This is a genomic window from Viridibacillus sp. NPDC093762, assembly GCF_050279675.1.
GTDB lineage: Bacteria > Bacillota > Bacilli > Bacillales_A > Planococcaceae > Viridibacillus.
Window position 1 is genome coordinate 114,664 of sequence record NZ_JBNNUK010000007.1, and the last position, 57,671, is coordinate 172,334.

Here is a 57,671-nt window from a genome sequence, read left to right on the forward strand (position 1 = left end):
TGCAATGTCGCCCGCTGCATTGACAAATCCACCTGGCGTATGAATATCTAAAACAATTGCCTTGGCACCACTTTCTTCAGCTTCTTTAAAAGCTCTTTGTAAGAAAGCATATAAGCCTTTCTCAACTTCTTTTTCCACTGGCACATGATACACTTCTGTTTTAGCGAAAACAGAAGCTAGTGGTAAAAATAGCATGAATGACATGAGCATCAAAAATAACAAGCTAACTTTTTTAGATTGCTGCAACTTCACCCCACCTTTCTACTATGAAGTATGCCTAATTAATTTACGGTTGAACTACTAAAAGGTTTCAATTTTTTTATTTTAATTTCCTCCTTCAAATTAAAGGCGGGAAACAAACTTCTTATAATGCCCGCTTTGAATTTCTAATTGCTTGAACAGACAATCTAACAAGTAATACTGCACTTAAAAATAAACCTAAAAAAGACACCGTATTTAAATAAACTGCATACGCAGTATTTATAAATTGTGAAATCGCTAAAAGAGCAACTGAGATAATCCCAAACGTAATACCGACCATTAATAAAATAAAAAGTGAGAACCATTGTGAGATGAACAAAGTATTCTCCTTACCAGAAAACATATCTAACTTGACCTTCATCTCACCTTTTTCTAACCTTGTTGTAATATGGTCAATTTTTTTAGGCATCTGTTTGAGCATTGGCAACATCATAATCAGCTCTTGTTGTAAATGGTCTTTTAACTCAGTAGGACTTGAAATCGTTACAAAGGATCGTTTATTATTTGCTGTAAAACGCTTTGCTTCTGAAAATAGATCAAAAGTAAGATCTACTCCATTAAGTGTACCTTCTAAAGTGATTAACGCACGTAATGCTACACCTACCATTGGATAAAGCTTTAACTCATAATGCTGAATAATGGTAAATAACGTTTGTACAAGTTCCTCAGTTGATACTTTATCTAAATATTGTAATTGAATGAGTAGCTGGCTTAATGCTTGTAATAATCCCCCTTCATCCATGCCGTTCTTATCAACAAGTAAATTCTTCAAGCCTTCTAACACAATTTCCGGATCATTGCGTTCAATACCAATAAATAGTGTCCTTAATCCCTTTTGTTGTACAGGTCCTAGTCTGCCAACCGCTCCAAAATCTAAAAAAGCTGCCTTACCATTATTCATGACATATATATTTCCCGGATGAGGATCTGCATGAAATACGCCAGCTACTAGCAGCTGTTCTAAAAAGCTATCGTAAATTGAACTAAGTAATTCATGCCTTTTTTCATTTGTTTTTTCAAAATTTTGTTGATAGTTATAAATACTGACGCCATGAATGTACTCCAAGACGAGTAAATACTCATTGCTATATTCTTTATAAACATGTGGAATTTTAACTTTGTTTTTGCTTTTAGAGAGTGCATTCGAAACTTGTTCCATATTACGTACTTCCATTTCGAAATTAATCTCTTCAAGTAGACTATTAGCAAAGCCAGTCGCCAGCTGATGGAAACCTAGATTTTCTGCCCAAGTTGACTCTTCAACTAGCCAAGTTGAAAAGTGCAATAAAATATCTAAGTCTTTTTGCATAACCGAAGTTATATTAGGTCTTAGTAATTTTACGACAACTTCTTTGTCATTCTCTCTCAAGACAGCCTTGTGTACTTGCCCTATGGAACCTGAAGCAATAGGCTGCATATTAAAACTCCGAAATACTTCCGACATCGGCTTTGCTAAATCTTGTTCCAGTCTCTTTTCTACTTGCTCTGCTGTCATCGGTTTAACGTTTTGCTGTAGCGTAGATAACTCTTCTATAAAAACGGTAGGAAAAATATCTTTGCGTGCAGATAACACCTGACCGAATTTAATAAAAATACCACCACACTCTTCTAACATATTACGCAGTGCAATAGCTAAATAGCGATCATTCTCATACGTACGTTTATACTTCAAAGCCTTACCAATACCGTGTTTAAAAGCTATTTGAAATACTTCTACGAGTCTTTTTTGTCTACGAAATCGACTACGAAATCTTGTGACGATATTTTTTTGCCCTGTTAATCTTTCACCCTTCGCTCCTAGTTGGATAGGGTCGAAAAGTTCTAATATTAAATAAAACAACATTGCGATTAATAACATACTGCCGATCCACACAAGTGTACTGACATTTGTTACTGCTTGCACCATGTCTTCGTTTTTATAATCGGTATGACGTAAATACGAATACCAATAGACAAACGTTGTGAAGGTCAAACTAAATACTGCTGATAAAATGCGCTTCATAAAATTCAATTTCGTACCAATCAAACGGCCACTGACAAAATAGATAATTAAACCGACCATTAAGAGTTGTAATGCAGTCCAAATATAATGCATAGCTTCACCTACATATCTTGTATGATGTCTATTATTAAATCATAAATTGCCTCAGGATTGCTTGTAAAGTACATCAAAAAATACATACAATAATTAAAAAGCTAGTACATTCTTTTTTTGAATGAACTAGCTTTTATTTTATTATCTAGTAAATGCAGCCGCTACTCCTCCATCAACAGTGACCATACACCCTGTTGTTTTTGCCGCTTTCTTCGATGCGAAAAAGGCAATTGCTTCAGCAATATCGATTGGATATATATTTTCTTTTAATACTGTGCGATCTTTATAATGATTTTCTAGCTCATCTGGATGAATGTTATACGCCGCTGCACGTTCCTCACGCCACTTCGATCCCCAAATTGCAGATCCTTGTAGAACAGCATCTGGTAATACTGAATTGGCACGAATACCAAAGTCGCCACCCTCTGCTGCTATACAGCGAGCTAAATGCACTTCTAACGCTTTTACTGAACTATAAGCTGAAACGTTTTTACCTGCATAGACTGAGTTTTTAGAGCCAATAAAAATCATACTGCCACCTAGTAACTGCTTTTTCATAATTGTAAACGCTTCTCGGGACACTAAGAAATATCCCGTTCCTAATACATTCATGTTAAGATTCCATTCTTGTAAAGTTGTTTCCTCTAATGGACTAGAAGTTGCTAATCCGGCATTATTCACAAGAATATCTACACCACCATACTTCAAGATAGTTTGTGCGAAGGCGTCTTTGATTTGGTTTTCGTCCGTAACATCCATCACTACCGAAAATGCACGTCCTTCTCCGTATTTCTGATTCAACTCTGATGCTACTTTCTCAGCACCTTCTTTATTTAGATCAGCAATTACGATATGTGCTCCTTGAGAGGCAAGTAATCGGCATGTAGCACTACCAATCCCCCCTGCACCTCCTGTGATTAAGGCCACGTGTCTTGAAAACTCGGCTTCCGCTGGTGCTAAACTCAGTTTATAAAGTTCTAATGGCCAATACTCAACAGCAAATGACTCTTCATCTGATAGTGAAGTAAATCCGCCAATAGCATCTGCCCCTTTCATCACTGAAATAGCACGCTGATACAAAGCCTGGCTTAACTCGGCTGCTTGTATATCTTTCCCTGTTGTAATCATACCAAGCCCACGAATCAAAATAACTCTAGGAGATGGATTAAACATTTTGTCATCAGCAGTTGCAAAGCGGTTAAAATATGCCTCATATTCTGATTGATAAGCCGAGATTTTTTCTTGAATTACCATCTCTAAAGTATCTTCGTTGCCATCCCATTCAATAAATAACGGTACACGCTTCGTATGTACTAAATGGTCTGGACAAGCTGCTCCTACATTCGATAATACTTCAATTTTCCGACTATTAATAAAAGTAAGGACCTCTTCAGATTGATCGATGCTTGTAATCACTTTTTCATATTTTGAAGCTATTCCACGTACACCTGGTAAAACCTTGCTTAGTAATCGCTGTCTAGTTTCCGCCTCTATAGGCTCTATAAGCTGCCCTCCAAATGGCTCCTGCGTCGCAGCAATGGAGTCGATATAAGCCTCTGCTTTGTTAATCACCTCAATTGTTCTTGTATAGCTTTCTTCTGCGGTATTTCCCCATACAACTAGACCATGCTTTTCCATTAATACAAGTTCGGCATTTGGGTTATGTTGCACACCTTCAGCAATTATTTTAGACAACAAAAATCCTGGTCTTAAATAAGGAACCCAAACAAAGCTATCTCCAAATATCTTTTTAGCTATCTCTTCACCATTCGGAGCACAGCATATGCTGATGATTGCATCTGGATGTGTATGGTCAATGTGCTTATATGGTAAAAAGGCATGTAAGAGTGTTTCAATAGAAGGTCTTGGCTGCTTTTTAGACAGCATACAATGCTCTAAGTACGCGACCATTTCTTCATCTGTCATTGCCTCGCGTTCTATTAGTTGTTGCATATCCAAAAGTTTTAAAGCTGTGAAGTTATGGTCACCCATAGTTGCTAGGTCAGACCCACTCCCTTTTACCCACATGACTTCTACTTCCTCACCCTTAAAATCTTTTGCCGTTGTTTTAAAGGAAGTATTTCCTCCACCCCAGTTACATACGCGTCGATCACTTCCTAATAAATTAGAGCGGTATGTTAATTCCTCAACTTTATTGACAGCAGGTCTATTTAATTGATTCCATAAATTTTGCACCATTACTCATTTCCCTCCCAGTCTTTAATTTGTGTAAAGTTAAAAGATCATCATTGCTGCTAAAATAATGGCTAAGGTTTCTATATATGCCATATAGTTTGTTGTAGATTTCTTCATTTTTTTTATTCGGTGAATATTGAATATAATCCTTGAAGCCTATCTTTTGGATTGCACTATTTAGAGCATCTTTTTCATTAGCTTTGTCCTGGGCAGCAGCGGCACCTAAAATAGCCGCTCCTAGAGCTGGTACTTGGTGATGGTCAACAACTAAGATTTCTTTTTGTAAGACATCAGCATATATTTGCATAAGGAATGGATTCTTTTTTGGAATCCCACCAGTTACGACTATTTGATGAATCTCTATATTTTTTTCTTCAAATAAATCGACAATCACTTTTGTACCAAAAGCTGTTGCTTCAAGTAAGGTACGGTATTTCTCATGAGCTTCTGTTTGTAATGTTTCCCCCACAAATACACCCGAATAATTTGAATTAACATAAGGAGTACGATTTCCATTATGCCAATCAAGTGCTACCATCCCTGTTTCACCTGCATCGAGGGCTTCAGCCTTTTCGTTTAACAGTTGAAAAAGAGTTAAATTTCTCTCTTTCGATTCCTGAGTATAAGATGCTGGTACTTGGTGTTTTATAAAACTCGCAAAAATATCACCAACTGCTACTTGCCCTGCCTCATATGCATATAAACCAGGGAGAATACCATTTTCCACAACTCCTGAGATACCTGGTATAGTAATCTCTTGTTCACTTAATAGTAAATGGCAACTTGATGTCCCCATAACGATTTGGAGGATTCCAGGTTTATAGATGCCAGCACCAGGGACTGCCGCATGTGCATCTATAATACTTGCGCTAACAGTTGTATTTTCTGAAAGACCAAGTAAATTAGCAAAATAAGGTGTTAACGTTCCTGCAGAGCTACCTACTGGTATTACCTCGCCTTTAAGTTGAAGTGTGTAGACTTCTGCTAACTTCGGATGAATAGATTGAAGTATCTTTTTATCTAAATATCCGACTTTTGTTTGCCAAAGTCCTTTATAACCTGCAGAACATATACTTCTAGATACATTCCCCGTTAATAGTGAAACAATCCAATCTCCAGCTTCTAAAAAATAATCGGTACTTTCAAATAGAGTAGGTGTATCATTTAAAATTTCCAACAACTTCGGAAGTAACCACTCAGAAGAAATGACACCGCCATATTTATCAAGATAAGGATGATCTGCCAGCTTCTCCGTTATCAACTGTGCCTCTTTCTCAGCACTATGACTCTTCCACAACTTTGCATAAGCATGTGGTTGATTAACATACATCTCCTTACTACATAATGGAGATAACTGCTGATCCACCGGTAAACAAGTACAGCTAGTAAAAGCGACGCCCATTCCTTTTATATTATTAGGATCCACTTTCGTTTCTTCCAATAAACTCCGTACAGTAGTCGTTAATACTTCTACATAGTCATTCGGATTTTGTAACACCATATTCGCTTTAAGGAAGTTGCCATTTAATGATTTTGTCATAACCCCATGTGGGTAAGACATTTCAGCTACTTTAATGATGGCGCCATTTTCATGATCCACTAAGACGGCTCTAGCAGATTCTGAACCAAAATCTATACCAATTACATAATTCATCTTTAGCTCCTCCTTTATCTATAAAGAGGTCCAAAATTTTGACATGCTCTAAAATCAGCTTGTTCACTTTCTTGCGTACCAAACATATTCCAAGCATTCGGTCTAAACAATTTATCATTAGCTACATTGTGCATGTTGACTGGAATGCGAAGCATAGATGCTAATGTGATAAATTCGGCACCTACATGGCCGTATGTTAAAACACAATGGTTTGCGCCCCAATTATTCATCACTGAATACACATCTGTGAACGCACCTTCACCCGTAATATTTGGTACAAACCATGTCGTTGGCCAAGTTGGATCTGTGCGAAGATCTAGCGTATCATGCATATCTTCTTCGAGTTCGACAGTATGACCTTCTGCTAGTTGCAACACTGGTCCAAGGCCTTTGACATAATTTAATCGTGCAATCGTTACAGGCATTTCTCCCTTTGTTGTAAAATCGGTCGAGTAACCACCGCCACGGAAATATTCTGTTGAAGCTGGTCTCCACTTTGTATTTTCTATACAATGTTCGATTTCTTCATCCGTTACTTCCCAGAAAGGTTTAATCGCTGGCTTGCCATCAATTTGTTGATGTCCAGTTCCATCGAGTGCCGCTGAACCAGAGTTAATCAGATGTATAAAACCATTTGCCGCTCTTCCAACAGGCTCTTTGCCTGTCACACGTTTAACTGCTGATGGACTCCAATACGTCCGAACATCTGCAAATACCTGTGCCGTATTCGTCAATAAATGCCCGAAAGCCATCGTTACACCGTTCAAACTATCATTTTCAGTTGCAAGTAGATAGGGTGCCCGCTTACCATTCCAATCAAATGACGAGTTTAATATCGTTTCCATAAAATCACCGTTAGGGAAATGATCGGTCCATTGACGTTGCCCTTGGAAACCTGCTATTAAAGCATTTCTACCTAAAGCTTCTTCTTCCCAACCTTTTGCAGCCATTTTGTCATTACCAACCATTAAATCTTTCGTGATTAATGTCATTTTTATCGACGTTTCTAAATCCTTTGCTAGTTGTTCATCTGTGCGTTTAAACGCCTCTTTATTATTATCTTGACCAAAAATGAATTTTTCCTTAACCCATTTATAAGCTCTATCATATTCTTCTTCGTCAAAAATATTTAAATCTAATCTTCTCACAAACTCGCTCATATCAATGTATTCATTGCGCATACCTAAATACTCTTGGAAGAAATCATCCTTTACAATACTTCCGGCAATCCCCATAGACACAGATCCCATTGCTAAATAAGATTTTCCTTTTAATGTTGCAACTACAATCGCTGCCTTTGTAAATTTCAATAATTTTTGTTGTACATCTTGAGGAATCTCGGAATCTCCTGCATCTTGTACGTCTTCACCGTATATTCCATACGCAGGTAGCCCTTTTTGATTGTATGCAGCTAGTACTGCAGCTAAATACACTGCTCCAGGTCTTTCAGTTCCATTAAAACCCCAAACAGCTTTTGGAAGTTGTGGATCCATATCCATTGTTTCACTACCATAACACCAACATGGCGTGACAGTAATCGATATACCAACACCTTCTTTTTTAAACTTTTCTGCTGCTCTCGCTGCCTCTGCTACGCCTCCAATACAACTATCTGCGATGACACATTCTACTGGTTGCCCATTATAGTAAGATAAATTTTCACTTAGAAACTTTGCTACAGCTTTAGCCATACCCATCGTCGTTTCCTCAAGTGATTCTCTTACTCCTCTTCTTCGCCCATCAATTGCTGGTCGAATACCAATCTTAGGTAAATCGCCAATATATCTGTTATTCATCATTTCAATTACCTCCTAAATGAAAGTTTTATATTGTTCTATTATTTCCTGCCAGCGTGCTTGGTCCTGTGGTATAAATTCATCCGGATGAAATGAGCGAGATACAAGAACTCTTCCTTCTTCTATCGAATTTATTTCACCTAAGGCTCGTAACTGTGATAAACCATTACCAATTGAACTCGCTTCAATGGGCCCAGCAAATACAACCTTCCCTGTTGCATTGGCAATCAATTGACATAGCGATATGTTTTGAGCCCCGCCTCCGCCAATATAGATTTCCGTTGTAGATTGTGATGCTAATTGCTCTATGTTTTTAATCACTTTTGCATAACTAATTGCTACACTTTCAGTAAAGCAACGTACATATTCTCCAATTGTACTTGGTGTCGCTTGGGCCGTTTTCGCACAATACGTTTCGATTGCTAAGGTCATCGATTTAGGATTAAAGAAAAGAGGATCTTCTGGATCGATTATTGTTTTAAAAGCGGAAGCTTCCAAAAACCCTTGCCTCTCAATGTCATAGGATACTTTCATTCCTGATGCGTTCCATTCCTCACGTAACTTTTGTAAAATCCAAAAACCCATTGCATTCTTTTGAAAACGAATTGCCCCTTCACTCGTGCCCTCATTTGTAAAGCCTGCTTCAAACGCATCCCTACTAACTATCGGTTTGTCAACTTCTTTGCCGACTAAGCACCAAGTCCCAATACTCATGAAAACTGCATTTTGTCTATTAATTGGCAAGGCGGATAATGCACAAGCTGTATCGTGACCGGGTACTAAAGCCATTTGAATTGATGGGAAATCTAATACATCTCCTATCATTTGATGTGGCATTTCAATAGATGCTAAAGGTAGCTGTTGGCGAAAAATCAATTGCATAAGTCCTTCATCCCATTGCTTGCTTTCATGATTCACTAACTGTGACGTTGAAGATATAGAGTATTCGTTTAACGCAATATTCGATAAACCATATAACAATAAATTAGGCATCATCAAGATAGACTGACAAAGCTCCCTATAGTTAGGGGATTTTTCGTAAATGGCCATAAGTTGAAATAGGGTATTAATAGTGGAGATTTCATTTCCTGTTCTTTTAAATAACTCATAAGGATCTATTAGTTTTTTCAACTTCTGAAGTTGCGGCTCAGAATGTGTATCTCTATATGAGAAGGGCAACGATAACAGTGCATACTCTTTATTTAGTAATCCTATATCGACACCCCACGTATCAATTCCAAGTGAGGCAGCTGGAAAATCAACCTTTTGCAAACCTGTCTTTAATTCTTTTATAAGTACAGGATAATCCCAATAATAATGACCTTGAACTAATTGTGGCTTATTGTTAAATCTGTGGATCTCCTTGATAGAAATCGTATCGCCATCAAATTTTTCCGCTATTAATCTTCCGCTTGAAGCGCCTAAATCATACGCAAGAACAGTTGTCACAATCAATCACCTCTACTCTCGAAGTAATTTCGAGCGATATTTCTCTGAAGAAAGATTTCTTAATGCTAAACATTCTTCGTCCGTTAATATTCTAGGACCGCCAAAAATCGTACTAATAGTAAATACTTTGGCCGATTCCTCTGTTAGTTGCATGAAAAAATACGCTTCCTTCATTGTTTTCCCGACAGTTAGTACACCATGATTCCTCATAATCATCACATCATGATCCAAAACAAGTTCAGATACTTTCTCAGCCAATTCATGAGTAGTTGGAATGACGTAATCGATATAACCAACCTTTTTCACCATGGCAGGGAAATCCGGAAATAGTGGTGGAATGTTTTGTCCTGCAGAGGATACACCTACCGAGTAAGTTGGATGTGCATGGAGAACTGCTTGAATCTCATGATTATCTCTAAAGCATGTTAAATGCATTAAAACTTCTGATGAAGGACGCAAATCTCCCTCGATTTCACCGGACTCAATATGAACCTTAACCCATTCTTCATCTGCTATTTCTTTTAAGTCATAACCACTTGGAGAAATATACATATACTCTCCATCCCTCATACTTAAATTGCCACCCGCACCAACCACTAAACCACTTTGCACTAATTCTGTTGCGTACTTTTGTAGATCTTGAATTACACTAGTCATCCAATCACGCCCTCCCTTTTAATGTTGTTTGGAATTCTTCTAGAATCGCTACTTGTTCTAACATGGAATCGAAAGGATAGGGCTGAAACTCCCTTTGCTCAATGCTTTTTTGGAAATGTTCAATTTGATTTTTATAGGCATTCCCCTCAATATGTTGCGAGCTTAGTTGCCCATTTTGAATCAATTGAATAACTCCAAAATCCTGATTTAAATCTGTACGAAAGGCAAAGGGTAATCTGAGACTACCTTCTGTCCCAATTAGATCGACTGATTGTGAAAACTCACCTAAAAAACTGCAGTCGATTAGTCCAAGAATTCCATCTTCATATTGCACTTGAATAGTTAAATGGACATCCACATTACTTTTACGCCCTTGCAATACATGATATGTAACTACCTTTTTATCAAGTAAAAATTGTTGGACATTTATACAATAACAGCCGATATCATACAAAGCGCCACCACCAAGATTGGGATTTACACGTATATCATCTGTCCAATTTTCTAATGTAAAATGAAATTGACTTCGAATAGTTAATACTTCGCCTATTGCGCCTTCTTCTAATAGCTTTTTAGTCTCTATAATTTGTGGATGAAAACGATACATAAAAGCTTCCATCACTTTTACTTTTTTCTCGATACTTTTTTGTTGAATTATTTGAAGTTCTTCTAGCGACAAGACTATTGGCTTTTCGCATAATACATGCTTGCCATGCTCAATTGCTTTCATAATCCATTCGAAATGAAAACTATTAGGTAATGCAATATAAACTGCATCAATTTCGTCCATATCAAGGAGCTGATTGTAATCATTCAGTGTATAGGGTATCTGAAATGCTTGTTGGATTTCAGTTAAATCTTGGCTACGGCTTGCGATTGCAAGAATATTTCCCCCTGCTTCTTGGATTGCTGGCATAACATAGTTTTTAGCAATATTCGCTGCACTTAAAATGCCCCATTTAATCGTCAATTGTATGCCCCCTTTAGAAAAGGGCTGTTTTTACAGCCCTTATTAACCTTTAATAAATAGATTTTTCTTCAACTAATTTATTAGAAAAGTAGATTTTATTTAGAAACACCAATAATTATTCGTAAATCGCTGCTTTAATTTCATCCGTGTCAATATTGTCTTTGTCGTACCAATAGAAACCAGTATCGATTGATTTTTCAACACTCTCGCCTTTAATTGAAGCTACTGCAGCTTTAACAGTTTCATAACCAATACCAACTGGATTTTGAGTTACAGCTCCTGCCATTAATCCACTCTTAATCGCATCAATTTGCTGTTTACCTGAGTCAAAACCAACAACGACAATTTTGCCTACTTTATTCATCTCTTGTACTGCATTTACTACTCCAATTGCAGAACCTTCATTAGAGCCGAAAATGCCTTTTAAATCCGGATGTGCTTGCATAATAGCTTTTGCCAAGTCAGTTGATTTCAAATGATCACCCTCACCATATTGAATATCAACTATTTTAATATCTGGATATTTACTTTCGATTTGCTCTTTAAAACCATCTCTACGACCTTTACCAGTTAATGAAGTTTGATCTTGAACGATTAGGGCAATTTTCCCTTTGCCACCTATAAACTCGGCCATCTTATCAGCTGCTAATGCTGCAGCTGCTTTATTGTCCGTAGATGCAGTTGCAACAGGGATTTCACTTTCCACACCTGAGTCAAACGCAACAATTGGAATATTTTTTTCCTTAGCTTCATCTAATAACGGCACTGATGCTTTAGAATCCAATGCCGCAAAGCCTATAGAAGCTGGTTTTTTATCTAAAACTGCACGTAACATTTCAATTTGTTTATCAACTTGCGCTTCAGTTTCGGGACCTTCAAATGTAATTTTTACATCAAACTCATCAGCAGCCTTTTCAGCACCCTGTTTTACAGCTTGCCAAAATTGATGTTGGAACCCTTTTGATACAATCGCTACATAAGGTTTATCAGAGCTTACTGCTTCTTTTTCACCTTCACTTGTCGCTCCCTCTTTATCATTACATGCACCAAGTAACATCGATACTGCTAATAATCCGCCTAGAAAAATCGATTTCTTTTTCATTTCTTTGCCCCCTTTGTTTAATTTATATCAAGTCTAGAACGACCTCATATCACATTTAGCCTTTACCCCTACGTAATATATCCATGTATACCGCTAAGATAATAACAAAACCAATCACTACTGTTTGCCATTCTTGTGGAATTGATAATACTCGTAATCCATTAGTCAAGACACTCATAATTAATGCACCGATAATTGTTCCGATAATTGTTCCTTTTCCCCCACTAAGCGAAGTACCACCAATTACAACAGCAGCAATTGCTTCTAATTCATACCCTTGACCTAATGCAGGTTGAGCAGAATTTAATCGTGATGCCATTAACACACCTGCGATACCTGTAAAAGCACCCGCTAGCGTATAAATCGTCATTTTCCAGTAATCTACATTCACGCCTGAAAGCTTTGTTGCATCCTCATTACTACCAATGGCTAAATTAAAACGCCCCAATATCGTTTTAGATAAGATAATTGCCGCTATAATGCCGAGGACAAAGAATATCAATACAGCATTTGGAATATTAACGCCTGGAATAATTGAACCTAAAGCAATTTTTGTAAACATAGGCTTATCTGTAAAGTAGATTGGAGCAGCCTTTGATATAACTAATGCTAATCCTTTCGCTATCATCATCATCGCCAATGTTGCAACAAATGGCGGTATTTTTAATTTAGTAATAGCAATACCACACAGCAAACCACAAAGTGCACCTGTTAAAATACCACCAATGACACCGACTACAATTGGCAAATCTGAATTAACGACGATTATACCTGTAATCACAGATGACAAGGTCATGACAGTTCCGACAGATAAGTCAATCCCTCCTGTAATAATGACAAAGGTTGCACCTAATGCTAATATCCCTATAACTGCAGTAGATAATAAAATACCCACAATATTACTCCATTGCATGAAACTGGATGAAGAAAACGAGAAAAAAATAACCAATACTACTAAACTACTAAAAGCTAGCACTTGTTGTAATGTATTGGATGGAATTCCCTTATTCTTTTTCTTAGTCACTGTTATTCGATCTAATGTATCCGCTTTCATATTATCCCCCCTTAACCTTCACGGTATGCTGTAGCTAATTCCATGATTTTCTCTTGATTCGCTTCCTCTGAATTTAAAATCCCCGTAACTCGACCTTCCGACATAACGACAATACGATGGCTCATTCTCAATACTTCTGGCAATTCAGATGAAATCATAATAATGGACTTCCCTTTTTCCGCTAGCTCATCTAGTAATTTATAAATCTCACCTTTGGCTCCAACATCGATACCTCTTGTTGGTTCATCAAAAATTAAAATATCACAATCACGCAGTAGCCATTTTGCAATTACAACCTTTTGCTGATTCCCCCCAGATAAAAATTTTATCTGTTGATTAATTGAAGGCGTTTTCACTTTTAAGCGCTCGACATATTCCTCTGATACCTTTGCTATGTTCTGATCATTAACAAACCCAAGTGTTTGATAATCATTTATCGAAGACATGACAATATTTGTCTTTACATCCATATCAACAACAAGACCTAAATGTTTCCGATCTTCAGATAAATAGCCAATACCTTGTTTAACAGCGCGACTAGGTGATGTTATTTGCACCTTTTTCCCATGTAAAATAATCTCCCCAGTCCTTATCTTATCAACTCCGAAAATAGCATTTGCCACTTCTGTTCTACCAGCACCCATTAAGCCTGCAAAGCCAAGAATTTCTCCTTTTTTGAGTTCAAAAGAAATATCCTTTAAATTTGTATTGGTACTAACATTCTTTAATTCTAGAACAGTATCTCTATAACTATCTAAAATAGTTGGTTTTGATTCAATATAAAGTTCTCTTCCTACCATCAATTGAATCACTTTACTCATTTCCGTTTCCTTCGTATTTAACGTTGCGATATACTCGCCATCTCGCATGATTGTAATCCGATCTGAGATTCGTTTTAACTCATCCATCCTATGGGATATATAAATAATCCCAACACCATTGGCTTTTAAATTAGCAATGATTTCAAACAGTACATCTATTTCCGCATCTGTTAATGCAGTAGTGGGCTCATCCATAATTAAAATTTTCGAATCGAATGATAGCGCTTTTGCAATTTCAACCATTTGCTGCTTTGCAACTGTTAAGTCCTTTACTTTTGTTTTCCCATTTAAATCTATGGAGAGTCGTTTAAATAATTCCCTCGTCTTATTATGTAATTCATGATCCTTTATAAAGAAGTTTAACAACCCTCTTGGTTCTCTACCGATAAAAATATTTTCAGCGATAGATAAATCTTTCATTAAATTTAGTTCTTGATGAATGATTGAAATACCTAATTCTTGTGCTTGCTTAGTAGATGTAACATTAATCTTCTGGCCTTCTAGAAAAACTTCACCATCATCTTTTTCATATATCCCCGTTAGAATCTTCATCAGCGTTGACTTTCCAGCACCATTTTCTCCGACTAAAGCCAATACTTCACCATGATGTAAATCAAGTGATACATTCGAAAGAGCTTTAACTCCTGGAAAGCTCTTTGAAATATTTTGCATATCCAACAGCTTACTCATTTATTCACCTCTTTTATTTGTATTTGTATTTGTTTTTCTTTGTTTATGTTGATTATAAGAGACATTTTATTCTAAATCAACAAAAATAATGAATATTCAGAAAACATTTTATCCAATTATTATTCTAGTACGTTCATCTACAATCGATTGCAAATAGTCTACATTTGCTTTTTGATCTACAATTAAGCAATCCAGCACTGATTTATCTTCGATATAAGCAAATGATTTTTGATTAATCTTTGAAAAATCGAGTAATAAAATGACTTGCTCGGACATTTTAATCATCTCTCGTTTGACGTTAGCCTGTTGCTCATTCGAATCACTGATGCCCCAGTCCTTATGGAAACCTTTGCATGAAAAAAACACTTTATCTACATAGAAATGTTCAATTGAACGGATAGCTGTTGGTCCAACTAATGATAAGGATGTTTTCGATAAAGTACCACCTGTCATGATGACTTGAATTTTGGATCTATTTGCTAATTCACTTGCAACTAATAAAGAGTTTGTAAGTACCGTAAGTTCCATATTTGGAAGCAACTTCGCTAAATATAGAGCTGTTGTACTTGCATCCAAAAAAATAATATCCTGTTCATCAATAAGAGACACTGCTACTTTGGCAACATCCATTTTCTCATTTCTATTCAATACTTGACGATCATTAAATGGAATTTCATCATCATCTGAATCATCCATGGCTACAGCACCACCATGAGTCCGCTGAAGTTTATTTTTTGCTTCAAGCTTCTCTAAATCTCGGCGAATTGTTTCCTCTGTTACAGCAAATAGCTTACTCAATTCATTTACTCTTACGTTTTTCTTATCATTAATAATTTGAACAATTTTTTTATGTCTTTCAGGCACTAACATATTCAACACTCCTATCCTTCAACAATGACACCTTTTTTTAATATGATATTGGCATATAATGCTTTTTCACTTGTAGTCACAATTGCATACGCTGTTTTTGCACGTTCATAAAATGATTCCCTTGATAAATATTCTGCTTTAAAGACATTCTCACTTTTTGTTACAAGTTCTTCGTATTCCTTCCAAATTTCTGGACGTTCAACTTCTTCACCATGCATCATCAAACAAATCGGATTTTCAACATATGTGTCCAATGGCATTAAGAACAATATCCCTTCCAATATGGATGCTATGTCATTACCATCTAATCGCACAATTTTTTCATTATGCGAGGCTGCGGGAAAATTTCCATCCGCTATGACAATCTCATCACTATGCCCCATTTCCATCAGAACTTTTAAAAGTTCGGGTGAAATGCAGGACTTTATATGTTTTAACATGTGGTTTCTCCTTTGTTTATGTTTTATTTTTTTGTTTTATTTGATAATACCAAATATTTTAAACAATTCAAACAAAAAATACAAAAATATGAAATTAACAAAAAAGAGTCTTAAATGAAGTTACAACTCATTCAAGACCCTTTAATATATTTACTTAATGTTATTTACTTGTTGTTATTATAATAATTTGAATCTCAATGCTAGTTATCTATTGTGGCATGTATATCTCATTTAGATAGTTTAATAGCGGACCTCACTAAACTAGCAATCAAAGTGTACAGCCATTTTCACGATTATGTCTTCACTTTACTAACTACATAGCAGGATTAAACTCAAAAAAATGCACAAAAAATAAACCGAGAAATCACAATGATTTCTCGGTTTAGGTCATTTGCAATTTAAATCAATCATGATGTTGCGTGTTTTGAACGTAGGGATTGTCTAGGAAATTAAATTACCACTTACGTTTACGTGCAGCTTCTGATTTCTTTTTGCGTTTTACGCTAGGTTTTTCATAGAATTCGCGTTTTCTAACCTCTTGAATTGTACCACTTTTAGAAACAGTACGTTTGAAGCGGCGAAGAGCATCTTCAAGCGATTCGTTTTTTCTAACGACAGTTTTTGACATCTCTCTTTCCCTCCCTCCGAACACACATCAAATACGAACATTAGCATAAGCAAATATGTTAATGCTGTGTACTAAAAAATTATACCTTATTGATACAAATTGGTCAATACTCATGCTCGAATTAATATTCAGAATCTGATTTTAATCCGTTCATAATTTTTACACCAGAACTTGCACCGATTCTAGTAGCCCCAGCTTCAACCATAGCTTCTAGATCTTCCAGACTGCGAACACCACCCGAAGCCTTTACACCCATTTCTGGTCCAACAGTTTTGCGCATTAATGTTATATCAGCTGCAGTTGCTCCACCAGTTGAAAATCCAGTAGAAGTTTTCACAAAATCAGCACCTGCTTCTTTAGATAGTTGGCAAGCAACTATTTTTTCTTCGTCTGTTAGCAAGCAAGCTTCGATAATAACTTTTACTAAAGTACCATTCGCTGCATCAACAACAGCTTGAATATCAGATTTAACAACATCAAGTTGACCTGATTTAAGAGCACCTACATTAATCACCATGTCGATCTCACTAGCACCATTTGCAATAGCATCTTTAGTTTCAAATGCTTTTGTAGCGCTAGTTTGAGCTCCTAATGGAAAGCCGATAACGGTACAAACAACTGATTTAGCGCCTTCTAGATGTTTTGCTGCATCTGCTACCCATGTTGGATTAACACAAACCGAAGCAAAGTCATATTTTTTAGCTTCTTGACAAAGTGTTGCAATTTGATCTTTTGTCGCTTCAGGTTTTAATAATGTATGGTCAATTAATAACGCATAGTCTTTAGTCATGAATGAAAACTCCTTTTATTTAATAGATGTACGTACCTCTTCATTTTACCACGGTTTATTGTTTTCTTTCCACTGTTATGTGATACATAAGCCAACTGCTATAAATCAATTTATTTTGTTACAAAAAAGTCATGCCATCACAATAAATGGCATGACTTTTTTAATTATTATTTATATATTATCTCCACAAATACAGTTTTATACTATATCGTTTAAAATTTAGTATAAGTTAAGAAAGCAACTTACTTATTTTAACATCCCCTATGTTAAAATTATTTTTGTGAAGCTGCCCAAGCGTTTTGATCTTCGATTGTTGGGTTTGCAATATAATGCCCACCTTCAATTTGAAGTGTTTGACCAGTCATAAATTTAGATTCCTCAGAAGCTAAGTATACTACCGCATAACCGATATCGTCTGCTTCGCCGTGATATGGTAGTGCATGATATTTTGTATAGATATCTAATAAATCATCTGGCATATTATTCTTTGCGGCTGGAGTTAAAATAAGACCTGGTGCAATTGCGTTACAACGAATTTTATCTTTACCATACTGCGTTGCAATATATTTAGTCATGTTAACAACGCCCGCTTTAGTAGCGCCATAAGCTGTACGGATTTGGTCACTAGCAAATGCAGCCATTGAAGCTGTGTTAATAATAGAACCTCCACCTGCTTTTTGCATATGAGGAATAGCATAACGGCTACCAAGTAATACTGATTTTAAGTTCACGTTTACTAATCGATCCCATTCATCAAGGTCAATATTAACAACATCTAAATCTTTATGAATATTTGTTAAACCAACATTATTAAATAGTACTGTAATTGTACCGTATTGCTCAACAGTGAAATCTACTGCTTCTTCTACTGATTTTGCATTACCTGCATCAAGGAAAACTGCTGAAGCTTCATATCCTTCTTTTACTAAAGCAGCAGCGTGCTCTTTTGCACCTTCTATATTAAAGTCAGCAATAACTACTTTTGCGCCTTCTTTAGCCATTAATGTTGCTGCTGATAAACCAATTCCTGATGCTCCACCTGTGATAAGAGCTACTTTACCTTCTACACGTTTCATGAAAAATTCCTCCTGTAATAAACGAAAATTTAAGTATGTACTAACAAAAGCCTATCATACTCTTAATTTATCGTTATATTATAACCTAACATTATGTATTTTAACACTATAATATTAATAGTTAAAACAATATCCGTTTATTATTTTTTTCACTAGTAAAACTTTACAACTTTTGAAAGTTTAATAACCGATAGACTCATATTTAGTTACTTTTCTCAAAAATAAAACCCCGAAAACGAAATTACATTCCGTTTTCGAGGTTTATCAATTTGTAGTCATTTATATAATCTAGTTTGCTTGTACTTCTTCTAATACACGCACAAATTGACCTTCAGAGGACGGGTAACCAGCTTTTGTAACTTTCACTTTTACTAGTTTGCCGATCATATCTTCATTGCCCTCAAAGATAACTTTTAAATAGTTGTCTGAATAACCAGCGTAAAGACCTGCATCTTTTCCTTCTTTAATGCGTTCTTCAGGAATGATTTCTAATACTTCATTTTCAAATCGAGAAGCATATTCTTTAGCTAGTTGATCGTTTAGCGTTAATAAGCGGTGTACACGTTCATTTTTCACTTCTTCGTCTACCTGATCTTCCATGCGGGCTGCTGGTGTTCCAGTACGTTTAGAGTATGGGAAAACATGCAGTTCAGCGAATTTGTGATTATTGATGAAGTTATATGTTTCCATAAATTCTTCTTCCGACTCACCAGGAAAACCGACTATTACGTCTGAAGTAACTGCTAGATGTGGTAATACTTCACGCAAACGGTCTAAACGCTCACCGAAGAATTCCATCGTATATTTGCGTCGCATTCGTTTAAGAACAGTGTCAGAGCCCGATTGGATTGGAATATGTAAATGATTTACGACGATATTAGAATCACTTAAAACTTCTATCACTTCATCGGTTAATTGACTTGCTTCAATCGAACTAATACGTAAACGTTTTAAGCCTTTTACATTCTCTTCTAAGTCACGTAATAGTTGCGCTAGATTATAATCTTTTAAATCTTGTCCGTAACCACCTGTGTGGATACCTGTTAAAACAATTTCTAAATAACCAGCATCTACAAGTTGTTGTGCTTGATGCACTACTTCTTGTGGATCACGAGAACGCATTAGACCACGTGCCCATGGGATTATACAGAAAGTACAGAAGTTATTACATCCCTCTTGGATTTTCAATGAAGCACGAGTGCGGTCAGTGAAATAAGGAACGTCTAGCTCTTCATATACTCGGTTTTTCATAATGTTACGTACAGCATTGATAGGCTGTCGTTCATTTTTGTATTGTTCAATATAGCCAATCATTTTCGTACGGTCTTGCGTCCCAACTACAATATCTACACCGGGAATTGCCATAATTTCTGCTGGAGAAGTTTGAGCATAACATCCTGTTACGCAAATAACGGCATCAGGGTTTTGTCTTATTGCACGACGAATAACTTGGCGACTTTTCTTATCTCCTGTATTCGTAACTGTACAAGTATTAATTACATAGACATCAGCCTGATGGTCAAATTCTTTGCGTTCATAACCTTCATCTTTAAACAGTTGCCAAATTGCCTCTGTTTCATAGTGATTCACTTTACATCCTAATGTATGAAAAGCCACTGAAGACAAGGCTCGTCACCTCTTTCATTCAAATTCATAAGAAATTGCGGAAAGAACATACAATGGTGCCGTTTCCGCACGTAAAATTCTTGGTCCTAGTGAAATACATTGACATCCTAATCCTTGTAAAGCGGTAGCCTCTTTTCGAGAAATACCGCCTTCAGGACCAAATATGACAAGGATTGACTTATAATCATACACTTTTTTTAATTGATCAGCAAACCGAGTTCGTTCTAGTTTCTTTGCATCCTCTTCATCTGCTAAAAAGACAGCATCAAATTCCGGTACTTTTTTTAGTAATTGTGAGAAGTTCACTGGCTCTTCAATTGTCGGGATAAGCGTACGATGCGATTGCTCCGCTGCTTCCTTCGCAATTTTCTGTAAGCGCTCTTGCTTCTTTTTACCTTTTTTCCCGTCCCATTTGACGATTGATCGTTCCGCTTCAAAAGGAAGTAATGCATACATACCTAACTCAGTTGACTTTTGAACAATTAAATCAAGCTTATCACCCTTTGGCAAGCCACAAGCGATCGTCACATTAATAGGTAGCTCAGGTGAAGGCATTACATTGTCGGTTTTTTCTACATGAACGCCATCTTCATTAAAGTCCAAAATACGACTGATTGTCGCTTCACCATTATGAACTACAATAATTTCATCGCCTACACGCATGCGCATTACTTTTGTTATATGATGCGCATCTTCACCACTAATTATGGCCAGTTGATTGTCAAAGGATTCATTTATAAAATATCGTTGCATAGTAACACTCCATCAATTTGCTGATTTTCGTGAAATAATTGCTACCCAATCTTCCATCATCATTACTTCTTCAATAATAAAGCCTGCTTTGACAAGAGATGCTTTGACATCGTCCTTCTTAGGTTCAATTATTCCTGAAGTAATAAATAGGCCGCCTGGTTTTACAATTGTATAGGCATCATCTGTGAAAGTCATAATTACTTCAGCTAAGATATTCGCAACTACCACGTCAGCAGGTTCTTTTACAGTATCTAAAAGATTTCCTTGCATAACATCAATAGAGTCTTCAACCTTATTTAGCTGAACATTTTCAATTGCAGAGCGTACCGCTACTTCATCTAAATCAAGTGCATGAACATGCTTTGCTCCAAGTAATGCTGCTCCGATGGCTAAAACACCAGATCCAGTACCAACATCTACTACTGAATCCGTATCTTTTATTGTTTTTTCTAATGCTTGTAAACATAATACAGTTGTAGGATGAGTTCCAGTACCGAAAGCCATACCAGGATCAAGTTCAATGATTAGCTCATCACTATTTACAGGTTCATAATCTTCCCAAGTTGGTACAATTGTGAAACGGTTTGAAATTTTTACCGGATGATAATACTTTTTCCATGCAGTTGCCCAATCTTCCTCATTCACTTCATTGATTGTCACTTCGTTGTGACCAATATTAATGTCATAGTTTACCAGATTATTGATGGCAACTTTAATTTCTTCAACAGTTTCACCTAAAAAGCTTGTTTCAGCTAAATAAGCTTTTATAATGACACCATCCTTAGGAAAATCTTTTGGATTTAAAGCATAAATCTCACCAAATTGATCTGCACGTTCTTTACCATAATCCTCTGAATCCTCTATCACGACACCACTTGCTCCAGCTTCGTGTAGAATATTCGAAATTGCTTCAACCGCTTCACTCGTTGTATGGATGGATAGCTCCGACCATTTCACTTGTAGCCAACTCCCTTATTCACCTTTAAATTTGTTTTTAATTTTATCAAACAAAGTGCTACCTTGCTCTTCTGGGATATCCCCAGAAATACTAGCAAATTCGCGCAATAATTGTTTTTGTTTCTCAGTTAATTTCTTCGGCGTTACAACGCTTACGATTACATGTTGATCGCCAGTACCATAACCATGGACGTTTTTAACACCTTTTCCTTTTAAGCGGAATCTGTCACCAGATTGAGTACCTGTAGGAATCTTCATCTTCACTTTACCATGAACTGTTGGTACTTCAATTTCATCACCAAGTGCCGCTTGAGCAAATGTAATTGGTAATTCTAAATAAATATCATCACCGTCACGTTCAAATTTATCATCTGCACGAACATGGAATACGATGTATAAGTCACCTGCTGGCCCACCGTTAGTACCCGCTTCTCCTTGACCACTTACGCGCAATTGTTGACCATCATCAACACCTGCTGGAATCGTCACTTTGATTTTTTTGCGTTTTTTAACTGTACCTGCACCGTGACATGTTGAACATTTATCTTTGATAATTTGACCAGTACCTTTACAGTAACCACATGTACGACGGTTTACCATTTGGCCAAATGGTGTTGAAACTGTCTCATTTATCTGACCTTGGCCATTACAGTGAGAACATGTATCTTTTGATGTACCTGGTTTTGCACCAGATCCATGACAAGTTTCACAATTTTCTTCACGGGGGATTTCGACTTCAGTTTCTTTACCAAATACCGCTTCTTCAAAACTAATTGTCATGCGATATTGTAGATCATCACCTTTTGTTGGTGCATTTGGATCACGACGACGGCTTCCGCCACCACCGCCAAAGAATGAACTAAAAATGTCTTCGAAACCGAAGCCATCTCCGCCACCGAAACCACTTCCACCAAATCCTTGATTTGGATCTTGATGTCCGAACTGGTCATAGCGCGCTTTTTTCTGGTCATCACTTAGCACTTCATATGCTTCAGCAATTTCTTTGAATTTCTCTTCTGCCCCAGCCTCTTTATTCAAGTCAGGGTGATATTGTTTTGATAATTTACGATAAGCTTTTTTAATTTCGTCTTTTGACGCTGATTTTTGAAGACCTAAGACTTCATAATAATCACGTTTATTCATTTTTCACACTCCGCTCCGTTTGCATAAAATATATTGTAACATGGAAAGAACAAATGGCAAAAAACATTGAAAAAAGCCAAAGCCCGAGGCGGTCTTTGGCTTCTTTCAAAACAACAATGCATACGTTAATATACACTATTCAAGCGCCATTAAAGATGCGCTCTATTTTTTAGCATTATTTGTTATCGTCAACTTCAGTGAAGTCTGCATCAACTACACCGTCATCTTTCTTATCAGCTGTTGGGCCTTGTTCGCCTTGTGCTGCTTGTTGTTGTTGAGCTGCTTGTTCATATACTTTCATCACAAGTGGTTGAAGAATACCTTCTAATTTTTCTTTAGAAGTTTTGATGCCTTCGATTTCGCCAGTTTCAATTGCTTTTGTTAGCTCTTCTTTAGCATCTTCTACTGATTTTTTCTCATCTTCAGTAATTTGTTCACCAAGGTCAGCGATTGTTTTATCTACTTGGAAAACAAGTTGATCTGCTTCATTGCGAAGTTCAGCTTCTTCTTTACGTTTTTTATCTTCTTCAGCATGTAATTCAGCTTCTTTTACCATACGTTCGATATCTTCGTCAGATAATGAGCTATCAGATTGAATAGTAATTGTTTGTTCTTTTTGAGTTCCTAGGTCTTTAGCTTTAACGTTTACGATACCGTTTTTATCAATATCGAATGTTACTTCGATTTGAGGAATGCCACGTGGTGCAGCAGGGATATCTGAAAGTTGGAAACGACCTAAAGTTTTGTTATCAGCAGCCATTGGACGTTCACCTTGTAATACGTGAATATCTACAGCAGGTTGGTTATCTGCAGCTGTTGAGAAAGTTTGTGATTTTGAAGTTGGGATTGTTGTATTACGATCGATTAATTTAGTGAACACGCCACCCATTGTTTCGATACCAAGTGATAATGGAGTTACGTCAAGAAGTACAACGTCTTTTACATCACCAGTTAATACGCCACCTTGTACTGCAGCACCCATAGCTACTACTTCATCAGGATTTACACCTTTATGCGGTTCTTTACCTGTTTCTTTTTTCACTGCTTCTTGTACTGCAGGAATACGAGTTGAACCACCAACAAGGATTACTTGATCGATTTCTGAAGCAGATAATCCAGCATCTTTTAATGCTTGGCGAGTTGGGATCATTGTACGTTCTACTAAGTCAGCAGTAATTTCATTGAATTTTGCACGAGATAGAGAAACTTCTAAGTGTAATGGACCAGCTTCACCTGCAGTGATGAATGGTAGTGAAATTTGAGTTGTAGTTACTCCTGATAATTCTTTTTTCGCTTTTTCAGCAGCGTCTTTTAAACGTTGTAACGCCATTTTATCTTTAGCTAAATCAATACCGTTTTCTTTTTTGAATTCAGCAACTAAGAAATCGATGATTTTTTGGTCAAAGTCATCTCCACCAAGAGCGTTATCACCAGCTGTTGCTTTTACTTCAAATACTCCATCACCTAGTTCAAGGATTGATACGTCGAAAGTACCACCACCAAGGTCAAATACTAAAACAGTTTGATCTACATCTGTTTTTTCTAAGCCGTAAGCAAGTGCTGCAGCTGTTGGTTCGTTGATAATACGTTCAACTTCAAGACCAGCAATTTTACCAGCGTCTTTTGTAGCTTGACGTTGTGCATCGTTGAAGTAAGCAGGAACTGTAATTACAGCTTGTGTTACTTTTTCACCTAAATAGTCTTCAGCGAAGTCTTTTAAATGTTGTAAGATCATTGCTGATACTTGTTGAGGAGTATATTCTGTACCTTCTACATTTACTTTGTAGTCAGTACCCATATGACGCTTAATAGACATGATTGTGTTTGGGTTTGTAATTGATTGGCGTTTTGCTACTTCACCAACTTGGCGTTCGCCGTTTTTGAATGCTACAACTGAAGGTGTAGTACGTGCGCCTTCTTTGTTAGCGATAACGATTGGTTCGCCACCTTCTAATACTGATACACATGAGTTTGTAGTACCTAAGTCAATACCGATAATTTTGCTCATTTCATAGTCCTCCTAGATTTGATTCATTTTTTCGTCTCAATATTACTTTATTCATTAACTTTAACCATCGCTGGTCGTAGTATACGGTCTTTCAACTTATACCCCTTTTGTAGCTCTTGTAAAACGATTCCTTGTTCTTTAGAATCATCTTGTTCTTGCATAACTGCGTGGTGAATGTTTGGATCAAACGCTTCCCCTTCAGATGCTACAGGTTCTAAGCCTTCTTTTGTTGTTGCTTCTATTAGTGAACGGTATACCATTTCAATCCCTGTTTTCATGGATTCGGCATCTTCCGTTGTTGCCTCAACTTGTAAAGCTCGTTCGAAATTGTCTAATACCGGAAGTAAATCCGTTAACAAATTTTGCGCACGATACTTTTCTTGTGCTATGCGTTCAGTTTGTGTGCGACGTTTTAAGTTGTCAAAGTCAGCACGTAATCGAAGGAAACGACTTTCTGATTCTCCCAACTTTTGCTCTAGAGCTGCGATTTCTGCTTGATGTTGCTCCTCAACTGTTAGTTCAGGTGTTGCTTCTTCAGCTTCTACAGTGTCAGCGTCTACTACGTTTTCTTCTTGTTCATTTAGTTGTTCTTCTACAACTGTGTTTTCTTCTACTGCTTGCTCAAATTCATTTGATTTAGACACTTTTCATCCTCCTATAATGTCGCTCTCTACCTCGGTTTTTGTGTCAGTTGGCGCGTTAAATCGCCACTCATAAAGTCGAGTAATGCAACGACACGTCGATAATCCATCCTTGTAGGCCCTATAATAGCTATTGAACCACTTTGCCCCTCACCTACCAAGTAAGATGCTGTGATAACACTGCAATCTTCCATCGCTAAATGATTATTTTCAGAACCAATACGGATTTGAATCCCAGATTGGTTCAATGGGAAAATGGATTGGATTTGAGTAGTTTTTTCCATTAGTTCCATAAGCATTCGCACTTTGTTTATGTCATGAAACTCAGGTTGGTTGAACATATTCGTTTTGCCACCATAGAAGATTTTACCTTCTGATTGATGTGCTGTCACGTCTATTAATGACGAAAGTAATCCGTCATACGTCCCGAGATGTTGTTTTATAACCGCTGCCGTTTCAAGTTCGAGCTTCATTTGTAGTTGCACTAACGGAACACCAATCAGTCGTTCGTTTAAAATATTGACGACTTTCTCAATATCCGACGGGGAAAAATCCGACGGTAAAGAGAAAATGCGATTTTCCACATGTCCATTATCAGTAACGATAATAGCGACTGCTGAATCAGCTGTTAAAGGTACAATTGAAAATCGTTTAACTTTATGCAACTGTACATCCGGTCCTAATAGTATAGATGTGTAAGACGTCAATTCAGATAAAATCGTAGCTGACTTCCGAATGACTTGTTCAGTTTCCATAATCCGATCTTGGAAAACAGATTGGATTTTGTGAATCTCATTTGTTGTAATTATTTGAGGTTTTAGCAAGTGATCCACATAAAATCTGTAACCTTTTTCAGACGGAACTCGTCCCGATGAAGTATGCGTTTTTTCTAGGTAACCTAGTTCTTCTAAATCCGCCATTTCATTACGAATGGTTGCTGGACTAAAAGTAATGCCTTCCTTCTTCGAGATTTGTCGAGAGCCAACTGGTTGAGCTGACATAATGAAGTCATCTACGATTACTTGCAATACTTGTAACTGCCGATTTGTTAGCATGATCATCACCTCTGTTAGCACTCACTAAAGAAGAGTGCTAATACTATAATTAACTTATCAAATCTATTATTTTATGTCAACGGAAACGCATGTGTTTATAGTAAAAATTCTTCAAAAACTTCATTTCCTACAAAACGTCCTTTTTTCGTTAACTTTACAGCTTCTTCATCATTTGAAATAAGACCTGCTGAAACAAGCAATTGCAGTTTTTCACTATATACACTTTCAATCGTACAGCCAAACTTCTTTTCAAAATGAGTTTTCGAAATTCCAGCTGTTTTACGTAAACCTAAAAAAAGTTCTTCCTCAATTTTTTCGTTTTGTGTAACTTCATGCGTTTTTAGTATGGGTTTTTCACCCACTTCTAATGTACTGATATATTTTTTTAATGGTGCATGATTTGAGTAACGAATACCATTGACATAACCATGAGCTCCTGCTCCAAAACCAGCGTATTCATCATTGTCCCAATAAATACGATTATGAATAGAAGAATGCCCATCTTTGGCGAAATTACTTATTTCGTATTGATTCCATCCGTGTAACTCCATTTGCTGCATCAATTCTTCATACATATCTGCCTCTTTATCTTCACCCGGCAAACTCAATTTCCCTTTGTTCATTAAGTTATAGAAAATCGTTTTAGATTCTACTATAAGCGAATAGGCTGAGTAATGTGGGAGATTCAAGTCAAAAGCAATTTTTAGTGTTTCTTTCCATTCTTCCATCGTTTGACCAGGTAATCCGTACATCAAATCAATACTGATGTTCTTGAAACCAACTTTTTTCGCTTCCTTGATCGTTTCAAAAACATCTTCATTGGAATGAGTACGCCCTAGCTTTTTCAATAACTCTGGTTGAAATGCTTGTACACCAAGACTTATACGATTTACACCACCGTTAAAAAGTACTTCTAATTTTTCTTTCGTTAATTCATCAGGATTTGCCTCCGATGTAAATTCTATTACATGCCCCATTGGAATGTACGTTTTGATCAACGTTAGAAGTCGTGAAAGTTGAGCTGGTGATAAAGATGTTGGTGTTCCTCCACCTAAAAATATTGTTTCTATATGACTGAAAGCTTCTTTGTCTTCAGACCATAATTTCATCTCCGTCCCTAATGCTTCTATATATTCATCGACCGGCTGGTTTTTGAAAAATACTTTATTAAAATCGCAATAATTGCAAATTTGATGACAAAATGGAATGTGTATATAAACACCTCTAGCCAATCTGATCCCTTCTTTCTTGTCGAAAATTGTCTGTTTATTTGTAATTTCACTCTTTAAACACGTAGCTTCATTCTATAGCATTTATGCTGAAACGCAAAACAATGGAATTAACATCCCTTTTAAACATAAAAAAAGTTACAGCGATAATAATACCCACTGTAACTTCTCTATACTGCTCTTTTATATTCAATAAGCTCTTGCTGTATATTTGGTCCTACTTGTTTAAGTTCACTCAATTTCTCTTGCATATGAGCCACTCGCGCCTCAAAAGCCAAAAGTTCAGCTTCTAACGTTGCCATTAAGTGATCCAAACGGTCGTTTCCATCACGATATTCGATTTGAACTCACTCCTTACATTAATTAATTAATAAATTCACTATATATATAGTGTTTACTAAGCTTATCAAATCTTTTGTATTTTGGATACCTCAAATCTCACTTTTTAGCGAATAATGTCGAAATTTATCCAGATTACACTTAATTCCCTCCCATATTATGTATTTTAACCTTTTAAATCCTTTTTAAACCTAATATCGTTCTTAAAGAAAAAATATCTTAGATTCACTTTTAACTAAAAAAAGCGGTGGCCATATAGAGAATTGAAATCTCCATATTGCACATCCGCTTAGTTATGTTCATTCATCTTTAAAATGAAGCTTTTACTTTAACCATTTTAAGTATCACTAAGAACAAGCGTTCTATTTTAACCACCCGTTACAATTATGAGGGAATTATTTATGATATAATTAATGCATAACACAAATTAGACAGGATGAATATATATGAATACCATTAATAACGAAAGTAAAAAACCAATAAGCGAAAAAGTGCTACGTGAAAAGATTGAGGCAAAGAATTGGAAACGAATGAGAGTTATTATTAAAGAGGAAGGGAAAGAAGATTCTAATAAAGAAATGGATACATCGGAATTTATTAAACTACAAACAGACAGTTGGCACGATGATTTCAAATGGTCATTTGGTCATGAAGCGATAAGTGATAATTTTTCTTTAGTTGAAGAAGATGATGAATTAATTGTATTAGAAGGAAGGTATGTCATCGTTGCTAAGGTAAATCCACCTGCTGATAACAGTACAATTTTCAAAAGCAGAAACCCTAAAATACAAATAGAAAAAATACAATAATATAATCTAATTTTTAACCCTCACACTAATTAAATGTGAGGGTTTTTTAATACATATTTGATTCTAATATATAGAAGAAACTTCGCATGAGAGCATTGGAAATATAACTAATCGTATAACTACCTTGCTCGAATTGTTACACAGGCTATGCTTTTTCTATATATTTTTTATTAGCTGTCATATATGTGCCATTTTTCAGACGAATAATAAAAAAAGACCAGGCTCAAAATTAAATGATTACCTGGGCTTTATGTATAGTTATATTATGAACACCAGTGATTTCTTTATAAACTCAAAAATTATTTACCTCAAATTTTAAACTGTCTACAAATTCGTTAATTTGTTCCATTTTTACTTTTAGACATAGTGCAGGACCAGTTTCTGATGCACTATGATTATTCTTCTCCCCTGCATCTAACACAAAAATTAATCTATAATAAGGCTCCCATTCATCCCTTTTATGTTCGGGCACTTGAAGAAAACCATGTCCAGGATAATAATAATTACCAAATAGAGGAATGTGATAAATACACAAGCCTGGATCATGAGGCTCTAGCATACTTAGATGCATAGTATCGATTTGTTTTAAATCATCTAATAACTTTAAGAAATCTCTCTTTAAGCAAACGATTTCTGTATGCACCTCTGGAAAAGCAGGACCAGAGCGGAAATGAATGTGGAATTTTACACTCGCATCATTAACTAATTTTAAATTTATTTCAACATCACAACTGGGTTGACTAAAATAATCTTTTAATAAAGCCATAAATAATTCCCCTTTACCCTAATTAGCGTCTGGTTATACTAGATAAATTACAACAATCAGATTCGCCTTCGAATCTGCAAGAATACTTTCACGTAACGCTTTTTCTTCAGCGCTCATTTGTGCAGGTGTAGATGGCGTACTTTGCTATTGTAAAAGTTGTTGTGGTACATTTTTAAATTTCATCGCCCATTCTTCATTAAACGAATACGCAACAGCTTGATTAGCTTCAATTACCTCATCGCAAAGACCAAATTCTAAACACTGTTCTGCAGTTAGCCACGTATCTTCTTCTAGCATTTCTCACAATTTTTCTTCTGTCATTTTGTCCCCTGCTCGATCTAGATAATGTTGGCACATTGCTTTACTAATACGTTCCACATCATCGGCTGATTTACGCAGTTGCTTTGCATTCTCCCAAGCCCCTGTCATCGCATGATGAATCATCATTACTTCATTGGCTGGCATTATAATACGTTTAGAAATCATCGGTAAAACAGATGCGGATGACGCCGCTACTCCATCGATATGCGAAATAATGTCAGTAGTCACCTTACGTTTTGATTTAAAACTTGTGTTAGGATCTGCGATGTTTTCGATAACTCGTTGTAACTCCGTGTTGGCCTTCTCTGCTAATGCGCCATTTGCAAATGTGTTTAAATCAAGCATACTTTAAGTATCATTCAAGGGATTTTGAATAAGTCTTTAAAGCAAGCTGTGTACCCTTATAAGTACATGAACGAGAATCCCATGCAATATGTCGAATTGATGAAAGAAACGGATAGAAAGCCTACTAAAGATGATTTAAAGATACAGTCACAAGAAAGTTTGAAAAAAATTAGTTCTGCGTTAGATGAAAATCATCCTTTTTATTTACCTTTTCACATCGGGTTGCATTGCGGTCTACGAGTAGGTGAAGTATGTGGACTTGAATGGAAGCATATAAATTTTGAAGAAAAAACGATTGAAATTGAACAACAACTGACAGGAAAAAAAGACGTGGATGGGAAAGTGAATTGGGTCGTTGGATCACCAAAGTCTAAATCAGGTTATCGAACTATTCCAGTTGGAGATACTCTTATCAATATTTTAAAAAAGGCAAGTACTCGCCAAAAGCAAAATAAATTAAAGTACGGCGAATTTTATCGTCAAAGTGATATTGGTAATTTTGTATGTAAAAAAGAAAACGGAGAGCATTGTACACCTGCTGTTATTAAATATCATACTAGGGAAACTATCACTAAAAAACTTGGTGTAGATTTTAATTATCATTCTTTACGTCACGACGTTAATTGAAAATGGATTACCAGTTAAAACTGTTCAAAAACGATTAGGTCATAGTCGTGCAGCAATAACTGAAGATAGATATGTACACCTAACTAAAAAGATGGCAAGAGATGCTGCTGATGTCTTCGATTCCATAGCAAAAGATTTATAATTTGCTGGCGAAATTTTAAAAGCGGTGGCATCACGGTGGCAAAAGCCACCGAATGATACCGAATCACTTTTTTGTTTTGTTTAAAAGTATTGATATATCAATCTTATTTCTTTGGCGTATCATCGTCCATTTTAAGTACAGCCATGAATGCTTCTTGAGGTACTTCAACTGAACCTACTTGTTTCATACGTTTTTTACCTTCTTTTTGCTTATCTAAAAGTTTACGTTTACGAGAGATATCGCCACCATAACATTTAGCTAAAACGTTTTTACGCATTGCTTTAATAGTTGATCGTGCCACAATTTTCTGACCGATTGCTGCTTGAATCGGTACTTCAAATTGTTGACGCGGAATAAGATTTTTTAGTTTTTCAACGATGACTTTACCACGTTCATATGCAAAATCATTGTGTACAATAAAGCTTAGTGCATCGACTTGTTCACCATTTAAAAGGATATCCATTTTCATCAATTTAGAAGGGTGATAGCCTATTAATTCGTAATCGAAAGAAGCATAGCCTTTCGTACTTGATTTTAATTGGTCAAAGAAATCATAGACGATTTCAGAAAGTGGAATCTCATAGTAAATGCTTACACGAGTTGAATCAATATAATCCATTGTCATAAAATTACCACGTTTACGTTGGCAAATTTCCATAACAGCTCCAACATAATCGTTCGGTACCATAATTGTTGCTTTTACATATGGTTCTTCAATACGGTCGATTTTTTGTGGATCTGGCATCATTGACGGATTATCCACTTGAACTTCAGAACCGTCTGTCATCTGCACATGGTAGATTACGCTAGGTGCAGTAGTGATTAGATCGATTTTGAATTCACGTTCAATACGTTCTTGAATGATTTCCATATGAAGTAAACCTAAGAAACCGCATCGGAATCCGAAGCCTAAAGCTTGTGAAGTTTCAGGCTCATATTGTAATGCAGAGTCGTTAAGCTCTAGCTTTTCTAATGCATCACGAAGATCATTGTACTTAGCAGTATCGATTGGGTATAAACCACAGTAAACCATAGGATTTAACTTACGATAACCAGCTAATGGTTCTGTTGCAGGGTTGTTTGCTAATGTTATTGTATCCCCTACGCGCGTATCCCCTACGTTTTTAATAGATGCAGTTAAGAAACCTACATCACCGACAGTTAGCTCTTTGCATATTGTTGGCTTAGGTGTTGATACACCTACTTCAACAACTTCAAATTCTTTTCCAGTTGCCATCATACGGATTTTATCGCCTGCTTTAACTGTTCCTTCTACAACTCGGATATAAGTAATTACACCTCGATATGAATCATATAAAGAATCGAAAATCAAAGCTTTTAGAGGCGCATCAGGATCACCTGTAGGTGCTGGTACTTTTTCAACAATTTGTTCTAAAATATCTTCAATACCGATACCTGCTTTAGCAGAAGCAAGTACTGCTTCAGATGCATCTAACCCGATGACATCTTCTACTTCTTGACGTACACGTTCTGGATCTGCCGAAGGTAAATCGATTTTATTAATAACAGGAAGAATTTCAAGATCATTGTCTAATGCTAAATATACGTTCGCAAGTGTCTGTGCTTCAATACCTTGTGCTGCATCGACAACTAAAATAGCACCTTCACAAGCTGCAAGACTACGAGATACTTCGTAAGTGAAATCGACGTGTCCAGGGGTATCGATTAAATGGAATGTATAAATCTCTCCATCTCTAGCTTGATAATGTAATTGAACTGCATTTAATTTGATGGTAATGCCACGTTCTCTTTCTAAATCCATAGAATCTAGAAGCTGATTTTTCATCTCACGGGAAGTTAAACTTTTGGTAGTTTCCAATATACGGTCTGCTAATGTTGATTTCCCGTGGTCAATATGAGCAATAATGGAGAAATTTCTAATATTTTCTTGTCGTTTCAAACGTTCTTCTCTGTTCATGCGTGTCCACTCCTATATAAACTATTTTGAATTATAGCAGTGAACAGCTATTTTATGCAATATTATGATGAAGTTTGATTTGAAAATGCTTCCGAAATTGCTCTTGCTAAAATGGCAATGGTACGGTTCAATTCATCTTCAGTATTATCTACTCCACCTAATTCAACTACTAGCAGTTTTTTCGAGAGATCTTGGTTATATATTCCATTTACGCCCGAACCTTCTTTTTTTATAACACCTCTAGAGATATTAGGAACTAGTTGATTTAAATGCGCAGATAGCTGTGCCGCGTAAGCCTCATTAAATTTGTATTGTTTATTTTCAGCACCAACAACGATAGCAATACGTGCATATTTTTCACCATCTAAGGCTGTTGTTGTGGCTTTTTTATTTGCTGAATCACGATGGATATCTAGCACCAAATCATATTCTTTTTTATCTAATTGTTTTTTCACATATGGCCGTACAGCATCATACGCTTTATATAAAGATATATTTTTCTTCTGCATTTCTGTCATCGTATCAACTTCTAAAATATCAGTTGAGAGATCATTTTGTTTAAAATGAGCTTCGATGACTGACCCTAGTTGTAAAACATTAGTTGCGTTATGATAGGCTGTTATTTTCTGTTGTCGGCTTTTCAAAATAGGATAGTAAGCTTCATGGGAATGCGTGAAATATATTAGTGTTTTAAATGAAGCGTCCTTATTATCTATCAAAGCATTTTTTTCAGTGGCAGTATTGGCAGCATAGACTATTTTCGTATCTTGTTTTGATGATGTTGTTGTTGCCTCTTGCTGTGGCCAGATTGGTAACTTCACAGTAATAATTGGAAGCATAAAGAAAAAGCATAGAAGACCAATCCACATTTGCATTTTCCGTCGCATATAACATCCCCCTCCTCCTATCAATGTATGGAGGAGGGGAGCTAATTAGAACATTCTACGTACTTTCAATCCATTCCGTTAACGTATCAGAAATCAGGTATGCATAATTGTGTACCCACTCATCTATGTTTTTCGGTGTTACAAATAATCGATCGTGCCCTACGAGAGACTCTTCAAATAGCTGTAGACGTTCTTCTTTCGGCCAAGTCGACCATTCACCAAAAATAGGTTTAATCACTTCTAAATCTACTTTTGACGTGTCTGATGGTCTCCATGGAGTTACGGACAAAGCGGAGGATGGACTATTTTTTTCCTGTATTTTGGCTGCAATAGATTGAAAAAGTGTATCGACAGCATCTGCGATAAGTACTGGCCCATCGACAACAGTAGGTAGGCCTATTGCAGTTACAGGACAACCAATTGTTTCTTTTGAAATTTCTTTACGCATATTACCTACACCAGATCCAGGATGAATTCCCGTATCTGTCATTTGAATGGTTTTACAAAGTCGGTTACTTGCCCTTGTTGCAAGTGCGTCTACAACAATAACTAGTGCAGGTTTTATTTGCTCAGCTAATGCTTTTATAAAAGAACTCGTTTCATAGCCAGTCTGTCCTGTTACCCCGGGAGCATAAATAATACAACGCTCTTGAATGGATGTTGTACTATTTTGTAACTCATCAATAGCTAGCGGCCCTACTGCATCGGGTGTAATCGTCTTATTCCCTAGTCCGATGATAAGTACTTTGTCATCCTTGTTATCTTTAATAAAAGGATGAAGTGTTGTTAATTCCTCTGCTAAAACTTCTCCCAGTTGCTTGAACCCTTCCTCATCATCTGGTGTTAATGTCGGAACAGTAAAAGTAAAATATGTCCCTTCTTTCTTTCCTATTTCTTCTGCACCACTCGAATCGACATCTACACGTGTAATTTTAACGCGTCCGCGCTCTTCCTCCAATATCTTAATACCTGTGGATTCACGCAGTGTTTCGCGTTCTTCTGCGGTCTTATGATTGACAAATTCTTCCGTCTCATCTACTAAATCTGTACGATACCATTTATTATTTTCCAAACTAATCACCTCACTTTTTATTTTGCTCTAACTGTCAAGTAAATATTCTTTGCATTTGATGCTTGATTTTTATACTGTGATTTGCTAAAATGATGACTGTTGTATAGACACTTGAAACAGTTGAGAATTTACTCATCTCGATCCTTTTTAGGAGGTGAAAGTTAATGCCAAATATTAAATCTGCTATCAAACGCGTAAAAACTAACGCAAAAGTTAATGCACAAAATTCGCAAGTGAAATCTGCTATGCGTACTGCTGTGAAAAAAGCTGAAACTGCTTTAGTTGCTAAAGAAGATAACGCAAAAGAACTTTTAAGCGTAGCTGTTAAATCATTAGATAAAGCAGCATCAAAAGGCTTAATCCACAAAAACGCAGCTTCTCGTCAAAAAGCTCGTTTAATGAAAAAAGCTTAATCCATAATGGATTCAAAGGGACTAGAGATCATTCTCTAGTCTTTTTTTGTGTTTAAAATTTATATATTTTTTATGAATTACATTAAAGCAAATTGTTGTTATCTACATACTAACAGCTCCTTAGAAAACGGCGACATAAAGTGATTTCGTATTAGTATAACTAAAGATTTCCAACACTATTTGCTGCAATTTGGATTCATAAAGTCACCTTCGCGTTATTTTATTCAAAAAAACTCCAATTAACTATTAACCACAAATCTTTAAATAAAAGGAAATATTGTTATAATAAAAACTACACTGTATCTACCAAGTCTTTTCCCAAAAGCACGTAGTACGGTTTTAGAGACTTATTTGGAAAGAAGGTATTATGCATGGATATAACTTTTTTATTCATTAGTTTTTACTTAACTCCAATTTTAAGCATTATTTTTTGTCTAAATCTCGTGGCAATCCTAAAAAAAATAAAGAGAGATGAAAAAACTGCTACAAATACTTTTTGGCTTACAACATCATTTCTTTTGATTGTATGGAGTATTGCAGTATCAGCTATATTAGGTACATAAGACTTTTTTAGCAAAAAAGTTCTTATAAAATTTAACGATTTATTCATTTTTATAAAAATAGCAATTAAGACTTTTTTAACAATCCAGTGACGATTTGTTTTATATTATATGTGTAGTTGATTGGAGCGGAGGTGACGACTCCTTCGGGAAAAGCGGGACAGTCCACGACCCTGCAGGAGCGTAGCGACGAAGCGACTTGGCGCCCGCCCGCGGAAAGCGTCCACAGTAGTGGAAATCAACGGTCTTATCTATTAACGTGTATATATTAATATAAAAAAGACTGTATAGAAATTCGAATTTCTATACAGTCTGATGCACTCACAACAGAGAGTGCTTTCCTCTTAAATTGGTCTCATCATAAATAATTCTAAAAAGCGTTCTCTTCTACCGCTCATTGTTTTTAACTGATAATCAACTTCACTTAATCCAAATAATGCTTTTAGTAAACTATCTTCTGAAATTTTCCTACGCTCTTCAACAATCCGTTTAACTCGATAAGGATTAACCTTTAGTTGTTTGGCAATTTGTTGCGAATGATATCCCTTTTTTAGTAAATAATAAACATTCGACATTAAACGAATCTGGGATGCAAGTAAAGCTACTAAAGCAATAGGCTCTTGCTTTTGTCGAATAAGATCATGGTAAATCGTTAAAGCACTAGAAACATCTCTGTGTAAATAAGCATTGAGCATCTTAAAAGCATCTTGCTCAAGCGTTTTCGCAACCATTTCCTCGACAAGAGCTTGCGTAATTGTCTTTTCATCACCTAAATATAAGCTCAACTTTTCTATCTCTGACTGTAAATGAAGCATGTCCATACCTACTAGCTCGATTAATTTACTAATAGCATCTTGGTCGATTGTTTTTTGTTGCTGACTTACTTCATTTTGCACCCAAACCATTAAATCATTTTCTTTTGGTGTTTCAGCAAGCATATAAACAGCTCTATCTTTCATTAACTTAGATACTTTTTTACGCTCATCAAGTTTTTCATAAGGAGCAATGAAAATTGTAATCGATGTATCTGACGGATGATCTAGCCATTTTTCTAAGCGTTTTAAATCATGGTCAATTTTTTCCTTACCCTTTTCTGTTGCTTTTAAGAACGATGCATTTTTCGCAATGATTAGTTTTTGACTTGAGAAAAATGGGATCGTATCAGATTCATCAATCACATAATCAACTGGTTGTTCATCCAAATCAATAGTGATTGTTTCAATATCTCCATCTTCTTCAAGTTGAGTTTTAATGCGCCTGATTGTTTCATCTATAAAATAAGACTCTAAGCCTACAAGTAAATAGACTGGCTGTAAGTCTCCTTTGTTTATACTTTTCCATAATGTTGAAAACATAGTCTCACCTCTAATTGACATTAGTTATAGTATACCGTAATTTTCTCATTTTGTTAGTTTGAACAAATTGTGTCATTCTAGAGTAGGCATCTATTTTTACCTTTTCAATATAGCTTTTTTAATAGGCATACCGTATAATTAATGAGAATTAGGAGGGGTAGCAATGAATCCATTTGAAGAAAATGTACAATCAAAGCGTAACGACGCAATCGACTCAGGAGTAGGTTTTGGCGTATCATTCGCATTTTTCGCACTTATTTTTATCATTGCGACTGTCGTCGATTACGCATCTTTATAAGATACAGTTAAAAAGACATTGTCAATTTGATGATGTCTTTTTCTGTTTGTACAGATCTATTGTTTTAAAAACTATAAATCCATTTTTGGTAACCGTTACTTCAATTGTCCCCACTTCAGCCGTATTTAAAGTTGGAAACTTCATCTCTTCAAACCTCGCTACAACATCCTTATTCGGATGGCCGTAGCGATTATTTAACCCACTAGAAAATAAAGATAAACGAGGCTGTACTAAATTTAAGAAAGGTTCAGTTGAAGACGTTTTACTCCCATGATGCCCCACCTTTAAAATGTCCAAATCCGAAATAGATTCTGTATACTTTTCTACCAAGGTCATTTCCCCTGATTGTTCTATATCACCTGCAAACAAAGCTTGAAAACCAGAATATTGTAATAGTAAAACAAGGGAGTCATCATTGCCTTCGTAAATCAGATCAGTTGGGGATAAATAAGATAATGTAGTGTCCCCATGTTTCCAACTCATCCCTGCCATCTGCTCACGAATTGGGATGTTCTCCTTTTGTGCGAGTTCTACAACATCTTTCATAACTGACTTTTGCCAAGAGTTTGGGGACACATGAATTTCCTTAACTCTAATTTCTTCCATAACCTCTTCAGCACCTTCAACATGGTCTGCATCAGCATGTGTTAATATAAGCTTATCTACAGCTCGTATACCACTTCCTTTTAAATAAGGAACAACAATCCCTCTCCCAACTTCATAAGGCTTTCTAGACTCCTTCCACAGCTCCTGATCAAACCTTAGTACTCCCCCAGTATCTATGACATAAATTTCCTTACTAAATGGCAATTCAATTATAGTACAGTCTCCTTGTCCAACACTTAAAAATGTAATTTTTAATTCCTTATGCCATGAAGGACTTTCATGAATTACAAATGCAGGAAATAAAAGTGTCAAAGTAATAAGAAACCAATGTTTCCTCTGTTCTATCTGTATTAATACTATAATGACACTAACAAATGCTAAAAGTAGGAGCCCGAAAGAGGGTCTTCCAGGAGCCCACATTTGATATGGAGTATCCTGTAACCACATAATGACTAAGGACAATAACTCACGAGTAGGTTCATAAAGGAAGAAACAAAGCCGCGCCAATGGATTTGCTACATATGTTAGCAGTAATAATAATAAATTTGCTGGCAGCACGATAAATGAAAATAACGGGACAAAAAAGATATTTGCAATGAATGAAGATAAGCTAATTTCAAAGAAATGATATAAAAGCAACGGATAGACGAGTAACTGACAAACGAAGGTAATCGCAAATGATTGTTGCCAGGCATTTCTCGCTAAAGAAAATATATGTCCTGAAAATAATAACGAAATAGTCGCTAAATAAGATAACTGGAAACCAATTTGAAACACTACACTTGGTTGCAATAGCACAAACCCAATAAAACTCAATGCTAGTGCATCATCAATTGCTATACGATTCGAGACAATTCTACTTAGCATTACAAGCTCTACGACCGACACCGCCCGCCAAACCGACGGCGCACCACCTGCTAAGCAAGCATAAACAGGTAACGTTATGATAAGAACCCATGTCGCTTGTTCTCTGCGTATACGCAATCTCAGTAATAATTCATACACAAGCATCGAAACGAGCCCAACATGCAAGCCTGAGATAGCAAATAGATGTGTTATACCAAGTTTCTGATACGCCCGCTCAACATCTATCTCGACATTTTCACGTTCACCAATTAAAAGCGACTGTGCTTCAGCTACTAAACTTTCTGGAAATGTATTTTCTATATGTTTTTTCACTTTAAACCTTTGCTCAGCGAAAAATGTAGAGAGTGATTTTTCTTTTTTCACAAACCGAAAACTCTTGACTTCAAAAACACCTTGCGCATTATTGCTTTCAATATATTTTGGCATAGAAAAAGCGTAACGATGTGCAGGCATCGAAGGTTCAACTAATTCGCCTGAAACTTGAAAAACTGTGCCACTTAATGATTGCTCTTCAAATTTATTCTTTTGCTCTTCTGATTGGAGGGTGAAAATAATATATATTTTTTGACCATTTGGCAAAATTGCAAAGCCTCTTAGCTTTTGTCCATTCACCTTATATTGATCGGTCCAAGTAATATTTAAATCGTTTGGTATAGGGGTAAGTCTTGCAGATAAAATATGTGAGAAATAACTATAAGAGGAGAGAGTAACAAAAATGATACATAGAATTATGACTATCTTTTCTTTTTTTAAATATAGACAAACACTATAGGGGATTAGTATAAATAGTAACTTTACCGATTCATGAGCAGCAATCGTTGCTAATAGAACCGGCAAAGCAAAGTAGATTATTTTATGTCGGATATTTGTAAGCCAAATAGCTCTTTCACCTTCTCTTCAAAAGGTGCCAATTCCTCATTTGAAGCACCGCTGTCACGTAGCTTATTTAATAGTTCGACGTACAGCGCCATTTTCTCATTGCTTAAGAAGTCAATCTTACGATCATCAAAAGGAACATGAACAACATTAACACCAGCTTGCTTAAACAATTCAATGGCATACTCGTTGTTTTTGTAATCCGTTGCGTAATATAAATTATGAATTCCTGATTGAATAATAGATTTTGTACAAGGTAGACAAGGGAAATGCGTCACATATAAATCTGCACCATTTGTTGATGTGCCGTATTTTGCACATTGCAATAATGCGTTTGTTTCTGCATGCACTGTACGAACACAATGGTTATCCACAACGTAACATCCTTTATCGATACAATGGTCATCTCCAGAAATCGAACCGTTATAGCCCCCTGCAATAATACGTTTATCACGGACAATTGTCGCACCAACAGCTAATCTTGTACATGTACTTCTTAATGCTAATAAATGGCTTTGTGCCATGAAAAATTGATCCCAAGTAATACGCTCCATATGAATGCCTCCTGAATTAATCGTTCTACTATAAATTTAGCCATAATCAACTAAAACCGTCAATGGATCATTTATTGAACAGTAATAAAGTCGCGTAAATTTTCAAACGTTTTATCGCCAATTCCTGAGACATTTTTTAGATCTTCTATCATTTTGAAAGGACCGCTGTCATCACGATAGCTTAAAATCGCTTTTGCCTTTGAAGGGCCGACTCCGTTTAAAGTCATAAGTGCTGCTTCATCAGCCGTATTTAAATTGACCTTATCTGACTGACTACCAGTTTGACCACCACTACCTGATTGAGTAAAGGGGGTGGTAGTCGATTGTTGAACACTAGCAATCTCTTGTATTTCCGAAGGTTCTTCACCTATTTTGGGTACATAAATAACCATTTCATCTTGCAACCTCTGGGCATGGTTGATACTTACTGAATCAGCATTTTTTGAATAGCCTTCAGCAAGTAAAATTGCATCAATCACTCGACTGTCTGCAGATAATGAGTAAACACCTGGGTTTTTGACTGCACCTTTGACATCCACAATAATGGATGTATCCGCAATAATACCTTGTGACTCATGTTGCTCTTTATTTAATGGTTCTTCCACTTTTGTTTTTTCTGGGATTGTTTCGAAAATGTCGGTTTGGGGAGTGTCCGACTGGTTTTGGGAGAAGTAGAAATAAAAAAAGCACGACAAAATCAAGATCCCTGGGAGGAGATACTTTTTGCCATACTGCTTCAAAAAAGAAGGAATTAGTCCGCACCATCCTTTCTTTTCAGAAGGCATAACATACGAAGCTAATTCCATATTATAGTATTTTATAGTAATTGAAAAGAGATTATTTCACAGCGTGGAAGAATAATCGTTCAGATTCTGCTTCTGGTGCTTCTTCCGTATAATCTGCTGTAATTGACACATTAGAAAATCCAGCGTCACTAAGCCATTTAACGTATTGCTCAACAGGAAATGTACGTTGGTAATGGTACTCTTCAAATCGTTCGAAAAGTTGCTCATTTACTTGTACGTAAAACGTCATATCATGGTGTACTGAATGCGGATCTTCCCCTGCCTCTGTATCCCAAATATAAGTAATTTCTCCGTCATCATACGTAAATGGACCATCTAAGAAAATGACATCCATTTTGAATAATGAATGAACATCAAAGAATAAATGACCACCATCACATAGTGACTCATAAATGCGTTCAAATGTAGCTACCACTGCCTCTTCATCTTTTAAATAGTTCAAGGAATCAATTGGAATCGTAACAACATTTAAATCAGAAAACCCATCTAGCTCGTCCATTGATTGACAAAACAATGGAATAGTTAGTTGTTCTTCCATAAAGCGTTCACTTGCAATCGCTAGCATTTCTTCCGATAAATCGACACCACTAACAGCATATCCTTGTCGTGCAAATTTTGCAGCCATTACGCCCGTACCACAACCAACATCTAATAATTTTGGTGCATTTGTGCTCGGTGCATGTTTCACTACCCAATCTACATACTGATCATACGGGATATCTGTCATTAATGTATCGTATACTTCGGCAAAACGCTGGTAACTACTCATAGCTCATCAACATCGACGAATGGAGCATCTCCCCATAAGCGTTCCAAGTTATAAAAAGTACGTTCATCACGGTGGAATACGTGTGCCACAACATCTCCCATATCTACTAATACCCAGCGAGCTGCGTCAAAACCTTCTATACGTTTTACTTCATAGCCTTCTTTATGTGCTACATCTACCATTTCACGTGCAATTGCTTGCACTTGACGATCAGAATTGGCATGACAAACGATAAAATGATCTGCTAATGGTGAAATTCCTTGCATATTCATTACGACAATATCCTCCGCACGTTTGTCGTCTGCGGCTTTATATGCAAGTTGTAGTAAAGTTTTAGTCATTCTTTCACTTGTCCTCTCTTTAACATCAAATCGTTATAACATTTGAATGAATCCGGATATACCGGCTGATTTTTATTTATTAAAAACATGATGGAATGACGTATACACGCAATCATCACTTCGTTTAAATCGTCACCTTTTGCAGCAGCACGTAATTCTTCTACACCAGGATATCGACGATTTGGCTCTATCATATCTGAAATATAGACAATCTTCTCTAAATCACTCATCTCTTTACGTCCTGTTGTATGGTAGCAGATGGCGTTTAGTATGTCTTGATCTTCTATTTTATATTCTTTTTTCGCAACATAAGCTCCCATTGGTGCATGCCAAAGTTCATGATGGTATTTTAATAGAGTCGGATCCATCTCTTTATCGATAATTTTCGATTTCATCCAATCTCGATCAGCATACTTGCATGAATCATGAAGAATTGCTGCTGTTTCTGCTTTTTTTGGATCGCTCCCAAAGCGTTCTGCCAATGTAATTGCCGTTTCAGTAACACCAATTGTATGGATATAACGTTTTTCGGGCATACGGTCTTTCATCGCTAATAATAATTCATCGCGTTCCATATAACCCTTCCTCTCGTATATACTGTTCAACTTCTGTTGGTACTAAAAAAGTAATTGTGCGATTTGTCTGCACCCGCTCTCGAATTATAGTTGAAGATAACTCAATAAGTGGCGCATCTATTATTTGCACGGGGTATGTTGTTTCTGCTTTCGAATGAGGACGTTTAACACCAACGAACTTCACAAACTCTAGTAGTTCATCAATTTTATACCAGTGATCAAGCATATCTATCATATCGCCACCGATTATAAAATAAAATTCAGAGTCAGGTTCACTTGCAGTTAGCTTCCTCATTGTTTCATACGTATATGAAATGCCACCACTTTCTATCTCAAAAGGCTCAAGTTTAAAGTGCTCATACGAAGCAATAGAAAGCTCCGTCATTTTCATACGGTCTTCAGCAGTGGCATCGTTAGTCGTTTGCTTATGAGGTGGTATGGCATTAGGCATGAACCTTACTTCATCTAGCCCAAGTGCATCATATACTTCATTTGCCATTATTAAATGTCCATTATGAGGTGGATTGAACGTACCACCTAATAAACCAATTCGTCGCATAAAACCAAATCCTTATTTAGATTTTGGTAATTCAATACGTTTGTTATCACGAGATTCTTTATATAATACAACTGTTAATCCAATTAATTGCACAAGTTCTGCACGAGCACCTTTAGCTAATGCTTCTGCTACTTCATGCTTATCTTCTTCACAGTTATCTAAAATACGAACTTTCAATAATTCGCGTACTTCAATTGCTTCTTTAATATGTTTGATTAAAGCGTCATTCACTCCGCCTTTACCTACTTGGAAAATTGGATTTAAATGATGTGCTTCCGCACGTAAAAAACGTTTTTGTTTACCTGTTAACATTATTTCCTCCTAATTGCTCCGTTAACGACTCTTTCATAGAAGTCGTATTAGGGAACTGTCCTAACCAATGATTAAATGCTAAAGCACCTTGATGAACGAACATTCCTAATCCTGTCACCACGGTTGCCCCGCGTTGTTCTGCCGCCTGTAAAAAAGGCGTCATTAAAGGATTATACACAATATCCGCCACAATTGCTTTAGTTGCGAGCTGATCTAGTTCAAATGGCAGTTGTAATGTACCATTTTGTAGACCAGCTGGTGTTGTTTGAATTAAAATATCATATTCACCTAACGTTGCTTCTGCTTCCTTCAGTGAAATTGCATTTGCACTACTGCCTAACTCCTGACAGATTTGTTCTGCATTCGCTACAGTGCGGTTGGCAATCGTAATCGTTTGATAACCAGTATGTTGCAGCGCAAAGGCAATACCTCTCGCTGCTCCACCAGCTCCAATTAATAGCACACTGCCATCACGGTGAGTGTCTCCAATTGCTTCTTCCAGTGAACGTACAAAGCCTAGACCATCTGTATTATAGCCTTTTAACTTGCCACCCACTTGTCTAACAACCGTATTCACAGCACCCATTTTTTCCGCCATTGTATCAAGCTCATCTAGAAATGGGATGATCGCAGTTTTATGTGGGATTGTCACATTCCAGCCACTTGCTCCAAGCATTTTCAAAGACTTTATAGCGTCTTCTAATTGCTCAGGTAACACATGGATTGGTAAATAAGCTGCATCTAAATTTTCTTCTGAGAACCACTGATTGTGCATTACCGGAGACATCGAATGCTCGATAGGATCTCCGATAACTGCAAACCATTTTTTCATATCAAAATCCTCCTAAATAAGAGATGGACGAATTTGAACTTCCACACCTTTAGGAGCATATGCTGCAATGACAACATTTGCATTTTGAACGGTAATCCAACCTAAACCAGAAAAGACGATATCTGTTTTTGCTTCTTTAATAGAGAATTCATAACGCACTAACTCTGGCAATTGATCGATATACTTTTCAGAAGGTGGAGCTAATAACTCACCTCTATGGGTTTCATATAAGTCATCTGCTTTTTCTAATTTTGTACGATGAATCTGTAAATCATTTGCAATATGAACAGTGAATGCAGCACGAGAACCTTGTATAAAATCAAAGCGTGCTAATGCACCAACAAATAATGTTTGGCCTTCGTTCAATTGGAATACTTTTGGTTTTATTTCTTTTTTCGGCATAATATATTTAAGTTCAGACGGATCTAAATAATGTGCCATTTGATGATGATTAATAATTCCTGGAGTATCAAAGATTGCTTTACCATCCTCTAAAGGAATTTCAATCATATCTAAAGTTGTTCCAGGGAAATAAGATGTCGTAATCACTTCTTTTTCACCTGTTGCCTGTTTTATAATACGGTTGATAAAAGTTGATTTACCAACATTCGTACAACCAACTACATATACGTCTTGTCCACGACGATATTCATCGATAGCAGCCATTGCTTCTTGCATGCCCATTCCTTTATGTGCACTTACAAGCATAACGTCAATTGGTTTTAATCCTAATTTCTTCGCTTCTTGCTTAAGCCAGTTAACAACTTTTTGTTTCTTCACTGACTTTGGTAGTAAATCTGCTTTGTTTGCAATTAATAATACAGGATTATTGCCTACAAAACGGTGTAAGCCAGGTAACCAGCTTCCATTGAAATCAAAAATATCAACAATTTTAACGATTAAGCCATTTTGTTGACCTAAACCGTTTAAAATACGTAAGAAATCATCATCCGTTAATGCTACCGGTTGTAATTCATTATAATTTTTCAAACGGAAGCATCGTTGACAGATGATACTTTCCTTTTCAAGAGATGAAGCCGGTGCATAACCTGGCGCTTTTGAATCGTCTGTTTGAATAATTGTTCCACAGCCGATACAATTTGGCATTTCATTCATTTATTTATTCCTCCCAAGTTTTGACACCATGTTTTTTCAAATAATTAAAGACACGTCTTTCGACCATGCGATTAAAGCGTGTGACGAAGCCATCAGAAAGTGCAACTGGCTTCACAAGAATAGTGTGTATGCGAAGACGATTTCCACCAAGGACATCCGTCAGCATTTGATCGCCTACCATGACAACTTCATGTCGCTGCATATTCAGTCTTTTTAAAGCACGCTTAAAAGCATTCCCCATTGGCTTTCGAGCATTGAAGATATATGGTAGCTCTAACGGATCAGCAAATGCTTTTACACGAAGCTCTTTGTTATTTGAAACGATCATTACTTGAATACCTGCTTCACGAATTATTTTCAGCCATTCGATTAGCTTTTCAGTCGCATCTGGACGATCCCATTCGACAAGTGTATTATCCAAATCTGTAATAATTCCGCGAACACCAAGTTGCTTTAGTTTGTCAGGTGTAATTTCATAAATTGATGTGACAAATTCTTTTGGCATTAAAAAGTTATACAAATCATGTTCCCCTTATCTATCATAGTCAACGTTATTTAGTGTTTAATCACTAAACTAGACGTATTCTCTTTAATTCACTTTATCGATTATAACATATGTGCGAACGCTTCTCCCACACGAATCCGTCCATCTTTCACAACATTTTCAAGGAATACCGCACGATTCTTTTCAAAAATCATGACAACTGTCGAACCAAAAGTGAAATAACCAACTTCTTCACCCTTTTCCCAAGTGTCCGACGTATTCGTCAATTGAATAGAATTTACGAACATTGCACCTACTTTTATCACTTCACAATGAGCGCCACTATTCGTTTTTAGCTCTGTAACACTACGATAATTGCCAGAAATCGGCTTATCACCATATGTAAGACCAGTGCCGTTAACTGGATATGACTTCGCACCAAGTATATATTGGCGAACAACTTTCCCATCAATCGGACTATGAATACGGTGATAATCTCTAGGACTTAAGTAAAAAACAATATATTGGCCATTTTCAAATGTTTTCGCATGCTCTTCCTTACCTAAAAGATCGACTAAATCATAGGTTTTCCCTTTTACAAAAAACGATGTATTATTTTCAATCGTTCCAAACGATTCTATTTTTGCATCAACAGGACTTACATACATTTCTGGATTATAATCAATTGGTCTTGCTTCTGACACGAGTTTACGTGTGAAGAAATCATGTAAACTCGTAAAAGATTGCATGTTTTTTGAAACCTCGCCCGTTTCAATATCGTATATATCAATATAGGACGGTATTATCTTCTTACTTATAGCCGATGTGGTAAAGCGTTTTAATAGCACCGAAGACCATTTACCATTCGTTAGTTCAATCGCTTTTTGATAAAGTTTTTCTTTCATCATGCATTGTCCTCCATTTCAAAAAAGATTTACGGAAACTTATAAAAGAAGTATAATGTTCTAATACTGAATAACAAAGGAGTGTTGTCCATTGTTTTTACTTCACATGGTGGATACCACAGTTAAAAAAATGAAATCACATTTAGCAAACTTAATCACTATTGGAAATCTATCTTTTGGTGGTGCGTCAATTATGGCTACCATCAATGAATCATACGAATACAGTGTGTTATTTATTTTTATAGCTGCCCTGCTAGATCGCTACGATGGAAAAGTAGCACGAAAATATAACCAAGAATCGGCATTAGGTAAACAACTTGACTCAATGAGTGATATTATATCATTCGGCGTTGCCCCTGCGTTATTAATGTACGAAGTGGTAGTGAGCCAATTTGGCACAGTCGGAATGGTAGTGACTGTCATGTACATGGCTTGCGGTGCATTTAGACTAGCCCGTTTCAACATTACAGAATCGAATGGCTTTTTCACTGGCCTGCCTATTACAGCGGCAGGTGCTATCTTAACTGCCTCATTCTTTTTTATATCTATACTTTCAACGGTATTTTACATGTTTTTGTTCCCGATTTTATCTATTTTAATGATAAGTACTTTTTCTTTGAAAAAAGTTTGAAGAAATGTCTAAAGCGTCCAATTAAATTGGGCGCTTTTTTACGTACTTAGACAACCACATGCTGTCATATATTGATGAACGATGACAGAAAGGATGTCTGAAATGAGTACTTTATTAACCGCCATCATCCAATTTTGGATGGAAATACCCTCACTTGTCGGCTACTTGAAAGGTCAGGCGTTCCCTCAACCATTTTCAAAAGAAGAAGAGGCCCTTTGTTTGGAGCGCTATTTAGCAGGTGATGAACAAGCGAAACTTGAACTTGTCGAAAGAAACATGCGTCTTGTCGCCCATGTCGTGAAAAAATTCCATCCTAAACACGAGCAACTTGATGATTACATTTCCATCGGTACTATTGGTTTAATGAAAGCTGTTAGTAGCTTTACACCGGATAAGAAAACACGCTTAGCTACTTATGCCGCACGCTGTATTGAAAATGAAATACTAATGTTCTTAAGAGCTCAGAAAAAAGTACAGAAGGATGTTTCTTTATATGAACCAATAGGTACAGATAAAGACGGTAACGCATTAGAAATAACAGACTTACTACAAAGTGATGAACGACCAACTGATGTACAGATTGAGCAACAAGAGGAGGAACAGCATTTATATAGACATCTCGATAAATTGGATGAACGGGAACTTGAAATTATTCAAAATCGGTATGGATTAGGTACCTTTGAACCTTTGACTCAAAAAGAAATAGCAAAAAAACTAAGTATTTCTAGAAGTTACGTTTCTCGCATTGAAAAACGTGCATTGATCAAACTCTATCAATATTTTAAACATGAAAAAAACTCCCTCTGAGAGGCATCTCAGAGAGAGCTTACTAGTTATTTAAGTTAGTCAGTTGTTTCAGCTGTAATAATTAAACTAGCAATCGCTGTAATCGCCATTGCTCCTGCCATTAAAAATACCATGCCAAATCCTCCTAACATCCCTAGATTAATGTGTAGCATCCCTACAACTATTTTACCATTAGGATGTTCTTTAGATCTGATGATATATGAACAACTTCTGTCAAATAATAGGCGTAATTGTGAACATTAAAGTTTTTCAATAACGCGTAACACGATTTCAGTTGAATGTTTTGCAGCCACTGGTAAAAATTCCTCAAAACTAATATTCGATTCTTTACCTGCAATATCAGATAACGCTCGAATAACGACGAATGGTGTACCGAATTGATGACATACTTGTGCTACTGCTGCCGCTTCCATTTCAGCAGCCTTCATTTGTGGGAAGTGGCCTCTAACACGCTCTACACGTTCAGGATCGTTCATAAATGAATCTCCTGTTGAAATAAGTCCTGTTGCAAATTGATGTTCCCCAAGCTCTGCTACGGCTTCCTCAGCAACTTTACGAAGCTTCTCATCTGCTTTAAAAGCAGTAGGCATTTGTGGTACTTGTCCCATTTCATAACCGAAGATAGTGGCATCTACGTCATGATGTCGTACTTCATCAGATATAACAACAGCTCCAACTTCTAAGTTTTCATCAAAGCCACCTGCTGAACCTGTGTTAATCACAACATCGGGTTTAAATTGGTGTAACAAAATTGTCGTAGACATCCCTGCATTGACTTTACCAATTCCACTTTTAAGTAAAATAACCTCATGCCCTTTATATGTACCTGTTGTATATTCACTATTTGCGATTGTTGTTGAAGTTGTATTTTCAAGTGTTGCACGTAGAAGTTCTACTTCTTCTTCCATTGCACCAATAACTGCGATTTTCATATTTCTCCGCCTTTCTTTTTTCGACACTTCTCTAAACATAAAACAAAAGGCGTCCATCCGTCAAGAGTGAGGATGACGCCTTTTCAATTTCTTAAAAGAGATTATTAATTTGTTTTTGGTAAAGTATTTAGAACTTCCATTTTCGTTGGTTTCCAGCCTTTATTTTTTATCCATTTCATATAAACACGATACTTATCTTTTTTATCTTTTGATGAAACAGTCCCTATTGCTGTATCAGGACTTCCACCATTTTTAAGATACCAAACAATCATTTCATCTTCGTTTAAACCGGTTGTTGAAGCAAGTGTAGCAACCTTCTCTTTCCAGTCTGTTGAATTAGAATCGTAACTAGAATTATGCGGTGCATCTGATTCCTTTTGAGACGTAGCAGTTGGTTTCCAGTTTGAGTCTTTGATGACTTCTTTAACAATTGGATCATCCGAATCTTCTTTTTTAGCTGTTGAACTATTTGTTTTATCTTCTGATAAATTTGAATTACTATCTGTAGAAGTATTACTATCTGTAGAAGTATTACTATCAGTTTGTGTTTGGTCTACGGAGTTATCACTCTCTGTATCTTCTTCAGTACTAGTAGTATCTTCTACATTATTATTCTCTTTATCATTGTCTTCCGTTACATTTGTTTCTTCTGGCTCGTCTGACTCATCTTCCTCTTTTGCAGGTTGTTTAATAACAGGTTTTTCTGTCTGTACTTTATCCGTTTCTTTTGCAGTGTCTTTGTCATCCGATTTGTCACCTAGTATAATCATAGTCGCTACTACAAGTATAAGTAGTACAACGACACCTATTAGTCCATTTAATACTTTATCCATTTTTTTCTTTTTATCTTGTGGTCGATTAGATTGTGGGTTATATCGACGTTTCGTCTCAGCCATTTTGATTCCCCCTATGTAAAATCTCTCCTATATCGTAACACGAATTGTTTCATTGTCCCAAACAAAAAAAGCTTATCCATTTAGAATAAGCCTTTTTGCATAATGATTTTATTTGATTGTGATGATACGTACGTCCATGTCTCCACCAGGAGTAGTAACTTTTAACTCTTCTCCTACTTTACGGCCTAGAAGACCTTTAGCGATTGGTGAGTCATTTGAGATAAGACCTTCGATTGGGTCTGCTTCTGCAGAACCTACGATTGTGTAAGTTTCTTCATCGCCATCTGGAAGCTCTAAAAATGTAACCGTTTTACCAATTGCTACAAAATCATTACTCAGTTGGTCTTCTGTGATGATAACAGCATTACGGATCATTGCTTCAAGAATCGTGATACGACCTTCAACAAATCCTTGTTCATCCTTAGCCGCATCATACTCAGAGTTTTCAGAAAGGTCGCCGAAACTACGAGCTATTTTAATACGCTCTACTACTTCTTTACGTTTCGTTGAGATTAAGTACTCTAATTCATCTTGTAATTTCTGTTTACCCGCTGCTGTCATTGGGTATTGTTTTTCATTTGACAAAGTATTTCACTCCTTAGATAATTCACTACTTAATAAAAATACTATGCCGCTTCTATGAAAAGAATGCGACATAGTTTTTATGAAAATATTGCCAATCCATAAATATCATATTACACAATAGTTTCAGATTCAAGAATTGTTTTAATTTTTGTAACCATTAAATCGATTGCCACTTCATTTTGACCACCCTCAGGGATGATAATATCAGCATATCGCTTTGTTGGTTCGATGAATTGATTGTGCATTGGACGGACAACAGATAAGTATTGGTCAACTACCGAATCGATTGAGCGGCCACGCTCATTAATATCACGAACAATACGACGGATAATACGTAAGTCAGAATCAGTATCCACAAATAACTTAATATCCATTAAATCGCGTAGACGTTCATCTTCCAAAACTAAAATTCCTTCTAAAATAATTACATCTTGTGGTTCGATGTGAATTGTTTCTTTTGCTCGTGTATGTAGAGCATAGTCATACACTGGTTTCTCTATGGCTTGTCTATTTAATAGACGTTTGACATCTTCAATTAATAAATCTGTATCAAAGGCATTAGGATGATCATAGTTTGTAGATAAACGTTGTTCAAACTCTAAATGACTTTGGTCTTTATAATAATAGTCTTGTTCAATAACAACAACTGAGTGTTCTTTAAATACATCATGGATAGCATGTGTAACACTCGTTTTACCTGAACCCGAACCACCGGCAATCCCAATTACAACAGGGCGTTTTTTACTCATTATCGGGTCTCCTTACGCATCATATTATGTGGGAATAATTCTTGTTCGCATTTAAAGCGAACAATTTGTAACGGATGACGTGCTGCGTCAAGTGCATTGCCGTCCTCATCCCAAACTTCATCTAGTGTTACTCGGAAATTTTCAATTTCAGGACCGAAAAATTCCACTTCTTCACCTGGTTTAAAGAAGTTACGTTGTTGCAATGTAACCATTTTTGTTTCTTTATCATAATCAAGCACCATACCGACGAAATCATATTTCGTTTGTTTACCATGCTCACCAAACATTTGTTGCTCGTAACTTGGCTCTCCTTCAAAGAAAGATGATGCCGTTTCACGATTAGCACATTTATCTAGTTCCTCTAACCAAGCTTTATCGATTTTGAAGTTATCTGGGTCTGCACAGTATGCATCCATTACTTTACGATATACGCTCACAACTGTTGCTACGTAATGAATGGATTTCATACGACCTTCTACTTTTAATGAATCGATTCCAAGTTCAATAATTTTAGGAATAGATTCGATTAGTTTTAAATCTTTTGGACTCATAGCAAATGCTTCATCATTTTCAGTAAACAATGGTTTTTCAACACCATCTTTTACTTCATATAAATCATAATCCCAACGGCATGATTGACAACAACCACCGCGGTTAGAATCACGTGCTGTCATATGGTTAGATAACACACAACGTCCACTATAGGCGATACACATTGCACCATGAACGAAAGACTCGATTTCGATATCAACTTTTTCTTTCATTAGCTTGATTTCCTCAGCACTTGTTTCACGAGCCAATACAACTCTGTGTAAACCTTCTTCTTTCCAATACTGTACTGCCTTCCAGTTGGATAGAGATTGCTGTGTACTTAAATGAATTTCAATCTTCGGTGCCACTTCACGACATGTTTCAATAATAAGTGGATCTGCCACGATAATACCTGTAATACCTGCTGATTCTAGGTCACGTAAGTAATCTTCAAGACCGTCCATGTTTTCATTATGCGCAAAGATATTTGTTGTGACATAGATTTTAGCGCCATATTTTTTTGCAAATTCAACACCTTCACGCATTTCGTCAATGGAGAAGTTGCCTGCATTTGAACGTAAACCAAATTCGCGTCCGCCGATGAAAACAGCATCTGCACCGTAGTGTACAGCTATTTTTAATTTTTCTAAGCTACCTGCTGGTGCCAATAATTCAGGTTTTCGCACGATGACTCTTTTGCCATCAATGATTTCGCTGATGCGATCATTTTGTATGATTGTCAAAGTGAACCTCTCCTTTCTTAATAGACTGTTTCCTTAAAGTAGAATCCAGTATCTAATGGACGAATTGCTGGTTGAATTTCTTCAATTTTTGCTAATAAGTCATTTTTAATATCGAAATAGCTGTCAGCTGATTCCGCATAAGCATCGATTGCCTTACGGTAACATTCTGTTACAGTAACAACATATTCAGGTGATTGCAGTACACCTTCAATTTTAAATGAATCAATTCCCGCTTCAAATAACTCATCTAATTCATCAATAATACACAAATCATTTGGACTGAAAATGTGTGTACCATTTAAATCCTCATAAATCGGATATTTGTTATTACGTTCATCATCATGTAAGAACATATTACGATTTTCTTTACGATTTTCTACTTCCATTGCTTTATCTTGATATAAGAAATAGTTACCCAGTAATGATCGTTTTGATTGGAACATACAAGTCATACCATGAACTTGTACTTCGATTTCAAATTTCGTGTTTTCTTTAATTTCAATTACTTCATCCATGCTTAACTCACGAGCTAAAACTGTACGCGTTGCTCCGCGTTTACCCCAATAGTCTGCTTGGAACCAGTTTGTTGCAATAGTTTCCGGATTCCAATGTAGTGGAATCGTCACTTCTGCTTCACGTCGAGCAATAATCATAGCAGGATCGCCGAAAACGATTGCATCTACGCCAATTTCCGCTAATTTTCGCATATATGGTGCAAGTGCGTCTACTCGGTCATTATGGAAAATAGCATTCATCGCTACATATACTTTTTTTCCTGCTGCATGAATTTTCTCAGTTGCTGCAGCTACTTGTTCTATTGAAAATTCACCTGCTAAACGTAGACCGAATTGTTGTTCACCTATTAAAAAAGCATCCGCTCCAGCTTGGATGAGTGCTTCAACATGCTCAACAGATTGTGGTGTAACGAGTAATTCAGGTTTCTTCATGAATGGTCACCTCTTTATACATATCAATAAACCGTCTCCTACTGGGAAGAATGTGGATTTATAATCAGGATGATTAATAATCCAATCTGCAAAATGATGTAGGTTACGGATCATCGTTCTTTTTCTTCTTGGTACTTCCTTCATATCTAAATCTGATAGGCCATGCATGTACATATTATCGATATATAGTATACCGCCAGAACGAACTAGGGGACTATATTTGTCGAAAAAGCGTTGGTACTGACCTTTTGCCGCATCAATAAAAACAGCATCAAAAGTTGGATGATTACTTTCCACATCCACTTCTAACGCATCCCCTTCAAGTAACTCAATATTCTCTTTAGCAACCGATTGTACGATAAATTGTTTTGCATGTTGAATGCGTAGGGCATCACGTTCAATCGTCACAACCTGGCATTGTGGTAATGTCTCTGCCATACGAATAGCGGAATAGCCAATAGCCGACCCTATTTCTAATATAGATGATGGCTGTTGTATTCGCAGCATTTGAAGCAATATCTCGATTGCAGGTAATTGCATAATTGGTACGTGGTTCTCTTCAGCGAAGCGTTCCATTTCCATTAGCAATTCTGATCTTGGTTGGATGAAGGTTTGAATATATGAATCCGAAATGTTCATACTTTCATAGCTCCTTAAGTATCAAAAATACACTTTATATTATCATGAAAATAGAAGAAAAGCGAGTGGTGCTTTTCTTCTACAGTTTGTTACTTAATATATTTGTCAACATTCTTTAGATGTTCTTCGTACTTTTCAGCGAAATGATTGATACCATTTTTGTCCGCTAAGAAATACAAGTATGGCGTTTCAGCTGGGCTAATTGCCGCATCTAATGATTCTTTACCTGCATTGGCTATCGGTCCAGGTGGTAAACCTTTTACTTTATATGTGTTATAAGGATTATCTACCTCTAAATCTTTATATAAGACACGGTCCTTATGCTCACCTAATGCATATAAAACTGTCGGGTCTGTTTGTAACGGCATACCGGCTTCAAGTCGGTTATTGAAAACACTTGCGATTGTTTCTCGGTCGGTTTTAGCAGTAGCTTCACGTTCAAGTAATGAGGCAAATGTTAAAAATTCATGAACAGACATACCTTTTTCTTTTAACTGCTCACTATATTGCGTTACAACTGTATTTGTTTGAGCAATCATTTGATCTACAATTTCTTCTAAAGAAGGTTCTTCTTCAAAAAATGCATAGGTTGATGGATATAAATAACCTTCTAGTGCATAACGAATATTTTTATTATTTACTTTTTTCGTAATCAGTTCTGGGTATTTTGCTTTCATCTTCTTAACGAAAGATTTGCTTGTTACAAGCTCCATAAATTCATCTGAAGAATACTGCGTACCCTTAGCAACGCGATCGCCAATTTGATTTAGAGTCAAACCTTCTGGAATGATGAGAGAGAAAGCAGGTTGACGATAGACCTTACCGGTTTTTAAACTTTGAATAATTTCATCGATCGTCATTGATTTTGTTAATTTATATGAGCCAGCTTGGAACTCTGATTCATTTTTAAATTTTGTGTAGTATTTAAAAACTTTAGCATCTTTAATGATGTTCTTTTTCTCAAGACTGGTTGCGATAGAATCGAGCGTAGAACCAATAGGCACTTCAAACTTCACTGACTTATTAGAATCAGGATCCACAGGTTTTAATGCACTAGATACATAAAAATACACGCCCGTACCAATTAAGGCTGTAACAACAATAACGATTAAAGCAATAATGAAAACAATTTTTCGAACGGTTTTCACTTCCTTTTTGTGTTCTTTCATTTTCTCTAACATTGCTTTTTTTTGAGATTCCTGGTCCACTAGCTGTCCTCCTATTACTTATTTAAACTATTATCATAAAGAAAAAGCGGAATGAAAAAACCATTCCGCTTTCATAAAGGCTTACAGTTACTCTTCACCGAATTCAGCGTCAAGCGTGTTCAATACTTCTTCAACCATATCCCACTCTTCATCTGTTTCGATTTCTTCAATCGATTCAAGTTCACCGTCTTCTGATAATATAGTTTTAGCAGCGAAAACTTCTACTTGTTCACCCTCTGCAACGCCCTCTTCATAATAAAGAACGTATGATTGTTCAGTAGCATCTACTGAAAATTCATAAAGCACGGCATATGTGTGTTCGTTGCCTTCTTCATCGATTAGATGGATATGTTTATGATCGTGTTCTTGTTCATTTGACATGCTTTTCACCTCTTGTTTAAATTAAAAATTATTCAGCGTCGATATCTTCATCAAGCTCATTTACAACTTGCTCGATTAAATCCCATTCAGCTTCTGTTTCGATTGGAGCTAATTCACCGTCTTGACCATCTTCAGAAGGAGTGAATGCTGATGCAAAGATTTCTACTTCGCCTTCTTCATCTTCAGTACCGATTACGTAATAAAGTACGTAAGATTTACCGAATTCTTCTGAGTCAAATGTATGAAGTACTTCACATAATTGTTCGTTGCCCTCTTCATCTACCACTGTGATATTGCGTTGTTCTTGTTCGTTTTCGTTTGTCATAATATATTCACCTCATAATTGTTTTCGGTCTAAAAATCCTTGAAGGATCATAACCGCAGCCATCTTATCAATAACTTTTTTTCGATCTTTGCGACGGACATCTGCTTCAATTAGCAAGCGCTCCGCAGCCATCGTTGTTAGACGCTCATCCCATAATGTTACCTTTAATGAGAAGGTCTCCTCTAATAGCTCTTTATAGCGTTGAGAAGCTTCTCCTCTTGGGCCAACAGTATTGTTCATATTTTTGGGGAATCCAACAACGAATTCCGTTACTCCATATGATTGGACAAGTTCACGAATTCGGTCAATACCAAATTCTTCGTTTTCTTCGTCGATTTTTACAGTTTCAATTCCTTGAGCAGTCCAACCTAGTGCATCACTAATTGCTACTCCAACTGTTTTAGAACCAACATCTAAACCCATTATTCTCATCATTATGCCTCGTTATTCTTTTTAATGTAGAACTTCACAAGTTCTTCTAGTATTTCGTCACGCTCAAGCTTGCGAATTTTGTTACGAGCCTCTTGATGACGAGGAATATATGCCGGATCACCTGACAGAAGGTAACCAACAATCTGATTAATCGGATTATACCCTTTTTCTTCTAGTGCCGCATGAACATGAAGCATAGTTTGCTTTACTTCTTGTTCCATAGATTCTTCGGGAAAATTAAATTTCATCGTTTGATCGAACGAACTCATGCTCAGCACCTCACTTTAAGTTTTTGAAAGTATAAAAAATCTTCTATTCATAGTAAGTATAACGTATTAGAGCTACCTTTTAAATAGATTTTACATAATCATAAACAGATTCAAGCGCTTCTGCAAGTTTAGAGCCATCTTTTGCCCCAGCCATCGCCAT

Annotated in this window: 62 protein-coding genes and 1 pseudogene (2 of these 63 only partly in view); 6 read left to right on the forward strand and 57 right to left on the reverse strand. The window is 36.4% G+C overall.

Features of this window, described 5'->3' with window-relative positions:
- From ACQKM9_RS11140 to ACQKM9_RS11260, 25 genes are all read right to left on the reverse strand, one after another.
- A protein-coding gene (locus tag ACQKM9_RS11140) for an NfeD family protein (RefSeq protein WP_427734426.1) crosses the window boundary here: on the reverse strand, positions 1–246 show its beginning. 1,068 nt of this gene lie to the left of the window's left edge; only the first 246 of its 1,314 coding nucleotides appear in the window; it begins with the start codon at positions 244–246; its stop codon lies beyond the left edge, outside the window.
- Positions 247–364: 118 nt separating this feature from the next.
- Positions 365–2,356 carry an ABC1 kinase family protein gene (locus tag ACQKM9_RS11145; protein ID WP_427734427.1) on the reverse strand — a complete coding sequence of 664 codons (1,992 nt, stop codon included), beginning with the start codon at positions 2,354–2,356 and terminating at the stop codon, positions 365–367.
- A 141-nt stretch (positions 2,357–2,497) separates the two neighbouring features.
- A complete protein-coding gene (locus tag ACQKM9_RS11150) occupies positions 2,498–4,555 on the reverse strand; it encodes a bifunctional aldolase/short-chain dehydrogenase (RefSeq protein WP_427734428.1) in 2,058 nt (685 codons plus the stop codon).
- The gene (locus ACQKM9_RS11155; RefSeq protein WP_427734429.1) at positions 4,524–6,206 is read right to left on the reverse strand and encodes a ribulokinase; all 1,683 of its coding nucleotides are present in this window, start codon (positions 6,204–6,206) and stop codon (positions 4,524–4,526) included. The genes ACQKM9_RS11150 and ACQKM9_RS11155 overlap by 32 nt, the downstream gene beginning before the upstream one ends.
- Positions 6,207–6,220: 14 nt before the next feature.
- Complete coding sequence (locus ACQKM9_RS11160; RefSeq protein WP_427734430.1) at positions 6,221–8,005, reverse strand: L-fucose isomerase; 1,785 nt, start codon at positions 8,003–8,005, stop codon at positions 6,221–6,223.
- 12 nt (positions 8,006–8,017) lie between these two features.
- Complete coding sequence (locus tag ACQKM9_RS11165) at positions 8,018–9,451, reverse strand: rhamnulokinase (protein ID WP_427734431.1); 1,434 nt, start codon at positions 9,449–9,451, stop codon at positions 8,018–8,020.
- A 12-nt stretch (positions 9,452–9,463) separates the two neighbouring features.
- Entirely contained in the window at positions 9,464–10,108 is a 645-nt protein-coding gene (locus ACQKM9_RS11170) for a class II aldolase/adducin family protein (protein ID WP_076034376.1), read from the reverse strand.
- 4 nt (positions 10,109–10,112) lie between these two features.
- Positions 10,113–11,078, reverse strand: a complete 966-nt coding sequence (locus tag ACQKM9_RS11175; protein WP_427734432.1) for a Gfo/Idh/MocA family protein — start codon at positions 11,076–11,078, stop codon at positions 10,113–10,115.
- A 115-nt stretch (positions 11,079–11,193) separates the two neighbouring features.
- Entirely contained in the window at positions 11,194–12,180 is a 987-nt protein-coding gene (locus ACQKM9_RS11180) for an ABC transporter substrate-binding protein (RefSeq protein WP_427734433.1), read from the reverse strand.
- Between the two features lie 55 nt (positions 12,181–12,235).
- Complete coding sequence (locus tag ACQKM9_RS11185; protein ID WP_427734434.1) at positions 12,236–13,234, reverse strand: ABC transporter permease; 999 nt, start codon at positions 13,232–13,234, stop codon at positions 12,236–12,238.
- Between the two features lie 11 nt (positions 13,235–13,245).
- The gene (locus tag ACQKM9_RS11190) at positions 13,246–14,745 is read right to left on the reverse strand and encodes a sugar ABC transporter ATP-binding protein (protein ID WP_427734435.1); all 1,500 of its coding nucleotides are present in this window, start codon (positions 14,743–14,745) and stop codon (positions 13,246–13,248) included.
- 108 nt (positions 14,746–14,853) lie between these two features.
- Complete coding sequence (locus ACQKM9_RS11195; RefSeq protein WP_427734436.1) at positions 14,854–15,615, reverse strand: DeoR/GlpR family DNA-binding transcription regulator; 762 nt, start codon at positions 15,613–15,615, stop codon at positions 14,854–14,856.
- Positions 15,616–15,626: 11 nt separating this feature from the next.
- Positions 15,627–16,055 carry an RbsD/FucU family protein gene (locus tag ACQKM9_RS11200; RefSeq protein ID WP_427734437.1) on the reverse strand — a complete coding sequence of 143 codons (429 nt, stop codon included), beginning with the start codon at positions 16,053–16,055 and terminating at the stop codon, positions 15,627–15,629.
- 454 nt (positions 16,056–16,509) lie between these two features.
- Entirely contained in the window at positions 16,510–16,683 is a 174-nt protein-coding gene (rpsU, locus tag ACQKM9_RS11205; protein WP_004227078.1) for a 30S ribosomal protein S21, read from the reverse strand.
- Positions 16,684–16,804: 121 nt separating this feature from the next.
- Positions 16,805–17,473 carry a deoxyribose-phosphate aldolase gene (gene deoC / locus ACQKM9_RS11210; RefSeq protein ID WP_427734438.1) on the reverse strand — a complete coding sequence of 223 codons (669 nt, stop codon included), beginning with the start codon at positions 17,471–17,473 and terminating at the stop codon, positions 16,805–16,807.
- Positions 17,474–17,745: 272 nt separating this feature from the next.
- Positions 17,746–18,549: an SDR family NAD(P)-dependent oxidoreductase gene (locus ACQKM9_RS11215; RefSeq protein ID WP_427734439.1), complete on the reverse strand. Its 804-nt coding sequence runs from the start codon at positions 18,547–18,549 to the stop codon at positions 17,746–17,748.
- Between the two features lie 288 nt (positions 18,550–18,837).
- Entirely contained in the window at positions 18,838–20,175 is a 1,338-nt protein-coding gene (gene mtaB, locus ACQKM9_RS11220; RefSeq protein ID WP_427734440.1) for a tRNA (N(6)-L-threonylcarbamoyladenosine(37)-C(2))-methylthiotransferase MtaB, read from the reverse strand.
- A 15-nt stretch (positions 20,176–20,190) separates the two neighbouring features.
- The gene (locus ACQKM9_RS11225) at positions 20,191–20,928 is read right to left on the reverse strand and encodes a 16S rRNA (uracil(1498)-N(3))-methyltransferase (protein WP_427734441.1); all 738 of its coding nucleotides are present in this window, start codon (positions 20,926–20,928) and stop codon (positions 20,191–20,193) included.
- Positions 20,929–20,940: 12 nt separating this feature from the next.
- Positions 20,941–21,885: a 50S ribosomal protein L11 methyltransferase gene (gene prmA / locus ACQKM9_RS11230; RefSeq protein WP_427734442.1), complete on the reverse strand. Its 945-nt coding sequence runs from the start codon at positions 21,883–21,885 to the stop codon at positions 20,941–20,943.
- Positions 21,886–21,900: 15 nt separating this feature from the next.
- Entirely contained in the window at positions 21,901–23,028 is a 1,128-nt protein-coding gene (dnaJ, locus tag ACQKM9_RS11235; RefSeq protein ID WP_427734443.1) for a molecular chaperone DnaJ, read from the reverse strand.
- 175 nt (positions 23,029–23,203) lie between these two features.
- Positions 23,204–25,036 carry a molecular chaperone DnaK gene (gene dnaK / locus ACQKM9_RS11240; protein ID WP_427734445.1) on the reverse strand — a complete coding sequence of 611 codons (1,833 nt, stop codon included), beginning with the start codon at positions 25,034–25,036 and terminating at the stop codon, positions 23,204–23,206.
- A gap of 47 nt (positions 25,037–25,083) precedes the next feature.
- Positions 25,084–25,680, reverse strand: coding sequence for a nucleotide exchange factor GrpE (gene grpE, locus ACQKM9_RS11245; protein WP_427734447.1), 597 nt, complete (start codon positions 25,678–25,680; stop codon positions 25,084–25,086).
- A gap of 26 nt (positions 25,681–25,706) precedes the next feature.
- The gene (gene hrcA / locus ACQKM9_RS11250; RefSeq protein ID WP_427734449.1) at positions 25,707–26,732 is read right to left on the reverse strand and encodes a heat-inducible transcriptional repressor HrcA; all 1,026 of its coding nucleotides are present in this window, start codon (positions 26,730–26,732) and stop codon (positions 25,707–25,709) included.
- Between the two features lie 95 nt (positions 26,733–26,827).
- Positions 26,828–27,964, reverse strand: a complete 1,137-nt coding sequence (gene hemW, locus ACQKM9_RS11255; RefSeq protein WP_427734450.1) for a radical SAM family heme chaperone HemW — start codon at positions 27,962–27,964, stop codon at positions 26,828–26,830.
- Between the two features lie 167 nt (positions 27,965–28,131).
- The gene (locus tag ACQKM9_RS11260) at positions 28,132–28,263 is read right to left on the reverse strand and encodes a hypothetical protein (RefSeq protein ID WP_427734451.1); all 132 of its coding nucleotides are present in this window, start codon (positions 28,261–28,263) and stop codon (positions 28,132–28,134) included.
- Between the two features lie 483 nt (positions 28,264–28,746).
- Here ACQKM9_RS11260 and ACQKM9_RS11265 point away from each other — a divergent pair, with 483 nt between their 5' ends.
- Complete coding sequence (locus tag ACQKM9_RS11265; protein ID WP_427734452.1) at positions 28,747–29,109, forward strand: hypothetical protein; 363 nt, start codon at positions 28,747–28,749, stop codon at positions 29,107–29,109.
- 292 nt (positions 29,110–29,401) lie between these two features.
- Here the strand turns inward: ACQKM9_RS11265 and ACQKM9_RS11270 are convergent, their stop codons facing one another.
- The 3 genes from ACQKM9_RS11270 to ACQKM9_RS11280 form a co-directional block, all read right to left on the reverse strand.
- On the reverse strand, positions 29,402–29,875 hold the full coding sequence (locus tag ACQKM9_RS11270; protein WP_427734453.1) for a hypothetical protein: 474 nt from the start codon (positions 29,873–29,875) through the stop codon (positions 29,402–29,404).
- Between the two features lie 144 nt (positions 29,876–30,019).
- On the reverse strand, positions 30,020–30,172 hold the full coding sequence (locus ACQKM9_RS11275) for a hypothetical protein (protein WP_427734454.1): 153 nt from the start codon (positions 30,170–30,172) through the stop codon (positions 30,020–30,022).
- Positions 30,173–30,175: 3 nt separating this feature from the next.
- Positions 30,176–30,541 (reverse strand): ATP-dependent Clp protease proteolytic subunit, encoded by a 366-nt coding sequence (locus tag ACQKM9_RS11280; RefSeq protein WP_427734455.1) that lies wholly within the window; start codon positions 30,539–30,541, stop codon positions 30,176–30,178.
- A gap of 99 nt (positions 30,542–30,640) precedes the next feature.
- Between ACQKM9_RS11280 and ACQKM9_RS11285 the strand changes: the two are divergent.
- A pseudogene (locus ACQKM9_RS11285) lies at positions 30,641–31,310 on the forward strand (site-specific integrase).
- A 103-nt stretch (positions 31,311–31,413) separates the two neighbouring features.
- Here ACQKM9_RS11285 and lepA read toward each other — a convergent pair.
- The 3 genes from lepA to gpr form a co-directional block, all read right to left on the reverse strand.
- Positions 31,414–33,249, reverse strand: coding sequence for a translation elongation factor 4 (gene lepA, locus ACQKM9_RS11290; RefSeq protein ID WP_427734456.1), 1,836 nt, complete (start codon positions 33,247–33,249; stop codon positions 31,414–31,416).
- Between the two features lie 62 nt (positions 33,250–33,311).
- The gene (gene spoIIP, locus ACQKM9_RS11295) at positions 33,312–34,136 is read right to left on the reverse strand and encodes a stage II sporulation protein P (RefSeq protein ID WP_427734457.1); all 825 of its coding nucleotides are present in this window, start codon (positions 34,134–34,136) and stop codon (positions 33,312–33,314) included.
- Positions 34,137–34,191: 55 nt separating this feature from the next.
- Complete coding sequence (gene gpr / locus ACQKM9_RS11300; RefSeq protein WP_427734458.1) at positions 34,192–35,208, reverse strand: GPR endopeptidase; 1,017 nt, start codon at positions 35,206–35,208, stop codon at positions 34,192–34,194.
- A gap of 164 nt (positions 35,209–35,372) precedes the next feature.
- On the opposite strand from gpr, the gene rpsT reads away from it, so the two are divergent.
- Positions 35,373–35,621, forward strand: coding sequence for a 30S ribosomal protein S20 (rpsT, locus tag ACQKM9_RS11305; RefSeq protein WP_038187177.1), 249 nt, complete (start codon positions 35,373–35,375; stop codon positions 35,619–35,621).
- Positions 35,622–36,525: 904 nt separating this feature from the next.
- Here rpsT and holA read toward each other — a convergent pair.
- Positions 36,526–37,536, reverse strand: a complete 1,011-nt coding sequence (gene holA / locus ACQKM9_RS11310; RefSeq protein ID WP_427734459.1) for a DNA polymerase III subunit delta — start codon at positions 37,534–37,536, stop codon at positions 36,526–36,528.
- A gap of 163 nt (positions 37,537–37,699) precedes the next feature.
- On the opposite strand from holA, the gene ACQKM9_RS11315 reads away from it, so the two are divergent.
- The gene (locus ACQKM9_RS11315; protein WP_427734460.1) at positions 37,700–37,834 is read left to right on the forward strand and encodes a YqzM family protein; all 135 of its coding nucleotides are present in this window, start codon (positions 37,700–37,702) and stop codon (positions 37,832–37,834) included.
- A 21-nt stretch (positions 37,835–37,855) separates the two neighbouring features.
- Here the strand turns inward: ACQKM9_RS11315 and ACQKM9_RS11320 are convergent, their stop codons facing one another.
- The 12 genes from ACQKM9_RS11320 to ACQKM9_RS11375 all read right to left on the reverse strand — a co-directional run bounded on the left by ACQKM9_RS11320 (position 37,856) and on the right by ACQKM9_RS11375 (position 47,436).
- On the reverse strand, positions 37,856–39,886 hold the full coding sequence (locus ACQKM9_RS11320; RefSeq protein ID WP_427734462.1) for a DNA internalization-related competence protein ComEC/Rec2: 2,031 nt from the start codon (positions 39,884–39,886) through the stop codon (positions 37,856–37,858).
- Positions 39,887–40,155: 269 nt separating this feature from the next.
- Complete coding sequence (locus ACQKM9_RS11325) at positions 40,156–40,737, reverse strand: ComE operon protein 2 (RefSeq protein ID WP_038187191.1); 582 nt, start codon at positions 40,735–40,737, stop codon at positions 40,156–40,158.
- A gap of 71 nt (positions 40,738–40,808) precedes the next feature.
- On the reverse strand, positions 40,809–41,342 hold the full coding sequence (locus ACQKM9_RS11330; RefSeq protein ID WP_427734463.1) for a helix-hairpin-helix domain-containing protein: 534 nt from the start codon (positions 41,340–41,342) through the stop codon (positions 40,809–40,811).
- 232 nt (positions 41,343–41,574) lie between these two features.
- A complete protein-coding gene (locus tag ACQKM9_RS11335; protein ID WP_427734464.1) occupies positions 41,575–42,312 on the reverse strand; it encodes a class I SAM-dependent DNA methyltransferase in 738 nt (245 codons plus the stop codon).
- Entirely contained in the window at positions 42,309–42,653 is a 345-nt protein-coding gene (gene rsfS, locus ACQKM9_RS11340; RefSeq protein WP_427734465.1) for a ribosome silencing factor, read from the reverse strand. Before rsfS ends, ACQKM9_RS11335 begins: the two co-directional genes overlap by 4 nt.
- Entirely contained in the window at positions 42,650–43,228 is a 579-nt protein-coding gene (yqeK, locus tag ACQKM9_RS11345; protein ID WP_427734466.1) for a bis(5'-nucleosyl)-tetraphosphatase (symmetrical) YqeK, read from the reverse strand. Before yqeK ends, rsfS begins: the two co-directional genes overlap by 4 nt.
- Positions 43,215–43,787 (reverse strand): nicotinate-nucleotide adenylyltransferase, encoded by a 573-nt coding sequence (locus ACQKM9_RS11350; RefSeq protein ID WP_427734467.1) that lies wholly within the window; start codon positions 43,785–43,787, stop codon positions 43,215–43,217. The genes yqeK and ACQKM9_RS11350 overlap by 14 nt, the downstream gene beginning before the upstream one ends.
- 12 nt (positions 43,788–43,799) lie before the next feature.
- Positions 43,800–44,099 (reverse strand): ribosome assembly RNA-binding protein YhbY, encoded by a 300-nt coding sequence (yhbY, locus tag ACQKM9_RS11355; protein ID WP_427734468.1) that lies wholly within the window; start codon positions 44,097–44,099, stop codon positions 43,800–43,802.
- Positions 44,086–44,931: a shikimate dehydrogenase gene (gene aroE, locus ACQKM9_RS11360; protein WP_427734469.1), complete on the reverse strand. Its 846-nt coding sequence runs from the start codon at positions 44,929–44,931 to the stop codon at positions 44,086–44,088. Before aroE ends, yhbY begins: the two co-directional genes overlap by 14 nt.
- A gap of 12 nt (positions 44,932–44,943) precedes the next feature.
- On the reverse strand, positions 44,944–46,047 hold the full coding sequence (yqeH, locus tag ACQKM9_RS11365; protein WP_427734470.1) for a ribosome biogenesis GTPase YqeH: 1,104 nt from the start codon (positions 46,045–46,047) through the stop codon (positions 44,944–44,946).
- A 4-nt stretch (positions 46,048–46,051) separates the two neighbouring features.
- Positions 46,052–46,567, reverse strand: a complete 516-nt coding sequence (locus ACQKM9_RS11370) for a YqeG family HAD IIIA-type phosphatase (RefSeq protein WP_427734471.1) — start codon at positions 46,565–46,567, stop codon at positions 46,052–46,054.
- A gap of 86 nt (positions 46,568–46,653) precedes the next feature.
- Entirely contained in the window at positions 46,654–47,436 is a 783-nt protein-coding gene (locus ACQKM9_RS11375) for a phosphatidylserine decarboxylase (RefSeq protein WP_427734489.1), read from the reverse strand.
- A gap of 91 nt (positions 47,437–47,527) precedes the next feature.
- Here ACQKM9_RS11375 and pssA point away from each other — a divergent pair, with 91 nt between their 5' ends.
- Positions 47,528–48,067 carry a CDP-diacylglycerol--serine O-phosphatidyltransferase gene (gene pssA / locus ACQKM9_RS11380; RefSeq protein WP_193740525.1) on the forward strand — a complete coding sequence of 180 codons (540 nt, stop codon included), beginning with the start codon at positions 47,528–47,530 and terminating at the stop codon, positions 48,065–48,067.
- A gap of 102 nt (positions 48,068–48,169) precedes the next feature.
- Complete coding sequence (sigK, locus tag ACQKM9_RS11385; RefSeq protein WP_427734472.1) at positions 48,170–48,874, forward strand: RNA polymerase sporulation sigma factor SigK; 705 nt, start codon at positions 48,170–48,172, stop codon at positions 48,872–48,874.
- Positions 48,875–49,113: 239 nt separating this feature from the next.
- On the opposite strand, the gene mtnN is transcribed toward sigK, so the two are convergent.
- The 13 genes from mtnN to alaS all read right to left on the reverse strand — a co-directional run.
- Complete coding sequence (mtnN, locus tag ACQKM9_RS11390) at positions 49,114–49,806, reverse strand: 5'-methylthioadenosine/S-adenosylhomocysteine nucleosidase (protein ID WP_427734473.1); 693 nt, start codon at positions 49,804–49,806, stop codon at positions 49,114–49,116.
- Positions 49,807–49,910: 104 nt separating this feature from the next.
- Positions 49,911–50,702, reverse strand: a complete 792-nt coding sequence (locus tag ACQKM9_RS11395; RefSeq protein WP_427734474.1) for a YrrS family protein — start codon at positions 50,700–50,702, stop codon at positions 49,911–49,913.
- Positions 50,703–50,810: 108 nt separating this feature from the next.
- On the reverse strand, positions 50,811–51,287 hold the full coding sequence (greA, locus tag ACQKM9_RS11400) for a transcription elongation factor GreA (RefSeq protein ID WP_427734475.1): 477 nt from the start codon (positions 51,285–51,287) through the stop codon (positions 50,811–50,813).
- Positions 51,288–51,397: 110 nt separating this feature from the next.
- Entirely contained in the window at positions 51,398–52,036 is a 639-nt protein-coding gene (gene udk / locus ACQKM9_RS11405; RefSeq protein ID WP_038187236.1) for a uridine kinase, read from the reverse strand.
- A complete protein-coding gene (locus ACQKM9_RS11410; protein WP_427734476.1) occupies positions 52,036–53,310 on the reverse strand; it encodes a peptidase U32 family protein in 1,275 nt (424 codons plus the stop codon). The genes udk and ACQKM9_RS11410 overlap by 1 nt, the downstream gene beginning before the upstream one ends.
- A 17-nt stretch (positions 53,311–53,327) precedes the next feature.
- A complete protein-coding gene (locus tag ACQKM9_RS11415) occupies positions 53,328–54,257 on the reverse strand; it encodes a peptidase U32 family protein (RefSeq protein ID WP_427734477.1) in 930 nt (309 codons plus the stop codon).
- 6 nt (positions 54,258–54,263) lie between these two features.
- Positions 54,264–54,896 (reverse strand): O-methyltransferase, encoded by a 633-nt coding sequence (locus ACQKM9_RS11420; protein ID WP_340708804.1) that lies wholly within the window; start codon positions 54,894–54,896, stop codon positions 54,264–54,266.
- An 89-nt stretch (positions 54,897–54,985) separates the two neighbouring features.
- Positions 54,986–56,104: an endolytic transglycosylase MltG gene (mltG, locus tag ACQKM9_RS11425; RefSeq protein ID WP_427734478.1), complete on the reverse strand. Its 1,119-nt coding sequence runs from the start codon at positions 56,102–56,104 to the stop codon at positions 54,986–54,988.
- Positions 56,105–56,191: 87 nt separating this feature from the next.
- Positions 56,192–56,485, reverse strand: a complete 294-nt coding sequence (locus ACQKM9_RS11430; protein ID WP_038187247.1) for a DUF1292 domain-containing protein — start codon at positions 56,483–56,485, stop codon at positions 56,192–56,194.
- A gap of 28 nt (positions 56,486–56,513) precedes the next feature.
- Positions 56,514–56,810 carry a DUF1292 domain-containing protein gene (locus ACQKM9_RS11435; protein ID WP_038187264.1) on the reverse strand — a complete coding sequence of 99 codons (297 nt, stop codon included), beginning with the start codon at positions 56,808–56,810 and terminating at the stop codon, positions 56,514–56,516.
- 12 nt (positions 56,811–56,822) lie between these two features.
- On the reverse strand, positions 56,823–57,242 hold the full coding sequence (gene ruvX / locus ACQKM9_RS11440; protein ID WP_427734490.1) for a Holliday junction resolvase RuvX: 420 nt from the start codon (positions 57,240–57,242) through the stop codon (positions 56,823–56,825).
- A 2-nt stretch (positions 57,243–57,244) separates the two neighbouring features.
- Positions 57,245–57,511 carry an IreB family regulatory phosphoprotein gene (locus tag ACQKM9_RS11445; protein WP_038187270.1) on the reverse strand — a complete coding sequence of 89 codons (267 nt, stop codon included), beginning with the start codon at positions 57,509–57,511 and terminating at the stop codon, positions 57,245–57,247.
- A gap of 79 nt (positions 57,512–57,590) precedes the next feature.
- A protein-coding gene (gene alaS, locus ACQKM9_RS11450; protein WP_427734479.1) for an alanine--tRNA ligase crosses the window boundary here: on the reverse strand, positions 57,591–57,671 show its end. 2,547 nt of this gene lie beyond the right edge of the window; the window shows 81 of its 2,628 coding nt (coding positions 2,548–2,628); the start codon falls outside the window, past its right edge; its stop codon occupies positions 57,591–57,593.

Excerpts from the sequence above, each read along its gene's own strand:
- ACQKM9_RS11145 (WP_427734427.1), bottom strand. The coding sequence starts at position 2,356 with ATGCATTATATTTGGACTGCATTACAACTCTTAATGGTCGGTTTAATT.
- ACQKM9_RS11150 (WP_427734428.1), bottom strand. The coding sequence starts at position 4,555 with ATGGTGCAAAATTTATGGAATCAATTAAATAGACCTGCTGTCAATAAA.
- ACQKM9_RS11155 (WP_427734429.1), bottom strand. The coding sequence starts at position 6,206 with ATGAATTATGTAATTGGTATAGATTTTGGTTCAGAATCTGCTAGAGCC.
- ACQKM9_RS11160 (WP_427734430.1), bottom strand. The coding sequence starts at position 8,005 with ATGATGAATAACAGATATATTGGCGATTTACCTAAGATTGGTATTCGA.
- ACQKM9_RS11170 (WP_076034376.1), bottom strand. The coding sequence starts at position 10,108 with ATGACTAGTGTAATTCAAGATCTACAAAAGTACGCAACAGAATTAGTG.
- ACQKM9_RS11180 (WP_427734433.1), bottom strand. The coding sequence starts at position 12,180 with ATGAAAAAGAAATCGATTTTTCTAGGCGGATTATTAGCAGTATCGATG.
- ACQKM9_RS11185 (WP_427734434.1), bottom strand. The coding sequence starts at position 13,234 with ATGAAAGCGGATACATTAGATCGAATAACAGTGACTAAGAAAAAGAAT.
- ACQKM9_RS11190 (WP_427734435.1), bottom strand. The coding sequence starts at position 14,745 with ATGAGTAAGCTGTTGGATATGCAAAATATTTCAAAGAGCTTTCCAGGA.
- ACQKM9_RS11195 (WP_427734436.1), bottom strand. The coding sequence starts at position 15,615 with ATGTTAGTGCCTGAAAGACATAAAAAAATTGTTCAAATTATTAATGAT.
- ACQKM9_RS11200 (WP_427734437.1), bottom strand. The coding sequence starts at position 16,055 with ATGTTAAAACATATAAAGTCCTGCATTTCACCCGAACTTTTAAAAGTT.
- rpsU (WP_004227078.1), bottom strand. The coding sequence starts at position 16,683 with ATGTCAAAAACTGTCGTTAGAAAAAACGAATCGCTTGAAGATGCTCTT.
- deoC (WP_427734438.1), bottom strand. The coding sequence starts at position 17,473 with ATGACTAAAGACTATGCGTTATTAATTGACCATACATTATTAAAACCT.
- ACQKM9_RS11215 (WP_427734439.1), bottom strand. The coding sequence starts at position 18,549 with ATGAAACGTGTAGAAGGTAAAGTAGCTCTTATCACAGGTGGAGCATCA.
- ACQKM9_RS11225 (WP_427734441.1), bottom strand. The coding sequence starts at position 20,928 with ATGCAACGATATTTTATAAATGAATCCTTTGACAATCAACTGGCCATA.
- dnaJ (WP_427734443.1), bottom strand. The coding sequence starts at position 23,028 with ATGAATAAACGTGATTATTATGAAGTCTTAGGTCTTCAAAAATCAGCG.
- dnaK (WP_427734445.1), bottom strand. The coding sequence starts at position 25,036 with ATGAGCAAAATTATCGGTATTGACTTAGGTACTACAAACTCATGTGTA.
- hrcA (WP_427734449.1), bottom strand. The coding sequence starts at position 26,732 with ATGCTAACAAATCGGCAGTTACAAGTATTGCAAGTAATCGTAGATGAC.
- ACQKM9_RS11260 (WP_427734451.1), bottom strand. The coding sequence starts at position 28,263 with ATGGCAACGTTAGAAGCTGAACTTTTGGCTTTTGAGGCGCGAGTGGCT.
- ACQKM9_RS11265 (WP_427734452.1), top strand. The coding sequence starts at position 28,747 with ATGAATACCATTAATAACGAAAGTAAAAAACCAATAAGCGAAAAAGTG.
- ACQKM9_RS11270 (WP_427734453.1), bottom strand. The coding sequence starts at position 29,875 with ATGGCTTTATTAAAAGATTATTTTAGTCAACCCAGTTGTGATGTTGAA.
- ACQKM9_RS11275 (WP_427734454.1), bottom strand. The coding sequence starts at position 30,172 with ATGCTAGAAGAAGATACGTGGCTAACTGCAGAACAGTGTTTAGAATTT.
- ACQKM9_RS11280 (WP_427734455.1), bottom strand. The coding sequence starts at position 30,541 with ATGCTTGATTTAAACACATTTGCAAATGGCGCATTAGCAGAGAAGGCC.
- lepA (WP_427734456.1), bottom strand. The coding sequence starts at position 33,249 with ATGAACAGAGAAGAACGTTTGAAACGACAAGAAAATATTAGAAATTTC.
- spoIIP (WP_427734457.1), bottom strand. The coding sequence starts at position 34,136 with ATGCGACGGAAAATGCAAATGTGGATTGGTCTTCTATGCTTTTTCTTT.
- rpsT (WP_038187177.1), top strand. The coding sequence starts at position 35,373 with ATGCCAAATATTAAATCTGCTATCAAACGCGTAAAAACTAACGCAAAA.
- holA (WP_427734459.1), bottom strand. The coding sequence starts at position 37,536 with ATGTTTTCAACATTATGGAAAAGTATAAACAAAGGAGACTTACAGCCA.
- ACQKM9_RS11315 (WP_427734460.1), top strand. The coding sequence starts at position 37,700 with ATGAATCCATTTGAAGAAAATGTACAATCAAAGCGTAACGACGCAATC.
- ACQKM9_RS11325 (WP_038187191.1), bottom strand. The coding sequence starts at position 40,737 with ATGGAGCGTATTACTTGGGATCAATTTTTCATGGCACAAAGCCATTTA.
- ACQKM9_RS11335 (WP_427734464.1), bottom strand. The coding sequence starts at position 42,312 with ATGAGTAGTTACCAGCGTTTTGCCGAAGTATACGATACATTAATGACA.
- rsfS (WP_427734465.1), bottom strand. The coding sequence starts at position 42,653 with ATGACTAAAACTTTACTACAACTTGCATATAAAGCCGCAGACGACAAA.
- yqeK (WP_427734466.1), bottom strand. The coding sequence starts at position 43,228 with ATGGAACGCGATGAATTATTATTAGCGATGAAAGACCGTATGCCCGAA.
- ACQKM9_RS11350 (WP_427734467.1), bottom strand. The coding sequence starts at position 43,787 with ATGCGACGAATTGGTTTATTAGGTGGTACGTTCAATCCACCTCATAAT.
- yhbY (WP_427734468.1), bottom strand. The coding sequence starts at position 44,099 with ATGTTAACAGGTAAACAAAAACGTTTTTTACGTGCGGAAGCACATCAT.
- aroE (WP_427734469.1), bottom strand. The coding sequence starts at position 44,931 with ATGAAAAAATGGTTTGCAGTTATCGGAGATCCTATCGAGCATTCGATG.
- yqeH (WP_427734470.1), bottom strand. The coding sequence starts at position 46,047 with ATGAATGAAATGCCAAATTGTATCGGCTGTGGAACAATTATTCAAACA.
- ACQKM9_RS11375 (WP_427734489.1), bottom strand. The coding sequence starts at position 47,436 with ATGAAAGAAAAACTTTATCAAAAAGCGATTGAACTAACGAATGGTAAA.
- sigK (WP_427734472.1), top strand. The coding sequence starts at position 48,170 with ATGAGTACTTTATTAACCGCCATCATCCAATTTTGGATGGAAATACCC.
- mtnN (WP_427734473.1), bottom strand. The coding sequence starts at position 49,806 with ATGAAAATCGCAGTTATTGGTGCAATGGAAGAAGAAGTAGAACTTCTA.
- ACQKM9_RS11395 (WP_427734474.1), bottom strand. The coding sequence starts at position 50,702 with ATGGCTGAGACGAAACGTCGATATAACCCACAATCTAATCGACCACAA.
- udk (WP_038187236.1), bottom strand. The coding sequence starts at position 52,036 with ATGAGTAAAAAACGCCCTGTTGTAATTGGGATTGCCGGTGGTTCGGGT.
- ACQKM9_RS11415 (WP_427734477.1), bottom strand. The coding sequence starts at position 54,257 with ATGAAGAAACCTGAATTACTCGTTACACCACAATCTGTTGAGCATGTT.
- ACQKM9_RS11420 (WP_340708804.1), bottom strand. The coding sequence starts at position 54,896 with ATGAACATTTCGGATTCATATATTCAAACCTTCATCCAACCAAGATCA.
- ACQKM9_RS11430 (WP_038187247.1), bottom strand. The coding sequence starts at position 56,485 with ATGTCAAATGAACAAGAACACGATCATAAACATATCCATCTAATCGAT.
- ACQKM9_RS11435 (WP_038187264.1), bottom strand. The coding sequence starts at position 56,810 with ATGACAAACGAAAACGAACAAGAACAACGCAATATCACAGTGGTAGAT.
- ruvX (WP_427734490.1), bottom strand. The coding sequence starts at position 57,242 with ATGAGAATAATGGGTTTAGATGTTGGTTCTAAAACAGTTGGAGTAGCA.
- ACQKM9_RS11445 (WP_038187270.1), bottom strand. The coding sequence starts at position 57,511 with ATGAGTTCGTTCGATCAAACGATGAAATTTAATTTTCCCGAAGAATCT.